This is a genomic window from Pseudomonas sp. O230, assembly GCF_045447035.1.
Taxonomy (GTDB): Bacteria; Pseudomonadota; Gammaproteobacteria; order Pseudomonadales; family Pseudomonadaceae; genus Aquipseudomonas.
On record NZ_JBJGXN010000009.1, the window covers coordinates 173014 to 230684 of the forward strand.

Sequence of the window (57671 nt, forward strand, 5' to 3'; positions counted from 1 at the left end):
GCCGGATACGGCCCGCCATGGACCATCGAATCGCAGACTTCCACACCGGTCGGATAACCGTTGAGCAGGATCCGCCCGACCTTCTGCTCCAGCAACGCCGTCAACTCGCCGAACCGCTCGAAGTCTTGTGGCTCGCCAATGATCGTTGCCGTCAGCTGCCCGTGCAGGCCATTCAACGCGGCACTCAGTTGCGCCTGATCCGCCACCTCGACAAACACTGTGGTCGGGCCGAAGACTTCTTCCTGCAAGACTTCATCGCCATCAATTAACAGACTGACATCGGCTTTGAACAGTTGCGGCTGGGCTTGATTACCCTGTTGCGCATTGCCGGCCAAGTGCTCGATGCCGGGATGCGCGAGGAGTTTTTGCAGGCCTTGGCCATAGCTGCTCAAGGTCCCGGCGTTGAGCATGGTTTGCGCGGGCTGATCGTTGATCAACCCCGCGACCTGCTGCACAAACGCACTGAACTGCGCCGAGCGAATGCCGATCACCAGACCGGGGTTGGTGCAGAACTGGCCGCAGCCTTGCACCACCGAAGCGGTCAGGTCGCGGGCCACGCTTTCAGCGCGAACAGCCAGGGCCTGGGGCAGGACGATCACCGGATTGATGCTCGACATCTCGGCGAACACCGGGATCGGCTGTGCACGCGCAGCCGCCATATCGCACAACGCCCGACCGCCCTTGAGCGAACCGGTGAAACCGACGGCCTGAATCGCCGGGTGCTTGACCAGCGCTTCGCCGACCCCGCCACCGTAGATCATGTTGAACACACCGGCCGGCATGCCGGTTTTTTCCGCGGCGCGGATAATGGCATCGGCCACGAGCTCGGCCGTGGCCATGTGACCGCTGTGCGCCTTGAATACCACCGGGCATCCGGCAGCCAAGGCTGACGCGGTGTCGCCGCCGGCGGTGGAAAACGCCAACGGGAAGTTACTGGCCCCAAACACCGCGACCGGGCCGAGGCCGATGCGGTACTGGCGCAGATCGGGACGTGGCAGCGGCTTGCGCTCTGGCAGGGCCTGATCGATCCGTGCACCGTAGAAATCACCGCGCCGCAGCACCTTGGCGAACAGGCGCATCTGGCCGCTGGTGCGACCACGCTCGCCTTGAATGCGGGCGGCGGGCAACGCGGTTTCCCGGCAGACCAGGGCGACGAAATCATCGCCCAGCGCGTCCAGCTCATCGGCAATCGCATCGAGAAATTGCGCGCGACGCTCGGCACTCAGGCTGCGGTAGGCCGGGTAAGCAGCAGCGGCTGCCTTCGCGGCGGCATCGACTTCTTCCGGCGTGGCCTGGAAGAAATCGTGAGGTAAAACTTCGCCGGTGCTGGCATCAACGCTGTTGACGATGATAGTGCCGGCAGCGCTGCGCTGGCCGCCGATGTAGTTGTGACCGAGTATCCGGGTCATGAGTGACTCCTTAAAGAATGCCAATGGTGCCGGGTTCGAAGGCCGCTGCAACCGGCGCGATGCCGTTGATCAACGGCGCACCGAACTCGGCCTGACTGATCTCGAACACGTCACCCGGTTGGGTGCGAATGCCGTCGGCAAAGGACAGGGTCGCGGTGCCGAAGAAGTGAATATGCACGTCACCCGGACGCAGGAACTGGCTGTATTTGAAATGGTGGTATTCGAGGTTTTCCAGGCTGTGGCACATGTTGGCCTCGCCGCTGAGAAACTCGTTCTGCCACAGCACTTCGCCGTCGCGCAAAATGCGGCTGGTGCCCACCAGATGTTGAGGCAACTCACCCACCCGAAGTTCCGGCCCATAACTGCAACTGCGCAGTTTGGAGTGCGCCAGATAGAGGTAGTTCTTGCGCTCCATGACGTGATCGGAAAACTCGTTGCCCACCGCATAACCGAGGCGATACGGCTTGCCGTCGTGGCCGATGACGTATAGACCGCTGAGCTCCGGCTCTTCACCCGCATCTTCGGCAAACGGCGGCAGCGGGAACGGTTTACCCGGACGCACGACGATGCTGCCGTCACCCTTATAGAACCATTCCGGTTGCACACCGGCCTGCCCCGCTGCCGGTTTGCCGCCCTCCACGCCCCATTTGAAGATGCGCAGGGTGTCGGTCATCGCCGCTTCATCACCGGCCTGCTGATGCATCTTGTCCCGCGCCGAAGCACTGCCCAAATGAGTCAGGCCGGTGCCACTGACGAGCATATGCGCCGGGTCCGGATGGTCCAGCGGTGGCAGGATGCGCAGCTGGGTCAGCAGCTCTGCATACTCGTGGCTGATGCCCAGGCCCAGGGCATTCACCTGTTGCTCAAGACTGACGCCCGCCTCGATCGCCGCCAACGCGAGATCGCGCACCGTGCGCGCGTCCTGCACTTCGTGCACCAGACTGCCCTCGACCACGCCAACCCGGCGCTCGCCGTTAATCAATTCGAATTGAACCAAACGCATGGATTTTCTCCTGTTTATTGAGAACACCACGGCCCCTGTGGGAGCGGGCTTGCCCGCGATAGCGGTCTGTCTGACACATCGTTGGTGCATGTGCCGCCGTCATCGCGGGCAAGCCCGCTCCCACAAGATCTGCGGTGATTACTTCTTTCCTGTCAGGAGCGGGTCGCGCCACGCGCGCTGGCGGCAAACTGATCAGCCGGCAACACATGCTTGCGCTCCAGCACGCGGTAGACCACGCCCGTCAAAATCAACCCGAACACCATCACTCCCGAAAGGAAATACAACCCGGACGCCAGGTTGCCGGTGTATTCCTTCAGCGCCCCAATCACGAACGGACCGATGTAGCCACCCAGGTTGCCCACCGAGTTGATCAGCGCGATCCCCGCCGCGGCACTGGCGCCCGCAAAAAACCGGCCAGGCAAGGTCCAGAACACCGCGGTGCAGGAAAACAGCGCGAACGCCACCAGGCACAGCGCCGCCAGTTGCAGCACCGGCACCGTCAGCCAGGCACTGAGAAACAGGCCGATGGCACCCAACACATACAGCACCGCCAGATGGCCATAGCGATCATTCAAACGGTCGGAACTGCGCGGGATGATCAACAGACCGACGATCCCGAAAATGTACGGCACCGACGACACGAAGCCCGTCACCAGATCCGTGCCACCGAACTGCTTGATCAGCGTCGGCAACCACAGGCCCAGGCCATAAATGCTCAGGGTGACCGGCAGATCAAACAGCGCCAGCAGCAACACACGTTTGTCCTTGAGCGCATGCAACGGATTGCCGTGACGGGTCTGACCGTACTCTTCAAGGTCCTTTTTCAGCTCACCGGCCAGCCAGTCTTTCTCGGGCTGATCCATCCATTTCACCTGTTGCGGACCATCCGGCAACCAGCGCAGCACCGGCCAGGTCAGCAGGATCGCCGGGGTGCCGATGACGATGAACAGCCACTGCCAGCCGTGCAATCCAAGGATGCCGTCCATGCCGAGCAAGCCGCCGGACACCGGGCCGGTAATCAACATGGCGATTGGCTGGGACAGGATGAACAACCCGAGGATCTTGCCGCGATGGCGAACCGGGAACCACTGCGTGATGTAGTACAGAACGCCCGGAAAGAACCCGGCTTCGGCGGCGCCGAGCAGAAAGCGCATCACATAGAAGCTGTGCGGCCCCTGGACGAAGGCCATGCCGATGGTGATGGCGCCCCAGGTGACCATGATCCGCGCAAACCAGCGCCGCGCGCCGAAGCGTTCGAGCATCAGGTTGCTGGGGATTTCCAACAGGAAGTAACCAATGAAGAACAGCCCGGCGCCGAGGCCATAAGCCGCGTCGCCAATACCGATGTCGGCGCCCATGTGCAGCTTGGCGAAGCCGACGGCGGAGCGATCCACATAGGCGATCAGGTACAGCAGGATCAGGAAGGGAATCAGTTTCAGCGTGATGCGACGGATAAGCCGCAGTTCCTGGCTCATGAGATCGGTCTCCGATTGTTGTTGTTATAGAACCTCGGGGGACGCCTCTCGCCCAAAAATGCCAGGACCATCCCTCCGTTGAAGCGGACTATATAGTAATACTATTTACGCAACAACACTTCCAAACGTCCGAATTTGAGCCTATGTTACGCCTCAGCTCGAACAATATAGTCATACAATAAGAGAAACGATTATGTCTGATAAGAAACCCACCCTGCGCTCCGCCCAATGGTTTGGCACGGCCGACAAGAACGGCTTCATGTACCGCAGCTGGATGAAGAATCAGGGCATCGCCGACCACCAGTTCCACGGCAAGCCGATCATCGGCATCTGCAACACTTGGTCGGAACTGACCCCGTGCAACGCGCATTTCCGCCAGATTGCCGACCACGTCAAACGCGGCGTGATCGAGGCCGGCGGTTTCCCGGTGGAGTTTCCGGTGTTCTCCAACGGTGAATCGAACCTGCGCCCGACCGCCATGTTCACCCGCAACCTGACAAGCATGGACGTCGAAGAAGCCATTCGCGGCAACCCGATTGACGGCGTGGTGCTGCTGACCGGCTGCGACAAAACCACCCCGGCGCTGTTGATGGGCGCGGCCAGTTGCGACGTACCGGCCATCGTCGTCACCGGCGGGCCGATGCTCAACGGCAAGCACAAGGGCCAGGACATCGGCTCGGGCACCGTGGTCTGGCAGCTCAGTGAACAAGTGAAAGCGGGCACCATTACCCTCGATGACTTCCTCGCGGCCGAGGGTGGCATGTCCCGCTCCGCCGGCACCTGTAACACCATGGGCACCGCATCGACCATGGCTTGCATGGCCGAAGCGCTCGGCACTTCCCTGCCCCACAACGCGGCGATTCCAGCGGTCGATGCGCGTCGTTATGTGCTGGCGCACATGTCCGGCATGCGTGCGGTGGAGATGGTTCGCGAAGACTTGAAGCTGTCGAAAATCCTCACCAAGGAAGCCTTCGAAAACGCCATTCGGGTCAACGCCGCCATCGGTGGTTCGACCAACGCCGTGATCCACTTGAAAGCCATTGCTGGCCGCATCGGCGTGGACCTCGAGCTGGACGACTGGACCCGCATCGGTCGCGGCATGCCGACCATCGTCGACCTGCAACCGTCCGGGCGCTTCCTGATGGAAGAGTTCTACTACGCCGGCGGCTTGCCTGCGGTACTGCGCCGTCTCGGCGAAGCCAACCTGATTCCGCATCCGAACGCCCTCACCGTCAACGGCAAGACGCTGGGCGAGAACACCAAGGACTCGCCGATTTACGGCCAGGACGAAGTGATCCGCACCCTCGACAACCCGATTCGCGCCGACGGCGGTATCTGCGTATTGCGCGGCAACCTGGCGCCACTCGGTGCCGTACTCAAACCGTCCGCTGCCAGCGCAGAACTGATGCAGCATCGCGGGCGTGCCGTGGTGTTCGAGAACTTCGACATGTACAAGGCGCGAATCAACGATCCGGATCTGGACGTGGATGCCAACTCGATTCTGGTGATGAAAAACTGTGGGCCGAAGGGTTATCCGGGCATGGCCGAAGTCGGCAACATGGGCTTGCCGGCCAAATTGCTGGCCCAGGGTGTGACGGATATGGTGCGCATTTCCGATGCACGCATGAGCGGCACCGCGTACGGCACAGTGGTGTTGCACGTGGCACCGGAAGCGGCGGCCGGCGGGCCTTTGGCGGCGGTGAAGGAAGGCGACTGGATCGAACTCGACTGCGCCAACGGGCGCTTGCACCTGGACATTCCGGACGCCGAACTGGCGGCGCGCATGGCGGATCTGCAACCGCCGCCGCAGATGATCCTCGGTGGATACCGCCAGCTGTACATCGACCATGTGCTGCAAGCGGATCAAGGGTGCGACTTTGACTTCCTGGTGGGTTGCCGCGGGGCCGAAGTCCCCCGCCACTCTCACTAACCCCGCAACCCTTTGTAGGAGCTGGCTTGCCAGCGATGGTGGGTCAGGCACTGTTGTGTCGACTGACACACCATCGCTGGCAAGCCAGCTCCTACAGTTTTGATCTTCATTGGACACAGGACCGTGCTTGCTCTGGCGACCGTCCTCGCCGCGCCTGCTATCATGCGCGGCACTTCCCCCGCACAGGATCGCGCCGCTTCCCATGGATTACCGCAAACCCTCCGACCGCAAAAGCATGCACTCGCGCATTGTCCAGGAACTGGGCATGCAGATCGTTTCCGGACGCTTCAAACCGGACGACAAGCTGCCCGCCGAAGCCCTGTTGTGCGAGGAATACGCGGTCAGCCGGCCGGTGCTGCGCGAAGCCACGCGTGTATTGGTCGCCAAAGGTCTGGTGTATTCCCGTCCGCGAGTCGGCACGGTGGTCAAGCAGCGTAAGGAATGGCACATGCTCGACCCGGACGTGCTGCACTGGCTGATGCAAAGCAGCCCGCAGAATGAATTCTTCGATTTGCTGACCAGCGTGCGTAGCATTATTGAACCGGCGGCGGCGGCCCTCGCCGCGCAGTTCGCCACCGATGCGGACATCGCCTCCATCGGTGAAGCCTACCAACGCATGGAAGCCGCGCCGACCCCCGAAGCCCTGTTGCAACCGGACCTGGATTTCCACAGCCGCATCGCCGACGCCACCCACAACGATCTGCTGGCGAACCTGTGCAACATGCTGTCGGTGGCGATTGCCGAAGCCTTGAAGCATTCCAACCAGCGGCCGAATCTGCATGAATTGGCGCTGCCACGGCACAAGGCAATTCTCACGGCCATCGAGAATCGCGATGCGCTGGGGGCACGGCATGCGACGCTGGTGCAATTGGATGATGCGCGCAGTGCGCTGAATGTGGTGCTCGGAACCGATCCTTCATAAACAACGCGATCCCTTGTAGGAGCCGGCTTGCTGGCAATGGCGTGTCAGTCGACATCAATGTGGCTGACACACCATCGCCAGCAAGCCGGCTCCTACAAAGGATTATGTGAATCCAGATGTAAAAAAGCCGCAGCCGTGAGGTTGCGGCTTTTTCGTTTCTGGCCTGAAAACCTTCCTTACCCAATCGAATCGATCAATGTGCGGTAACCGGCTACCGCACATCCCTTTCCATTCGGTTTACGGTGAGGAACCACTCATGCAAAGGATTGCATCATGCCCACACCTGCATCGCCGCCGACCACCGCAAGCGACACCGACATCATCGCGCGCGCGGTTCACACCCGATTCAACACTCGGCCGACATTACGCTCGCAAACCGCCCGCATGCTCAAGGACGGCATTCTGGAAAAATACCCGCAACTGGCGTTCGACCCTGACCGAACCAAGATTGCCCAACCGATCCCGGGTGGGGCCTGGCGGCTCACACCGCTTATGGATTTGGTGCTTGAGTATCTCGCCAGCGGTACATTCCCGGATTTTCGCGAGCAATTCGGTCGCATCTGCTTTTTGACCAACCGTGCCCCTGCACGACTCGCCGTCAACAACACGACATCGCAGTTGCCTGACCTGCAAGTGATCGCGGATGTCATTCGAGAGTTACCCGACATTCTCTACATCGGCGCTCAGGAATCATTGAAGGACTGCTGGAACGAACAGGACGAAAGCGGCGTCAGCCGCTGGCAATGGCTGGGGGATCTGCTCGCCGGCGTGCTGAAAACGTCCGCGACGCGTCTCGCGGAGAATAATGCGTCCCAGGCCGAGATTCTCCTGGAGTTGGCCCGCCAACCCGACAACCGTGAACGCCTTCAGCGACCCTGGGCCAAAGGTGCTATTGAAGCCTGCACGCTCCAAATCACGCTGAGCAGAGGCGAAGTGACGATCACGCTGCAGACGCCGGATATTCTGGTGACTTGCGGTGATACCCATTTGTTGTGCAGCGTGACCGGCGATATCGAGTCGTTCCCGTCCATGCAAGCCTTCGGTGCTGCATGGAGTGCGCGGTTGCAGCAGGACTTCACGGCCGACTCCATCACCTGGAAACGTTTTGCACCGGACGGCAACATCTTTGATACCCAGGCGGCCCTGCTGCTGAACCAGCAACTGCAAGACCTGAAATCGCTGAAATTGCCTGCTCACCTAAGCCTGGTTGAGCTTGAAAAACGTTTTGACGCAATCACCGATGTGGCCGCACGGTTTCTCGGCAGCGACCACCACCCGACGCACCTTCAGCCCCTACAGGCTGTGATTCCCGATTGGTTGCAGGGTGCGGGCCACACAGATCGCATGGCCTGGCGTAAACACACGTTATCGATAGCCAGCGCCCAACAACAGACACAGGGACGTTCGTTGCGCGACGACGTCATTGACCTTCGCACGTTCACCAAAAATGCACTGCATGAACAAATGCTCAAAGACCAGCCCCTGGCACCCGGCTACAAGTCCGATGAGCTGGAACTGACCTTTCATGTGCCCGTTGGCGACTTGGGCAGCGGCTACCTTGAACCCGTCCAAATGTCACTGACTGATCTGGCGATCAACAATCTCGCCGGCAAACCCAAAGGCCGGATGACCCTCCGCCACACCGGTAACCACCTGATTCAAGACTGGACCACCGAGGCCTATTTACTGGGGCTGGTGAGTCGGGTCGATGTCGGAAAAAATTACCCCGAGTACCTCAAAGCACAACTGCTTGGCGACAGTCCCGAGGCCAAGGAACGCCTGCGACTTTTCGGTCTCGAACTGAGCGTAAATCTACCGCTGCGTGCCCTGGAGCACTCGATCAAGGGTGAACACGGATTCACCCTCTTGGGCTATCGATATGTCGATGCCGTATTCCAACCGTTGGCTGCCGAGCGAGTCGTGGAGGAACAATCGATCGTCATCAGGCCTCTGGCGTTTCAACGAAAACCCGGGGCCCTGTCCGATGTGGCCAGCAACATGTTCATCATCGAGCCGAAAGACCTGAAGGCGGTCGGCCCGCATATTCTTTACCGACCGCTGTACCCCGACTCCCTGCACCAATACCCCAGTCGTCAGGACCTGCTGAGTGCCATTGCGCAGTCCGGCCCGTTACAAACCAGTGCGCTAACCTGGCTGCCGGATCGCGCACGGCCGATCTACGACAACAACGGGTTCACCGAACCCCACATTGTCCACTTCCATGCAGGCGACGAATTCTCACCACCAGAGAAGCCGCAACCGGCGATTCTCGCAGGCGACGAAGCGGTCGGTGACTGGCTCACTGCGCTGGAAGAAGGTCGATTACTCGCCAGCCTGTTCGTCAGCAACGCACGTGCACTGATTGATCTGGCGGACCGGCAATCGGTGTCGAATGCCGAGAGCCGTTGGGCGATCATCCTCGAGGGAGGCTGGCTGGTATTCAACAATGTGATTCTGCCGCTGTTACGCGGCCCCTCCATGGTCGTGGGCTGGATGCTGCAAATCGCCCACAGCCTGATCAATGATCTCCCGGCGCTGGACAGTGATGACCCAAAGGCGCGGAACCAGGCATGGATCGATGTGCTGTTGAACATTGGCCTGCTGGTTCTGCATGTGGCCCGAGAGCAAGGTGCCCCGGCACTTTCCGACAGCACGGTGACGGAAATTCCGGCCCCCCTCGCCTCCCTGCGCCGTCCTTCACAGACATTCTCATGGCCCACCGAACCGACCATCACCGAGGACACGCCGGGCCTGCCTTCCGAGCCGCCGGGCAGTGGCAATACCTTGCTCGACTTCAACCTGTCGAGCGCTCGCGATTCGGCATCGGCCCGGTTGTTCAACACGTTACGGGAGCTCCAGGTGCCTTGGCCGACACCTCTGCCAGCGCCCATCACAACCGGCGCCTTCAAAGGCTTGTACCGGATCGCCAACACCTGGCACGCCAGCGTCGCCGGCCTGCTGTTTCGCGCCAGTATCGTGCCCGGCTTCGGCGAGGCGTATCTGATACACCCCGAGCACCCGGATCATCCCGGCATCAAGCTCAAGACCGATGGCAATGGCCACTGGACCCTGGATCAAGGGCTGAAACTGCTCGGCGGCGGGCGCAATGCGCGAATCAGCGCTCAGCGAGAAATGACCCAACAACGCATCAGCCTGCTGCAACTCAATCGTCAGGAGTTCGTGGACCAACAAGCCCGGGTGCAGAAGCGTGTCGACATCGCCGAGAACCTGATGCAGCTGAAAAAAAACGATCCCGCCAGCACCGAGCTCGATCGCGCCACGTATAGGCAACGCTTCGTTGATGAGCTGGACAAACAGACCGAAAGCTACGCCACGCTGTTGGCCGAGATCAGGGAATTGAGCGAACTGACCAAATCCGATCCCGATCCCCTGCAATTGTGCAGCCTGTCGGAAAACCTCATCAACAACGCTCGCAAACGGGTCGTCATCACTGACTGGGAGCGCGAAGCGGTCGATAGCCAATACGCGGACTTGAGAGAGGGGATCAGACATTTGCATGAAGCGATCACCCGCGAGGGCGACGTGGTACTGGATCGCTACTTTGAGTTCATGCGCAAAACCGCCGAAATCAACGAAACCATGATCAGGTTTCTTGAACAGGTAGACAGTCGGCTGCTGGAACTCAAGCAGGTCCCTCGCCTGGGCCTGGAGTACTGGAAGCGACTGACCGGCAACAGGCCCGAAGATGAAATGACGGCACTGCGAATCAAGTGCTACCAATTGAGTGTCTTGCGCCTGCTCAGCCTCAAGGCCCTGGGAAGCAATACCATGGGTGTGCTCGAACGCACTCTCAGCCCGCTGCTGTTGCTGTCTCGCTCCCATGCCGAACTGCAAACGGAGCACACCTACACCAACAGCGACCGGATCGCCGTTCTGGATAACCTGGTCGATCAGTACAACAAGGCACAGGATGGTCTGGAAGCGATAGGCATTTTCAGTACCGATGAACTGCAAACACACCCTTTTAATCGACTGCGTGAGCTCATTGATCAGCTGCGTGTGGATGCCGAGCGACGTCTGGCGGAAGCGCTTCAGCTGCAGCCGCAACCGGAGGAACCGTCCGCCTCTGCATCCGGCCCCAGGCCGCCAGTGAAACGTCCTGATTCATGGCCCAGCCGCAAGCGGGTTATCAATACCGCCAAGGGCGCGTTTATCGGCGATCTTCGCCAACGCATCGCCAACCAGGGAGGAGACATTGTCGACATCAACGATCCTTTCGAAAAAAAACCACTGGCCTCGTTTCATGAACACGAACCCAATGTCTGGGTGGAAGTCGTCGATGTCAGGCCCGTAACGCCCAGGGCTCCACGTGCCTACCAGCAGCTCAAGGGTGATGCTCGCAAAGCCTTGGCCGATACCGATAAACACGTGCAAAAGATCGAGGGTTACGCGCAACGCGCCAGTTCTCCCAAGGAAATCGAAGAGCAACTGCAGCGCGAGGCACAAAAATTGATTGGGTATGCCGATAGCCTGGAACAGCACGAAAGCCCTCCGGCCAACCGGGCTCCCGACGTTTCGCTGATCGACGGCCTCCGGGATAAGGCGCGCAACCTCGACACTAAGGCGAGCGAGCTACGCACTCGCATGACCCTCGCCCGGCCGCCCAGTAGCGAGGGTGTGGAGTTTCTGCTGCGCAACAATGCGATTGTTGCGCGAATCATCGGCCACCGTGTTCAGCTCAAAACCGGACGCAAGGATTTCATGCAGGAATACGTCTTGTTGAATAAAGACAATCAACCTTGGTGGTACGCGCATTTTCACTACGCCAACACAGAAGATGCCAAGGCTGACTACACCCAGGCGCATCTGAAAACCAGGGAGCAACGTTTCGAAACCTACGAATCGGCCATGGCCAAGGCTAAAGATCCGAAGCAACAAATCGCTATTCATCATGGAATCATCAGCAAGGAACTGGCCAGCCGCGATTTCTTGCCGCTGCAACCGCGCTGAGTTTTTCAATCGCCCATAAAAAAGCCGCAACCCGGGTTGCGGCTTCTTGTTTTTGCCTGGGGTTAGTGAGCAAACAACGAATTGCCCTTCTGCCCCGCCAGTTTCTCCGGCTTGATCAGGAAACGTGCCAGCGCCGGCAGCAGCCACAGCGCGCCAAACATGTTCCAGAGCAGCATGAAGGTCAGCATCAGGCCCATGTCGGCCTGGAACTTGATGGCCGAGAAGATCCAGGTGCACACGCCGATCGCCAGGCACAGACCGGTGAACAGCACGGCTTTACCAGTGGACTTCAGCGTTTGGTAGTACGCCTCTTGCAGCGGCAGACCGGCACGCAGGAAGCTTTCCAGACGGCTGTAGATGTAGATGCCGTAGTCCACGCCAATCCCCACACCCAATGCCACCACCGGCAAGGTTGCGACTTTGACGCCGATCCCCATGAAGGCCATCAGGGCGTTGCCGAGTACCGAGGTCAGCACCAGTGGCAACACGATGCACAAAGTCGCCGCCCAGGAACGGAAGGTGATCATGCACATGGTCGCGACGCAGATGTAGACGAGGATCAGGATGGTCAGCTCGGATTCCTTGATCACTTCGTTGGTGGCCGCCTCGATGCCGGCGTTACCCGCCGCGAGAATGAACTCCAGACCTTCCTTGTTGTTTTCCTTGGCGAAGTCCTTCACCGCATGGACGGCGCGATCCAGCGTTGCCGCCTTGTGATCGTTGAGGAACACCAGCACCGGCGCCAGGGAGCAACTGTTGTTGTACAGGCCATCAGCGCGGGCGATGGAGTTGTTCAGCACGTCCGGGTTGCGCGACAGGGTTTCCCATTTCAGGTTGCCCTCGTTCATGCCCTTGATCATCTGCTTGGACACGGTTACCAGCGAGATCGCCGACTGCACGCCCTCGGTGTTCTGCATCTTCCACATCAGTTCGTCGATCGGTGCCATCGCTTCATAGCGCGAGCAACCTTCGGACTTGGTCTTGACCATCACCACCAACACGTCGGAGCTGGTGGAGTAGTTGCTGATGATGAAATTGTTGTCCTTGTTGTAGCGCGAATCCGGACGCAGTTCTGGAGCACCTTGATCGAGGTCGCCGATTTTCAGGTTCTGGCTGTACCAAAGGCCGCCACCGAAGGCCAGCAGGGCCAGCACGACCGACACCGGGGCGACTTTCGGGCTGGCAAAGTTGGACAGCAGGCGCCAGAACGGGTGTTCGCGGTGCGCGTCTTTCTTGCTGCGCTCGACGGCACGTTTACTGATGCCGACGTAGGAAATCGCGACGGGCAGCAGGATCAGGTTGGTGAACACGATCACCGCCACACCGATGGATGCGCCGATAGCCAGCTCGCGAATCACGCCGATGTCGATGATCAGCAGGGTAATGAAACCCACCGCATCGGCAAGGATCGCGATCATCCCCGGCAGGAACAGTTGGCGGAAAGTGCGCCGCGCCGCAGTCAACGCGTTGTCGGCCTCACTGGACTGCAAGGCGATACCGTTGATCTTTTGCACGCCGTGAGAAATACCGATGGCGAAGATCAGGAACGGCACCAGCATCGAGTACGGATCCAGCCCGAAACCGAAGAAGTGCATCAGGCCGAGTTGCCAGACCACCGCCACCAGCGTCGTGCTCAACACCGCCACGGTGCTGCGCATGCAGTTGGTGAACCAGTACAACAGGATAAGGGTGATGACAAAGGCGATACCGAAGAACATCACCACCATCACCAGACCATCGATCAGGTCGCCGACTTTCTTGGCGAAACCGACGATGTGGATCTGCACGTTGGGGTTCTGTTTCTCGAACTTGTCGCGGATCTTTTCTTCCAGCTCGTGGGAGAACTTGCGGTAGTCCAGGGCCAGCAACTTGCCTTGGTCCTGCGGATCCGGGTAGGACTCCAGCAACGGGATATCGACGATGCTCGACTTGAAGTCGTTGGCCACCAGGCGCCCGACTTGGCCGGACTTGAGTACGTTGTTGCGCAATAGATCGAGACTTTGCTGGGAGCCGTTGTAGCTCTGCGGGATCACTTCGCCCCCGGCGAAGCCCTCCTCCGTCACCTCAGTCCAGCGCACGCTCGGACTCCACAGCGACTTGAGGCCGGAACGGTCGACGCCGGAGATGTAGAACACTTCGTCGTTGATCTGACGCAGAGTCTCCATGTACTCCTTGGAAAAAATGTCGCCGTCGGTGGCTTCAACCGAAATACGAACCGTGTTGCCCAGGTTCGCCAGGTCGTTGCGGTGCTCCATCATCTTTTGAATGAACGGATGCTCGAGCGGGATCATCTTTTCGAAACTGGTGGACGGCCGGATCAGCGTCGCCTGCCAGAACAGGAAAATACTCACCAACAGACAGATCACGATCACTGCCGGGCGGTTGTTGAAAATCAGGCGCTCCAGAAACGTCGCCTTGTCTTGGTGATGGCTGCTTAGGGATGTCATAGACCCGCCTTCTTATTATTTGCCCGGCTCATTTGGACGACCCGTTTTTTCCATTCTCTGCGCCGGCGCCAGTTGGCGAGGTGACGCGAACGCCGCCCTGTCCTGCCAGAATCAGATTGCCGTTGCCTGCCGCGGTGACCGCCGAAACGGAAATGCGATCGGGACGGTTGAACACGCTGAAGGTTTCGCCGTTGTCGTTGCTGCGGATTACCGAGCCACCGTTGCCGACGATCACGATCGAACCATCGTCGAGCAAGGTGGCGCCGGACAGGCCGAACTCCAGCGCACCGCGGGTGGCTTTCAACTCGACCGGCTCCCAGGTGCTGCCGAAATCGGTGGAGCGAAACAGGTTGCCCCGCAGACCGTAGGCCAGCAGCGTGTTGGCCTCGGCGGTGCCAATCACACCGAACAACGAGCCTTCGTATGGACCTTCAAGCTTTTCCCAGGTCTGCCCCCAATCAGCGGAGCGGAACATGCTGCCCTGCTCGCCGACGATGAACAGCCCGGCATCCTTGATTGCTGCGATGCCGTTGAGGTGGTACTGGTCTTCGTTGTCGAGGCGGTCGCTGGCGTCTTCCCAGTGTTTGCCGCCATCGGTGGTTTCCATCAGCGAACCGTAGGCGCCCACGGCAAAGCCGCTGTTGACGTCCTTGAACCAGACGTCGAGCAGCGGCGATTCGCGTTTCAGATCTTCAAATTGTTTGGTCCAGGTGACGCCGCCGTCCTCGCTGGCGAGGATCTGCGCGTCATGGCCGACGGCCCAGCCGTGTTTGTCGTCGACAAAAAATACCGAGGTCAGCAGTTGCCGGGTCGGCACCTTGGCCTGGGTCCAGGTCGCGCCCTGGTCATCGGAATACAGAATGTGCCCGCGGTCACCGACCGCCACCAGGCGCTTGCCGGCGTGCACGACGTCGAGCATCAGGCTTTTGCTGGCCTTGGCGGACTCAACGGAATAGACAACGTCGGTGGCTGGCGCCGCAGCGGCCAGCGCAGGTGCTGACAACACGGCACAGCCCAACAGCGAGAGCGCTGTAGCCAGCAACGCGAATTTGCGCAGTGCCGGCGGGCGGCAGATACCCACACCCATGACAGGCTCACTCATAGACCTTCCCCCATTATTATTGTTAGGTCGTTCAACCTTTCAGGGCGCCGATAGGGGTGCTCGCTGGGATTGAGTGGTTAGGAGCATAGTCCTGAAACCCGCAATCCAGAGCCCCTTCGGAAGCTGGCTTATCCTATCGGGGTTTGGAAAGGTCTGACAATCGACGCCACGTTATGTTTTGTTAACTTGGGGGGGATGGGGGTTTTCTGAATGGTGGGGTATCAGGTGGGCTGATTGGGGATTGGTTGCCATGGTTTACGCCCACCCCTGTAGGAGCCGGCTGGCGATGATCGTTAACGATAACGAGGGTGAACCGGTTAAACGCGGAGCCCTTGAGTCCATCGCCAGCAAGCTGGCTCCTACAGGGTTCGCGGCGAACCCTGTAGGAGAGGCCAGACTCAAGCCAGGCTTTTGCTGACCACTTCAAACACATCGCTCGACAGCTGACCCGAAGCGCGAATCCGCTCCAGCTCCCCTTTCATCAATGCCTGGCGAGCGTCGTCATATTTGCGCCAGCGGGTCAGTGGCGCCAGTTGGCGCGAAGCGATCTGCGGGTTGAAGCCGTTCAGTTCGATCACCAGATCCGCGAGGAAGCGATAACCCGACCCATCTGCCGCATGGAAGTTGATCAGGTTCTGCCCGGCAAACGCACCGACCAGCGCCCGCACCTTGTTCGGGTTCTTGATGTTGAACGCCGGATGTTGCATCAACGCCTTGACCCGCTCCAGCCCGCCCGGCAACGTGCTGCCCGCCTGAACACTGAACCACTGGTCCATGACCAGCGGGTTGTCCTTGAAGTGCTCGGCAAAACTCGCCAGCGCCCGCGCCTTGTCTTCTTCGAACGACGAGTTGACCAGCACGGCCAACGCTGTGAGGCGCTCGGTCATGTTGTCGCTGGTCTCGAACTGCTCAAGCGTCGCCGCCAGGACTTCAGGCTTACCGCTCAACATCAGGTAAGACAGCGCAATGTTCTGCAATGCGCGACGAGCAAAGTGCTCGGCCTCGGCCACGTACGGGGTTTGTTTCGACAGATCACGGTTGGCCTGGTAACGCAGCCACAACGCCTCGAACAAGCCGTCCGCCAATTGCTTGCGGGCAAATTCGCGAGCGATGTGGATGGCATCGACGTCCGCCACTTCGCTGATCTCGGTCAGATACGCTTCACCCGGCAACGACAGCATTTCGGCAACCATCGCCTGATCCAGCGTTTCGTCCGACAGCACCGTGCGCAACGCGGAAACCAGACGCTGATCCAGCACCAGCGTCTCGCCCTTCTGCTGCTGAGCGATGAGTTCCTGCAGCACTTGAACCGACAGTTGCTGACCGGCATCCCAGCGGTTGAAACCGTCGCTGTCGTGCTGCATCAGGAACATCAGTTGATCGCGGTTGTACGGGAAGCTCAGTTTCACCGGCGCCGAGAAGCCGCGCAGCAGCGAAGGCAACGGTTGTTCAGCGATGTCGACGAAAGTGAAGGTCTGTTCGGCTTCGGTCACCGAAATGACCCGCGAGGTGCCCTGGGCACTGGCTTCGCTGGACAGGCGCAAGGCAACAGGCGCGCCTTTTGAGTCCAGCAGGCCCAGTTCAACCGGAATCACAAACGGCAGTTTTTCTACCTTGTCCGGGGTGGCCGGGCAACTCTGGCGGAAGGTCAGGCTGTAGGTTTTCGCGGCGGCGTCGTAGGACTCGCTCACTGCCAAGCGCGGCGTACCCGCCTGGCTGTACCAGCGTTTGAACTGGGTCAGGTCGACACCGTTGGCGTCTTCCATGGCCTTGATGAAGTCATCGCAGGTCACGGCCTGGCCGTCATGGCGTTCGAAATAAAGGTCGCTGCCTTTACGGAAGCCTTCGGCGCCGAGCAAGGTGTGGATCATGCCCACCACTTCCGAGCCCTTTTCGTACACGGTCAGGGTGTAGAAGTTGGAAATCTCGATGAAGCTGTCCGGGCGCACGGCGTGGGCCATCGGGCCGGCATCTTCGGCGAACTGGTGGGTGCGCAGGTAAGCCACGTCCTGAATCCGTTTCACGGTGGCCGAGTTCATGTCGGCGGAGAAACCGGAATCGCGGAACACGGTGAAGCCTTCCTTCAGCGACAACTGAAACCAGTCGCGACAGGTCACACGGTTGCCCGACCAGTTGTGGAAGTACTCGTGGGCGACGATCGCCTCGACCCGCTGGTGCGCGGCATCGGTGGCGGTTTCGGCGCGGGCCAGTACGGCACTGGAGTTGAAGATATTGAGGCCCTTGTTTTCCATGGCGCCCATGTTGAAGTCGTTGACCGCGACAATCATGAAGATGTCCAGGTCGTACTCGCGACCGTAGACTTCTTCGTCCCAGCGCATGGACTTCTTCAGGCTGTTCATCGCGTGCTGGCACTTGTCGATGTTTTCCGGTTCGACGTAAATGCGCAGCGCCACGGAACGCTCGGTCATGGTGGTGAAGGTGTCTTCGACGCACCACAAATCACCGGCCACCAGCGCGAACAGGTACGCCGGCTTCATGAACGGGTCCTCCCAGGTCGCCCAATGACGGCCGTCTTCGCCCGGGCCGCTGGCAATCGGGTTGCCGTTGGACAGCAGCACCGGATAGCTGTGCTGCTCGGCGACGACCGTGGTGGTGAACTTGCTCATCACGTCCGGGCGGTCGAGGTAATAGGTGATCTTGCGGAAGCCTTCGGCCTCGCACTGGGTGCAGAACATGCCGCTGGATTTGTACAAACCTTCCAGCGCAGTGTTGGTTTCCGGGTGGATCCTGACGCTGGTGTCGACCGTGAAGGTACTGCTGGTCGGCTGCAGGGTCAGGTGATTCTCGGTCAACTGGTAATCAGCCTCGCTCAGCTCGCGGTCGGCCAACGTCACCGACAGCAGCTCGAGTTGCTGACCGTCCAGCACCAGCGGCGGCAGGCCCGGACCACGTTCAGGGTTGCGGCGCATCACCAGTTGCGCATGGACCAGGCTGTGGTCCTCGAACAACTCGAAGGTCAGGTGCGTCTCGTCGATCAGGTACTCGGGCGCCTGATAGTCTTTCAAATAGATCATCTTCGGTTGTTCGGTGCGCATGCGGGAGTCCTTACTGATGCACGGCGAGCTGATAGGCCGTGTATTTACGAATATTGATCACGCCGGTGTCGAAGATCAGGTACTGGCCCTTGATTCCCAGCAGAGTGCCTTCGGCAATCGGATTCTTGTCCAGGTTGAAGCTGACAATCTTGGCCGGGTATTGCTCGACCGGATAACGGATTTCGAGCGGTTCCACATCGGCAATAGTCTGGATTGCCTGTAGGCCGAATCGTTCCTGAAAACCCTGCAAACCTTCTGCGCAGCTATCGAACAGCTGATCGCGAACCTCGGCCAGATCCACCGAAACCGCTTCGCCCTTGAGTAAAGCACGCCAGTTGGTCTTGTCCGCCACCTGACTGCGAAACAGGTCTTCGACGAAGCCCGACTGCTGGCGGGTCGAAACACGCATGATCGGCAACGCCTGTCGGGCGCCCTGGTCGATCCAGCGGGTCGGCAGCTGAGTCGCGCGGGTGATCCCGACTTTGACCCCGGACGAGTTCGACAGATACACGATGTGATCGGTCATGCAGAACTTCTCGCCCCACGCCGGCTCACGGCAGGTGCCGGCGTCATAGTGGCAACGCTCCGGGCTCATGATGCAGATATCGCACTGCGCCAGTTTGGTCATGCACGGGTAGCAGTAACCCTGGCTGAAACTGGTTTTGGTCTTGCGCCCGCAATGGGAGCAGTGGATCGCCCCGAGGTACTCAAGACGCACCGTGGTGCCGATCAACGGATTGACCGGTACCTCGACGTCGCCCAGACGAAACGCATACTGCACATCGGACCCTTCCAGGCGCGCCGACATTTTACTGACTGCACCGCGGCCAATCTCGATCAATGGATGGCATCCGACTTGAACAGGATATTCAGCACTTCAATCGACTTGGAGCTGCACTCCTGCGGGCCCATGTAGCCAGTGCGCTGTTCTTCCGGCAGGTTCTGGATTTCCCAGGCGATCATCGCTTGCAGCGACAGTTCGCGTTGCTCGGCGGTGAGTCTGCCGCCATCGGACCATTTGCCGATTTCCACCGCCAGTTTCAGGCTCTGGTAGATGTCCGGGGTGATGTTCTTGATCATTTCGTTGAAAGAGGACATTGGGTCTCCGCGCTCTTTGATTCACGTAACTGTTTTAGACGGCCAGTTTACGGCGGTTGTACAAACCACCCAACAAACCGGTGAAGCATCCGATGAGTAACCCGCCGACGTGGGCGGCGTTGGCGATTTCACCGAAGCCGATCATCGAGACCAGCCCGGACAGGCACAGCAGCAACCACACCAGCATCATCACCAGCACCCCGCGCGGCAGGCGATAAGCCCGATTCGGCGACAGCAACTGGAAGATCCAGCAATGTCCGAGCAGGCCGTACAACACGCCGGACAACCCGCCAAACAAGGTCGGGCCGCTGAAATAAAACTGGGCATAGTTCGACACCAGGGCGAACAGCAAGGTCAGGCCGATCAGGTTGATTGCGCCCTGACGCGACTCGATGCGTCGACCCAGTTCCCAATACCACATGCCGTTCATGGCCAGGTGCAGAAAACCGAAGTGGATCAGCATCGGCGTCACCAGACGCCACCACTGCCCCGCCGCCAGGCTGTCGGCCAGTGGCACAAAATGGATGTACTCGCCAACCACCCGAAAATCGAGGAAGGTGAACCAGCGCATGGTGTCGAGGTTTTCGCCCAGCAGCGTCACCGCGCCGACGATCAGGCTCAGCAACAGCACCAGCGCCGTCGCCTGGGCGTGGCGCAATTGCTCGACGAAACCGGGACGCTTGGTGGTTTTTGCCACCGGGATGTCCAGCTGCTGATCGGGATCGCCCGCTGGAAAACGCTCGTACAACGCACGCACGTCTTCACTGATATTGGCGGGCACCCACAGCACTTGCTCGCCCTGTTCTTCGCTGACCCGATGCGGCACCTGCATGCGCTGCAGCAGTTCGACGAACCCGCTCAGGTCCACTGCCAACGGCAGGCGTAAAACGGCCACGGCACTCATCGCAGGGCCTCCGGTCGTTCGACATCGACCCAGACGAACTTGTGCGGATCGAGCCGGGTTTCCTGGTCCAGGCGATAGGCGACCAGCTTGCCGTAGAGCACTGCGCTGTAATCCAGGCAGGCCAGGTTCGGGCGGATCGGCGCCGGTTTGCCGCTGCGCCAGTAGTGGCCGACGAACAGCAAGGGTTCGTCAACGCCATAGCGCAGCAAGGTGTTTTTCTCGGTGGACGACAGCGGCGTCCGGGCCACGGGTTCCGGTAAAGCGTCAGGCTGGAACACAATGTCTCCATAGGTTTGCGGGTCGTCTTCCCAGAATTTGGTGCGGAAGAACGAGCGCGTCAGGCCATCGCCGCTGGTCATGGTCAAGCCGTCAGGCAAACGCATGTCGGTGCCGCGCAGCAAGCGGTCGAACACCGTGCAGGCAAAACTGCCCGGCACGGCCGAAGCCTGGAGGAAATGTTCATCGACGCAGCCGTCGTGAAACAGCGCGCGCAGCGGTTCGATCAGGCCCGAATCCCAGCAGGCGTGGACCACACGGAAACGCCCGGCATCCACAAACAGCGGCAATTCGTAGAACCATTGCTGGAAGTCATGCCAGTCGGCGGGATGATCTTCAAATTGGGTCAGGGTTTCACCCAGCAGGCGCGCATGCCGCGGCGTGTGCTCACGGACGAATTGCTTGCCGCTGCCCGGCGGCGCCGGTGTGCTCCAGCCGAGTGCGTTGAATTCATGGTTGCCCATGATGCACAACGCCTGTCCGGCTTCGACCATGTCATGGACGATATGCAGCGCCTCGCGAATCCGCGGGCCGCGGTCGATGATGTCACCGACGAACACCGCCATGCGCGACGGATGCCGCCAGACGCCGCCCTGTTTGTGATAGCCGAGCTGGTCGAGCAAGTGCTCAAGGGTCAGAGCGCAACCGTGCACGTCACCGATCAGGTCATAACTTCGCGCGGGATCGAGCATCAGTCGCCTCCACCCCCCAACTTGCTGCCCCAGCCGAGCTTGGTCCGGCAGACTTCGTAGTAGTTGTGGTCGAGCGGGTGAATCAACCGCAACTTCTGCGCTTTTTTGCTGATGGTGATGGTGTCACCCGGCGCGCAGGTGAAATGGTTCTGCCCGTCACAGGAGACTTGCGGGTAGATCTGCATATCTTTGGACACGACGATTTTCAGCTCACTGTTGCCATCGACCACAATCGGCCTACCCGACAAGGTATGGGGGTACATCGGCACAATCACAATAGCGTCGAGCTTGGGATGCATGATCGGGCCGCCTGCCGACAACGCATACGCAGTTGAACCGGTCGGCGTGGCGACGATCAGGCCGTCGGCCTTCTGGCTGCAGACGAACTGGCCGTCGATGTACAGCTCGAATTCGATCATCCGCGTCGATTTACCGGGGTGCAGCACCACGTCGTTCAACGCATCGCCCTGACCGATGGCCTCGGCGTGGCGGCGGACTTCGGCTTGCAGCAGGAAGCGGTTTTCCACCAGATAGTGGCCGTCGAGCACTTCGGCGACTTTGACTTCCAGTTCATCAGGGCGAATATCGGTCAGGAAACCGAGGCTGCCGCGGTTGATGCCGAGCACCGGGATATTGTGCCGGGCCAGTGCGCGCGCGGCGCCGAGCAGGCTACCGTCACCGCCGACCACAATCACCATGTCACACACTTCGCCGAGCATCTTGCGCGACGAGGTTTGCAGGCCATGACCCGGCAGGACTTCGGCGATGGTGTCTTCGAGGATCACGTGCAGGTGACGATCGAGCAGAAACCGTTTCAGTCGGCGGACGGTATCCAGCACCTGCGAACTGCCCAGGCGACCGATGATGCCGATATTACGAAATTGCTCCATGGTGCCCCTACGGTTTGCGACGGCGAAAAGCACGATTATGGGCGAAAGCGCGGGATAGACAAAATCCTTTCAGCCACAAGGGCGCACTCCGGTTTAGGGCTATGCTCGCAAGATGATCCTATTTCCCGATTTGCTGCAGTTACCCCATCAGTTGCGCCATCCCGAGGTGCGCGACCTGGCCTGGGTCATCCTCGCGCCACCGATGCTCGAGGTCACGCCGTGGCCGCAACGCCATCCACTGGCCGGCAGTGACTGGGTGCAGGCGCCGGAACGGCTGGAATTGTGGCTGCGGCAACTGGATCGTGACAGCTATGACCTGCTGCACTGGCTGGCTCAGGCCCGGACCCGGCGCCTGGGTTTGTATTACGAACGGTTGTGGCAATACGCCGTGCGCCATGCACCGGGCATCGATCTGATTGCCGCGAACCTGCCCATCCGTCGCGAAGGCCACACGCTGGGCGAACTGGACATGCTGCTGCGCGACCGCGAAGGCGTGCATCACCTGGAACTGGCAATCAAGCTTTACCTCGGCCCGCAAGACGGCAATGGGCATGACACCGCGCAATGGCTGGGACCGGGCTGCCACGATCGGCTGGACCGCAAACTGGCGCATTTGAGTCAGCATCAGTTACCGATTTCCGCCCGCCCGGAGAGCCGCGAAGTCCTCGCTGCGCTGGACATCCAGCAGTTCAGCGCGCATTTGTGGCTGGGCGGCTATCTGCTGTACCCGTGGCCGGGGCAATCCGAATCCCCAAGCGGTGCGCACCCACAGCATTTGCGCGGTAGCTGGCTGCATCAAAAGGACTGGAATGATTTTGTCACGCAGCGCCCGTTCGGTCGCTGGCAACCCCTGCCCCGCCACGCCTGGCTGGCGCCGGCGCACTACCCGGGCGAGCAGACCTGGAGCACGCAACAGCTGGAAGCGTGGCTGAACGATCTGGAGCCGCTGGCGCCGGCGCAATTGCTGGTGCGGTTGATCGAAAATGCCGATGGGGATTGGGAAGAGGCAGAGCGGTTGTTTCTGGTGGCGGATCTTTGGCCGAATGTGCCGGGCAGTGGTTGAGATTTGTAGCGTCTGTACCGGCCGCATCGCGAGCAGGCTCGCAATGGGGCCAACCCGGTCTAAATGGACAACCGCACAGCCAACGCCGCCAACGTCACCAACAACACTGGCACCGTCAACACAATCCCGACCTTGAAGTAATACCCCCACCCGATCCGGATATTCTTGCGCTCCAGCACATGCAACCACAGCAACGTCGCCAGACTGCCAATCGGCGTAATCTTCGGCCCCAGGTCGCTGCCGATGACGTTGGCGTAGATCATTGCCTCCTTCACCACCCCGGTCGCCTGGCTCGCGTCAATCGACAACAGACCAATCAGCACCGTCGGCAGGTTATTCATGATCGACGACAGCAGCGCCGTCAGCACACCCGTCCCCATGGCCGCGCCCCAGACGCCATAACCGGCAAAACCGTCCAGCCAACCCGCCAGATACCCGGTGAGCCCGGCATTACGCAAGCCGTAGACCACCAGGTACATGCCCAGTGAAAAAATCACGATCTGCCACGGCGCTTCTTTCAGCACCTTGCGCGTGGAAATCTTGTGACCTCGGGCAGCAATCGCCAGCAGCAACGCTGCGCACACCGCCGAAATGCCGCTGATGGGAATGCCCAGCGGCTCCAGCGCAAAACAGCCGAGCAGCAGGATCAGCAACACCACCCAACCGGCATAAAACGTCGCCTTGTCATGGATCGCACTGGACGGACGTTCCAGTTGCTCAGGGTCATAATCCTTGGGAATGTCGCGCCGGAAGTACCACATCAATACCGCCAGTGTCGCCGCAACGCTCACCAGGTTGACTGGAACCATCACCGCCGCGTAGCGATTGAAGCCGATGTGGAAGAAATCGGCGGAAACGATGTTCACCAGGTTCGACACCACCAGCGGCAGGCTTGCGGTGTCGGCGATAAACCCGGCGCCCATCACGAACGCCAGGGTCGCCGCCGGGGAAAAGCGCAATGCCAGCAGCATGGAAATCACGATGGGCGTGAGGATCAGCGCCGCGCCGTCGTTGGCAAACAGCGCCGAGACCAGCGCGCCGAGCAGCACCATGTAGGCAAACAGCTTGCGCCCACTGCCCCGCCCCCAACGCGCCACGTGCAGCGCCGCCCAGGCAAAGAACCCCGCCTCGTCCAGCAACAGGCTGATGATGATCAGCGCGACAAAAGTGCCGGTCGCGTTCCAGATAATCTGCCACACCAGCGGAATGTCGCTCAGGTGCACCACACCAAAAATCAGCGCCAGCACGGCGCCGAACACCGCACTCCAACCGACACCCAGGCCTTTGGGTTGCCAGATCACCAAGGTAATAGTCAGCAGGAAAATCAACGACGCAATGAGCATGCAAAGCATGCCTTCAACAGAAATCAGGGATTAACAGCAACGTACAGGTCGATCGGTCATGGCTTGAAGGCGTGCGACGTCGGTAGCCAGCCAACCTTGATGTTCCGCCAGTGCGCCTTTCAGCATAGTGATGACCCAAGGGGCGAGGTCCGGATGCAGGCGATAGAACACCCACTGTCCCTGGCGGCGGTCTGCCAACAGCCCATTACTGCGCAAAAGCGCCAGATGGCGGGAAATTTTCGGCTGGCTCAAGTCCAGCCCGGCGGTCAATTCGCACACGCACAACTCGCCTTCGCGGACGATCAACAGCGCAATACGGCTGCGTGTGTCATCGGCCAAAGCCTTGAAGATATCAACGGGAGTATGGGAGTCAGACATGCAGGGAAACGCCTCTGGGCAAACAAGGCGTGAATATATGGAAATTCGAATATCCAGTAAAGCAAAGTCTGGAAACGGGTGTTTGATGTAGCAACTGCCGGGACTGCATTCGGCAGTTGCTACACGTGTCATTCAGACCTTCTTGTGCTGTTCGACCCACTTCCCATAAGCATTGATGAAACTCTGCAAAAATGGCTTCACCGTCTCGGACAATTTGCCCGCCTCATCAAAGGCCGAACCCGCACCGCCCAAGTAGGCTTCCGGTTGTTGCATGCAGGGCACATCGAGAAACACCATGGACTGGCGCAAATGATGGTTGGCGCCAAACCCGCCAATCGCCCCCGGTGAAACGCTGATCACCGCACCTGGCTTGCCACCCCAGGCGCTCTTGCCATAGGGCCGCGAACCGACGTCGATTGCGTTCTTCAAAGGTGCCGGGACCGAACGGTTGTATTCGGGGGTGACAAACAGCAACGCGTCGGATGAACTCACTTGTTGCCGGAAAGTGCTGTAGGCTGCCGGCGGTGATTCGCCATCGATGTCTTCGTTGTAGAGCGGCAAGTCGCCAATTTCGACGATGTTGAGTTTGAGATGTGCAGGCGCCAGATCGGCCAGGGCCAACGCCACCTTGCGATTGATCGATTCCTTTCTCAAGCTGCCGACCAGAACGGCGATCGTGTAGACGTTGCTCATGGAAGATTCTCGACTGTCCGATGGAAAGAGCTTGTAGTTATAGATGACGAATCAAGCAGGGGTCGACTGAAAACGCCGCCCCTGACTATTTTTTTCCTGTAGGAAAACTTACCTCGCCCAACCACGGTCTACAGAACCGCAAATTGAGTGATTTATCTCCAGAGGTTCTAAGCAGATGGCAGCAGTACTCGTCGGTCAGTTCCATGCAAGAGACGCGGAAGGCCGTGTCTATTCCGTGCATGAGTTCCAGGAATCCACCCCGTCGGCAGACGGTCTCACCGCTGTAACCACTTACAAGCTGGCCATTGGCGATCGTGTAAAAAAACTCGATGACAATCAGTTTTTGCTGGTGCAATCGGACGTCACCATCGTGCGCGAACCCGACACCTATGTCGGTAACCTGCCGGAAACCAACGTCGCTTCATAACCTCGCGTTATGAGCAGAAGTCATATGCGCGGACTTGGGTTAGGATTCAGCCACTGACTCCCCCACCTGCTGAACATGGACTTCACGCATGCGTTTACGTCATATCGAAGTGATCCAGGCGCTCTTGCAGACCGGTCACCTGGGCACCGCCGCCGAATGGCTGCAGTTGCCAGTGGCCGAGGTCGACAGCATTCTGCGCGACGCCGAGAGTCAGTTGGGTTTCATGCTGTTTTCCAGCGTGCGTGGACGCTTGCAGGCCACGCGCGAGGCGCGGGAGCTACAGGTCGAAATCGCCCACGTCTACGATGCACTCGAGCCGGTCCAGCGACTGGCCAGCAGCCTCAAGCAATATCAGGCCCCACCCCTTCGCATCATTTGCACACCGCCCTTGGCACAACAATTGTTGCCGCAGAGCATCGCAGTGTTGCGCCGGCGTCTTCCCGACGTGCCTTGCAGCCTCCTGAGCCAACCCACCCGTGACATCGTCAGAAGCCTGCTGCTGCGCGAAAGCGATCTTGGCCTGAGCTTGCACGATCCCGACCACGCCGACATTCATTGCCAGGTGATTGCCCAAGGTAAACTCCAGCTGCTGGCCCCCCATGGCTGGCTGCAAGCGAAGCAAAAGTACATTTCACTGCAGGACCTGGCGGGGCAGTCGATGGTCGGCCTGGAAGGTCATGATCCGCTGAGCCCGGCGCTCGACAACAAACTGCACGCCCTGCGCCCTGCCCCGGTGATCCACACCCGGGTTCAGACTCACCAGATGATGCGCAGCATGGTCGAAGCCGGAGAAGGCTTGGCGATTGTCGACCCGTTCACCGCGCTCAGGGCCAAATCCGCTGGCCTGGACGCCTGCCCGTTGGCGCCCGCCGTGCCGATCAGCGTCTATGCCCTGACCCTGAAGAACGGCGAGCCATCCCCCGCCGTTCAGGCACTGCTGGACATCGTCACGGAACAAGCGATGGCGATGTTGGCGAGCTGATCGGGTTTTCCAGCGGGTTGTCGAATAATCGATACCAGAACAAGGCGATTTCGGCGGTGTTCGGATCGATGCCGCGATAGCGCAGATGATCCACCCCCCCCATCACATAACCGCAGCGCTCATACAGCCGACACGCGCCCAGATTGTTGTTCTGGGTTTCGAGCATGATGCCCGGCAGTTTTTTCTTGCGGCTCCAGAATTGCGCCACATCCAGCAACGCCTTGGCCACGCCATGTCGGCGGGCCGGCGCATGCACCGCCAACTCGTCGATATGGGCAAAGCCGTTCCAATTGGTGCTGACCACCAGGTGGCCCACCGGCTCATCATCGAGGTAAGCCATGAAAATCGCGCTGTCGGCAGCGTCGCGGAAACTGCTGAATTCCTCGGGATCGATGCCATAGCACTTACGGTAAGGGGTGATCGGCGTCACCGGCCACTGCTCGACCGGCTTGCCGATGTCGGCTGCGCCATAGGCCGTGACTTCAAAACTGAAATCACTGCCCCAGATGTAAGCCGCAAAGCCGTCGTCAGCAACACGAACAGACAGGCCTGGGTATTTTGGATTCATGACCGGTTGCATACTGGGAAAGGTCCTCACTCCTTGATGCAATCGACGGTGTAATGCCGCCCATTGCCCTCGTCTTCGTGTTGCAAGCCGTGCACATCGGCGACAAACCCCGGGAAACTGCTGTCGAACGTGCGGGCAAACGCCAGGTAATCGATGATCGAGCGGGTCGACTCGGTGAAACGTTCGCCAGGCATGATCAACGGGATTCCTGGCGGATACGGCACCAGCATCACGGCGGCGATGCGGCCGTCCAGCGCATCAATCGACACCGCCTCCACCTCGCCCCGTACCAGATGATCATAGGCGTGAGCCGGCTTCATGGCGATTTCCGGCAGCACGGTGTACATGCGTTTGAGGTGCTTGGCCGTGGCATTGCTGCGGTAGCAGGCGTGCAGTTGATCGCACAAATCGCGCAACCCCATGCCTTTGTAACGAGCGCCATCCTGTTGCGCCACACAGGGCAGGCAGGTCGCGAGACTGACGTTGGCGTCGTAGCTGCGCTTGAACTCCAGCAACTCGGTCAGCAACGTGCTCCATTTGCCCTTGGTGATGCCCATGGAGAACAGCACCAGAAACGAATAGAGCCCGGTCTTCTCGACCACCAGCCCGCGTTCCCAGAGGAATTTGCTGACCACCGCTGCCGGAATCCCGCGCTCGCTCAACGCGCCGCCGGCGGTGAGACCCGGCATTACCAGCGTGACTTTGACCGGATCGAGCAGCACGTAGTCATCGGTCACGCCGCCAAAGCCGTGCCAGTCGGCATCGGGCTGCAGCAGCCAGTCTTCGGTGACGACACGCTCGATGCCTTCAACCGACGGCGGCTGCCAGATGGAGAACCACCAGTCATCAGCGGCAATGTGCTGACGCAAATTGGCCAGTGCCCGACGGAAACTCAGGGCCTCGTCGAACATTTCCTGTAACAGCGAGCGACCCGCCGGACCTTCCATCATCGCCGACGCCACATCCAGAGAGGCGATGATGCTGTACTGCGGCGACGTCGAGATGTGCATCATGAACGCTTCGTTGAAGCGGTCGCGATCCAGTTGCCGGGCGCCGCCGTCCTGGACGTGAATCATCGAGGCCTGGCTGAACGCCGCCAACAGTTTGTGCGTGGAATGGGTGGTGAACACCAGCGGGCTGTCCGCGCTGCGCGATGTGCCCATGCCGTAACGTCCGGCAAAAAACTCGTGAAACGCCGCATAGGCATACCAGGCTTCGTCGAAATGCAGCACCTCGACGCTGTTGCCCAGGCTTTGCTTGATCAGCTCCGCGTTGTAACAAAGGCCGTCGTAGGTGGAATTGGTCACCACTGCCAGTTTGACCTTGGGCTCACGGCCCTTGGTCAGCGGGCTGGCATCGATCTTGGCCTGGATCGATTCGCGGCTGAATTCACTCAACGGAATCGGGCCGATGATCCCCAGCTCGTTGCGCTCCGGACACAGGTACAACGGAATCGCGCCAGTCATGATGATCGAGTGCAGCACCGACTTGTGGCAATTGCGGTCCACCAGCACCAGGTCATCGCGGGCGACCATGGAATGCCAGACGATCTTGTTGGCAGTCGATGTGCCATTGATCACGAAAAAGGTGTGATCGGCGCCGAAGTTACGCGCCGCTCGCGCTTCCGCCTCGGCCAGCGGGCCGGTATGGTCGAGCAACGAGCCCAGTTCCGGCACCGACACCGACAAGTCCGAACGCAGGGTATTTTCCCCGAAAAACTGATGAAACGCTTGCCCCACCGGACTCTTGTGATAGGCCACGCCGCCGCCATGGCCGGGCGTATGCCAGGAATAATTGGAGTCGGCGGTGTGTTGCACCAAAGCCTTGAAGAACGGCGGCAGCAGGCCATCCAGGTATTTACGCGCGGCTCGCGCAACCTGCCTCGCCAGAAACGGCACGGTGTCTTCGAACAGATAAAGAATGCCGCGCAGTTGATTGAGCTCGTCCATCGCATCGGCCGGGGCGTTTTCCAGCGTCACTTGCTCGCCCAGCGCGAAGATCGGCAAGTCCGGCGCGCGAACCCGCGCCAGGCTGATCAGTTCGGCCATGTTCTGCAGCAGATGGGAATTGGCGCTAGGGTCCTCGGCGGCGATCAGCATGCACGAGAGGCCATGATGGGTCGACGCGACCAGCCGCCCCTCGGCGTAATCCACCGCCGAGACAATGCTGAAGCCTTCCTGCTCCAGCTCCCGGGCGATGCCACGCACGCGATCACCGGCGACGGTGTCGGCCTTGATGTCGCGATGGACGATCAGGACCGGGAATTTCAAATCTTTGTACATGGGGCTCAGTGTCCTGAGGCGGCAGACCATGGTCTGCCAATATCCTCAGGGTAGAGGGTTGGAGCGGATGTGGCGAGCGCCGATGCCCCGAAATGGGTCAACCGGCGCACCCTCATGTCGCCATCCACTCAGGCCTGCGCCTCAGCCTCGACGAGTTGTTGCCACAGCGATGGAGCACCCGCGGATTTGGCGATGACTTCCAGACGGGCCACGTGTTGCGCCAAATCATCTTCACTCGCGCGGATGATCCGGGTTGGCTGGCGATCAGCCGGCAAGCGACGGATTTCCGTGGCAGAGTTGTCCGCGCCTTCGCCGGAACCATTACCGTCGGACGCATTACCGGCCAGCGACAGGCTGGTCTGGCCGCCGGTCATGGTCAGGTAAACGTCGGCGAGAATCTCGGAGTCGAGCAAGGCACCGTGGAGTTCACGGCCGGAGTTGTCGACGCCATAGCGTTTGCACAACGCATCGAGGCTGTTGCGCTGCCCTGGGTGACGTTCCCGGGCCATCATCAGGGTGTCGAGGATCGAGCAGTGTTGCGTGATGTCGGCGCGATCGTGCTGGCCCATCAGGGCGAATTCGTTGTTGATGAAACCAACGTCGAACGCCGCGTTATGGATGATCAGCTGCGCGCCCTTGATGAATTCGAAAAACTCATCAGCCACTTCATTGAAGCGCGGCTTGCCCACCAGGAATTCGTTGGTGATGCCGTGGACACCAATGGCGCCTTCGTCACTCTCGCGGTCCGGCTGCAGGTAAACGTGAAAATGCCGGCCGGTCAGGCGCCGACCAATCAACTCGACACAACCGATTTCGATAATCCGGTGGCCGTCGGTCACCGGCATGCCGGTGGTTTCGGTATCGAGTACAACGGATCTGGTGGCCATCAGTGCTCAGCTCTCAACGGGTCAATCGTGCAAAAGCGGCGATGTTAACACGCCCGCGGGATCAGGCGTGCGCACAGGCAAATGACTGGCGCTCATGCAGTTTTTAACAATCATTAGCAATGTTCATAAAGTCTGTCGAAGAACGGCTTGCTAGCGTTCGCGGCTTGTTTTCGATGGATTTGAGTTCGACATGACCACCACGCAATCGCTTCGCCTGCTTGTCCTGGTCAGTTGCCTGATCGCAACCACCGCCCAGGCCACCAGTTTTGTAATCAGCACCGATATCACGCTGAGCCTGTCCTTGAGTTCGTCCAAGGGCACGAGCGGATCGTTCAAGGATGACAAGGTCGTGCTGGCGGCCAAGGATGATGCGGCAGCGTTTGTGGCGAGTGAAGGGGAGATTCGCGGAGCGCGGATTGAAGCAGCATTTGAGAGGATTCGGGGTGAACTGAGCGATCAGTATTCAGACCAACAACTGGCCAGCGCCATTTTGATGCTGTGAACACCGACTTTGTAGGAGCCGGCTTGCCGGCGATAGCGTTCCCGAGATCAATACAAGCCTCACGACCTATCGCCAGCGAGCTGGCTCCTACAAAGGTCGGGGTGGGTCAGGCTTGTTTGTAACCGCGCACTTCATCCACGCCACGGTTGGCCAACTGGTCGGCCCGCTCATTGCCGTGATGCCCGATGTGCCCGCGCACCCACTTCCAGGTGACGTTGTGGCGGTTGACCTGCTCGTCCAGCAATTTCCACAGGTCAGCGTTTTTTACCGGTTCTTTCGCCGCTGTTTTCCAGCCGCGCTTCTTCCAGTTGTCCATCCATTCGTTGATGCCTTTCATCACATACTGCGAGTCCGTCACCAGCAGCACGTCGCAGGAACGCTTGAGCTCTTCCAGCCCGCGGATCGCGCCCATCAGTTCCATGCGGTTGTTGGTGGTGTTGGCTTCGCCACCCCAGAGTTCTTTTTCAACGCCCTTGCACACCAGCAATGCGCCCCAGCCGCCTGGGCCAGGGTTGCCCTTGCAGGCACCGTCGGTGAAGAGTTCTACGCTATCGCTCATGCCAATCTATCCAGAAAATGCGGTGGCCCGCCGATCGTTGATCGACGATGCCCGAGGCCGGGACGCGCCCGGCCGGGAATATAAAAAGTGTTACGGCTCGATGTTGCGGCGGTTGACCTTGGCCATCGGCAATGGAATCAACTTACCCATAGGCTCGCGACGCTCTTGACGCACCGGTCGCAGGCCAACCACGATCTTGCGTGCGACCAATAAATAGAAGCCGCCACCCGAGAGTTGCCAGTCACCGGCCTTGCGTTCCCAACCGGCCAAACGGGCCTGCCAGGCGGGGGACGCAAGCGGCGGACGATAGCACCCGAAGCGGCGTTTCTCCAGCGCGAAGCCCAGCAGGTTCAGCCAGTCGGCGACCCGCGACGGTGAAATGCATCGAGCCTTGCGCAGGGCGTCATGGGCGAATACGTGACGCAAGCCCCAACTGCTCCAGGGGTTGATCCCGACGATCAGCAAATGCCCGCCGGGCCGCACGCTGCTCGCCGCTTCACGCAGCAAACCGTGGGGCGACAGGCAGAAATCCAGACCGTGCTGCAACACCACCACGTCGGCGGCATGTTCGCTCAACGGCCAGGCCTGCTCTTCACAAACAATTTCGACACCCGGCAATGGCGCACCCAGCCGCACATTGCGCTGGACCTGCGGCGCCGACGGCGGTGTCTCGGCCGAAGGACCGTAATGCACCAGATAGCCACCGAAGAAACGCCCAAGCTCGTCTTCGAGCATGCGTCGTTCTTCGTCCAGCAGGAATTGCCCGATGGGGCCGGACAGCCATTCACGGGCCGCGCTGATCAGGGCCAGCCAGTCAGGATCAGCCTGAGCGAACGCTTTATCAGTCATTGCATTCTCCAACGCGCCAGGAAGTTCTAAGATGCGCCATTGTTTTCCGCTTGGCGAATCCGACGATGATACAGATCAGTGCCCTGCCTGCCTTCTCCGACAACTACATCTGGTTGTTGCAAGACCCCGCCACACGACGCTGCGCGGTGGTCGATCCCGGCGATGCCGCGCCGGTTCAGGCATGGCTCGCGGCGAACACGGGTTGGGCACTGAGTGATATTTTGATCACTCACCATCATCACGACCATGTCGGCGGTGTCGAGGAGCTGAAAAAAGCGACGGACGCAAAGGTCTACGGCCCGGCCAGTGAAACCATCCCGGCGCGGGACATCGCGCTCAAGGACAACGACCGTATCAGCGTGCTCGGCTGCGATTTCGACGTCATCGAAGTCCCCGGCCACACGTTGGGACACATCGCGTTCTATCACCGGGGCCTGCTGTTTTGCGGCGATACGCTGTTCGCCGCCGGTTGCGGGCGGTTGTTCGAAGGCACGCCCGAGCAAATGCACACCTCCCTGACACGCCTCGCGTCGCTTCCCGAAGATACACAGGTCTATTGCACGCATGAATACACCCTGAGTAACCTGCGATTCGCCGCTGCGGTCGAACCGGGCAATCCACACACGGCCGAACGGCTGGCAAAAGTCACCGAACAACGCGCGGCAGGCGTCATCACACTGCCTTCGACGATCGCTCTGGAAAAGCTGACAAACCCGTTTTTGCGCACCGGCGAAACATCCGTTAAAGAAAAAGTGGACGAACGGAATGGCACCTATAACCGGGCTCCGAGTGCGGTTTTTGCTGCTCTGCGGGCTTGGAAAGATACGTTCTGACAGGGCCTGTCATCGGCGCGAAAAATCTGAATGGTTGACCGCAAGGGGTGCGCTTTCTAGAATCGCCCGACATTTTTGCCCGGAACTTACTTCCAGCCAATGTCGTCACCTATTCGTAAAGCCATCAATTCAGACGCATTGACCCGCTTGGCTCAAGCCATAGCGGTGGCTGTGTCCGCCACTCTGGCGGGCTGTTCCAGCCATGTGCCGCAGACCGACGCGGCACACACCCCGAATATTGCCGCGCGAGCCAAACAGAAGCCCATCTGGCTCAGTGAAAAACCCACCCCGCAAATTCCACAGGACGTCTGGGAGCGCATGCGCCAGGGCTTCCAGCTGCAGGAAGGTCTGGGCGTCAACCCGCGAATCGAGCAACAGCGCCTGTGGTTCGCCAGCAATCCTTCTTTCCTCGAAAACGCCGGCGAACGCGGCAGCCTCTACATTCACTACATCGTCGAACGCCTTGAAGAACGCAACATGCCGCTGGAACTGGCGCTGCTGCCAGTGATTGAAAGCGCCTACAACCCGATGGCCTATTCCCGGGCCGACGCGGTTGGCTTGTGGCAATTCATTCCTTCCACCGGGCGTTACTTCAACCTGCGCCAGACCCGCTTCTACGATGGCCGACGCGACATTACCGCTTCGACCACCGCTGCGTTGGATTACCTGACACGCCTGCACGACATGTTCAACGGCGACTGGCTGCTGGCCCTCGCGGCTTACAACGCGGGTGAAGGCACGGTCAGCCGGGCCATTGAGCGTAACGAAAAGCTTGGCTTGCCCACCGATTACTGGAACCTGCCGCTGCCGTCCGAAACCCAGGCCTATGTGCCGAAGTTGCTGGCGCTGTCGCAAGTGGTCCTGGCGCCAGAAGCCTACGGCGTGAACCTCAACCCGATCGCCAACGAACCGTATTTCCAGGTCGTCGAAATCAACCAGCGCATGGACCTGTCCAAGGTGGCTGCGGTGGCCAATATCGACGAAGACGAGCTGTTCCAGCTCAACCCGGCCTTCAAGCAGCGCACCACCACTGCAGATGGTCCTCAGCATTTGCTGGTGCCGACGTCCAAGGCGCAACTGCTGACCGCCAGCCTCTCGACCATGCGTCCCGAAGAGCTGATCAGCAAGAAGCCGCTCAAACCGGTGTTCGAAGGCGCAGACGACACCCAGCTCGCCAGCCTCAAGCGCGCCTACCGCGTCAAACGTGGCGACAACCTCGGTACCATCGCCAAGGCCAACAAGGTCGACGTGAAAGACCTGCAACGCTGGAACAAGCTGACCGGCAAGGACCTCAAGGTTGGCCAGACGCTGGTGATGCAGGACAAGACCAAGCGCAGCGCCGGACGCGTCAATACCGTAGTGGCCGCCAACACCAAGGCGACTTCCAAGACGGACGCCAAGAAACCGCAGACCCAATACAAGGTCCAGCAGGGTGATTCGCTGTACATCGTGGCCAAGCGTTTCAACGTTGAAATGCAACACCTCAAACGCTGGAACCCGCGGGTCGGCCAAGCGCTGAAGCCGGGTCAGATGTTGACGGTTGCTTCGCCGCACTAAAAAACGAGCCCCTGACTTCAGGGGCTTTTTTTTGCCTGTACCTGCAGGAGCGAGCTTGCTCGCGACGCATTCAATGACGCTGCGGTTATCCAGTAACCCCGCGTAATCGTTAACGACCATCGCGAGCAAGCTGGCTCCTACAAAAACGCTGTCTTTTTCCTGTCCATACAAGCTGTTACTGTACGGCCCACAAAGCCCAAGCCGCCTGGATCGGATCTCTGACTTGAAGCGTCCCCTCCTCCTTCTCCTGATCAGCCTGGCCTTGAGCTCCTCCGCAAGCGCGACGATCAGCGAAAGCCATGGTTATGCGCAGTTCGGCACGCTCAAGTACCCGGCCAGATTTACCCACTTCGACTGGGTCAACCCGCAAGCGCCCAAGGGCGGTACATTGCGGGTGATGGCGTTCGGCACCTTCGATACGCTCAACCCGTACACGTTCAAGGGGTCGAGCCCGGTCTCCACCGCGAATTTCCTGCAATACGGCATCAACGAACTCAACGAACCGCTGATGGTCGGCACCGGCCAGTACGCGCCGTCCGGCGACGAGCCCACGTCCAGTTATGGCTTGATCGCACAATCGGTGGAATACAGCGAAGACCGCAGCTGGGTGGTGTTCAACCTGCGCCCCGAAGCCCGGTTTCACGATGGCACGCCGATCACCGCGTACGACGTCGCATTCTCTTACCGCTTGTTGCTCAAGGACGGCCACCCGCAATACCGCACCAGCCTTCAGGAAGTGTTGCGGGTCGACGTGCTCAGCCCGCAGCGCATCCGTTTCGTCTTCAAGCGCGCCGGCAATCCCTTGCTGATCCTGCGTCTGGGCGAGTTGCCGGTGCTGCCGCAGCATTACTGGAAAGGTCGTGACTTCAAGGCCACCACGTTCGAGCCGCCGCTGGGCAGCGGTCCGTACCGCATCACCGCGGTCACGCCCGGGCGCCAGATTGTGTTTGAACGGGTCAAGGATTATTGGGGCAAGGACCTGCCGGTCAATCGCGGAAAATACAACTTCGACCGCATGGAAGTCGAGTTCTACCGCGACAGCGACGTCGCGTTCGAGGCCTTCAAAGCCGGCGAGTTCGACATCTACATAGAACACCAGGCGAAGAACTGGGATAACGGCTACCGTTTCCCGGCTGTCACCCGCGGCGACGTGATCAAGGCACAGATCCCGCATCAGATCCCGACCCAGAGCCAGGGCCTGTTCATGAACACCCGGCGCCCGACGTTCTCCGACGCGAAGGTGCGCGAAGCCCTGGGGCTGATGTTCGATTTCGAGTGGACCAATCGCACGCTGTTCAGCGGCTCCTACCAGCGCGCCATGAGTTACTACCCCAACAGCGAGTTCTCGGCCACCGGCCTGCCGGTCGGTCATGAATGGTTGATGCTCAAGCCGTACCGCGAGCAATTGCCCGCCAAGCTGCTTACCGAGCCGTTCAACCTGCCGCAGACCCAAGGGCGCGGCATCCCGCGGGAAACCCTGCGCCAGGCCCTGAGTCTGCTCGCCGAGGCCGGCTGGAAGCTCAACGGTCAGCGGGTCGAAAACGCCAAGGGCCAGCCGCTCTCGCTGGAGATCCTGCTGGTCAACCCGAATCTGGAACGCATCCTCCAGCCTTATGTCGAGAACCTCGCCAGTATCGGCATTGATGCCCGCCTGCGTACGGTGGATCGCGCCCAGTACAAACAGCGCCTCGACCAGTTCGACTTCGACATGATCCTGATGACCCTGAACCAGACTCTCAGCCCCGGTCTGGAACAATGGCAGTATTTCCACTCCAGCCAGGTCGGGGTCAAGGGCAGCAAAAATTACGCGGGCATCGCCAATCCGGTGGTCGACCATTTGCTGGAAAAACTGCTCTCCGCCCAGACCCGCGATGAACAGGTTGCCGCCGGTAAAGCCCTGGACCGCGTGTTGTTGTGGCAGCACTACATCATTCCCAACTGGTACCTCAATTATCACCGCCTGGCCTACCGCAACCGGTTCGCCTTCGTCACCACGCCGCCCTATACGCTGGGCCTGAGCGCGTGGTGGCTGAAATCTTCGGAGAAAGATCGATGAAACCCATACGCGCCCTGCTCTTGCAGGCCAGCGGCCTGTTGTTCGCCGGGCTGGCCTGCGCCGCCCCGCAACACGCCCTGACCTTGTACAACGAACCGCCGAAATACCCGGCCGACTTCAAACATTTCGACTACGTGAACCCCGACGCGCCCAAGGGCGGGATCTTTCGTCAGGCCGGTTTCGGTGGCTTCGACAGCCTCAACCCGTTCATCAGCAAAGGCGTGCCCGCCAGCGACATCGAACTGATCTACGACACCCTGGCCAAACAGGGGCTCGACGAACCGTTTACCGAGTACGGCCTGGTCGCCGGCAAGATCGAGAAAGCCCCGGACAACGGTTGGGTGCGTTTCTACCTGCGCCCCGAAGCGCGCTTCCACGACGGTCATCCGATTCGTGCCGAAGACGTGGTGTTCAGCTTCGAGACTCTGATCAAGGACGGCGCGCCGCTGTATCGCGGTTACTACAACGACGTCGCCGAAGCGGTCGCTGAAGACCCGCTTACCGTCCTGTTCAAGTTCAAACACACCAATAACCGCGAACTGCCGTTGATCCTCGGCCAATTGCCAGTGCTGCCCAAACATTGGTGGGCCACTCGCGACTTCAACAAGGGCAACCTGGAAATGCCTTTGGGCAGCGGCCCGTACAAGGTCAGCGAAGTGAAGGCCGGGCGCTCGGTACGGTATGAGCGGGTCAAGGATTACTGGGGCAAGGACCTGCCGGCCAACCGTGGTTTCTACAACTTCGACGTGATGACCACCGATTATTACCGCGACAACACCGTAGCCCTGGAAGCACTCAAGGCCGGTCAGTTCGATTACTGGCTGGAGATGAGCGCAAAAAACTGGGCCAACGCCTATAACATCCCGGCGGTCACTGAAGGTCGGCTGAACAAGGAACAGATTCCCAACGGCAACCCGACCGGCATGCAGGGTTTTGTCTTCAACCTGCGTCGCCCGGTGTTCCAGGACGTACGCGTACGCCAGGCGCTGACGTTGTTGCTGGACTTTGAGTGGACCAACAAGCAACTGTTCAACGGCGCCTACGCGCGCACCCGCAGTTACTTTGAAAACTCGGAAATGGCCGCCACCGGTTTGCCCGACGCCGAGCAGTTGGCAATTCTCGAGCCGTTCCGTGGCAAGATTCCCGAGCAAGTGTTCAGCGAGGCGTTCCAGAATCCCGTGACCGATGCCAGCGGCATGATCCGCACGCAGCAACGCAAGGCTTATCAACTCCTGCAAGAGGCCGGCTGGCGGATCGTCGACGACAAGATGGTCGACGCCACCGGCAAACCGGTGACCATCGAGTTCCTGCTGGCCCAGACCGAATTCGAACGGGTGCTGCTGCCGTTCAAGCGCAACCTCAGCGACCTCGGAATTGATATGGTGATTCGCCGGGTCGATGTCTCGCAGTACATCAACCGCGTGCGTTCGCGGGACTTCGACATGATCGTCGGCAGCTTCCCGCAATCCAACTCGCCGGGTAACGAACAGCGCGAATTCTGGATGTCCGCCGCCGCCGACAAGCCCGGCAGCCGCAACTCCATGGGCCTGAAAGACCCGGTGGTGGACCAACTGGTCGAACAGTTGATCAACGCCGATTCGCGCAAAAGCCTGGTGGCTCACGCCCGGGCACTGGACCGCGTGCTGCAATGGGGCTATTACGTGATCCCCAACTGGCACATCAAGACTTGGCGCGTGGCTTACTGGAACCATATCGGACACCCGAAAATCTCACCCAAGTACGACATCGGCACGGCCACCTGGTGGATCAAGCCCAACGTGACACCGGCGATAGAAGTCGAAACCAAACTGCAAGCCGACCCTGCGGGCACGGAGTAATAGATGTTGGCGTATATTTTTCGGCGATTGCTGTTGATCATCCCGACGTTGCTGGGCATTTTGCTGATCAACTTCGTGATCATCCAGGCTGCCCCCGGCGGGCCGGTGGAGCAGATGATTGCCAAGCTTGAAGGCTTCGAAGGCGCCACCAGCCGCATTGCAGGCGGCGGTGCCGAAGTGTCGGTGGCCGGCTCGGCCTATCGCGGCGCGCAGGGCCTGGACCCTGCCCTGGTGAAAGAAATCGAGCACATGTACGGCTTCGATAAATCGGCGCCGGAACGGTTGTGGATCATGGTCAAGAACTACGCCACCCTGGATTTCGGCGACAGCTTCTTCCGCGATGCCAAGGTCATCGACCTGATCAAGGAAAAGATGCCGGTGTCGATCTCCCTCGGGTTGTGGAGCACGCTGATCATGTACCTGGTGTCGATCCCGCTGGGGATCGCCAAAGCCACGCGACACGGCAGCCACTTCGACGTCTGGACCAGCTCGGCGATCATCGTCGGCTACGCGATCCCGGCGTTCCTGTTCGCCATCCTGTTGATTGTGGTGTTCGCCGGCGGCAGCTATTTCGACTGGTTCCCGCTACGAGGGCTGACCTCGAATAACTTTGATGAGTTGAGCATGGGCGGCAAGGTGCTCGATTACTTCTGGCACCTGGCGTTGCCGGTCACCGCTCTGGTGATCGGTAACTTCGCGACCATGACCCTGCTGACCAAAAACAGCTTCCTCGACGAAATCAACAAGCAGTACGTGGTGACGGCGAAAGCCAAAGGCCTGACCAATCACCGCGTGCTTTACGGCCATGTGTTTCGTAACGCGATGCTGCTGGTGATTGCCGGTTTCCCCTCGGCGTTTATCGGGATTTTCTTCACCGGTTCGTTGCTGGTGGAAGTGATCTTCTCGCTCGACGGCCTCGGCTTGATGAGTTTCGAAGCGGCAATCAACCGCGATTACCCGGTGGTCTTCGGCACGCTGTTCATCTTCACCCTGCTGGGGCTGGTGGTGAAACTGATCGGCGACCTCACGTACACCTTTGTCGATCCGCGCATCGATTTCGAAAGCCGGGAGCATTGAGATGAACCTGTCCCCGCTCAATCGCCGACGTTTCGAACTGTTCAAGGCCAACAAGCGTGGCTGGTGGTCGTTGTGGCTGTTTTTGGTGCTGTTTGGCCTGAGCCTCGGCGCCGAACTCATCGCCAACGACAAACCGCTGGTGGTGCATTACGACAACGGCTGGTATTTCCCGGCGCTCAAGCGTTACCCGGAAACCACGTTCGGCGGCGAGTTCCCGCTGGAGGCCAACTACAAGAGCCCGTACATCCGCGAACTGCTCAAGGCCAAGGACGCCTGGGTGCTGTGGGCGCCGATTCCCTACAGCTATCAAAGTATCAACTACGACCTGAAAGTCCCGGCTCCGGCACCGCCCTCGACCGACAACCTGCTGGGCACGGACGATCAGGGGCGCGATGTGTTGGCGCGAGTGATTTACGGGTTCCGGATTTCGGTGTTGTTTGCCCTGACGCTGACCATTCTCAGCTCGATCATTGGGGTGATTGCAGGCGCGTTGCAGGGATTCTATGGCGGCTGGGTCGATCTGGCCGGGCAGCGTTTCCTGGAGATCTGGTCCGGGTTGCCGGTGCTGTACCTGCTGATCATTCTCGCGAGCTTCGTGCAGCCGAACTTCTGGTGGTTGCTGGGGATCATGCTGCTGTTCTCGTGGATGAGCCTGGTGGACGTGGTGCGCGCCGAGTTCCTGCGCGGGCGCAACCTCGAATACGTGCGCGCGGCGCGGGCGCTGGGGATGCAGAATGGTGCGATCATGTTCCGCCATATTTTGCCCAACGCCATGGTCTCGACCATGACCTTTATGCCGTTCATCCTGACTGGCGCCATCGGCACGCTGACCGCCCTCGACTTTCTGGGCTTCGGTTTGCCGCCGGGCGCGCCGTCGCTGGGTGAATTGGTGGCCCAGGGCAAATCCAACCTGCAAGCGCCGTGGCTCGGCATGAGCGCGTTTGCGGTGCTGGCGTTGATGTTGAGTTTGCTGGTGTTCATCGGCGAGTCCGCTCGCGATGCCTTCGACCCGAGGAAGTGAAATGAATCAGGACAATCTGATCGAAGTGCGCGACCTGTCCGTCGAATTCGTCGTCGGTGATCGCTGTCAGCGCGTGGTCGAAGGCGTCAGTTTCGACATCAAGCGTGGCGAAACCCTGGCGCTGGTGGGTGAAAGCGGCTCCGGCAAATCGGTGACTGCGCACTCGATCCTGCGCTTGCTGCCCTACCCGCTCGCCCGGCATCCGTCCGGCACCATCGAGTATTCCGGGCAAAACCTGCTGAGCCTGAAAGAGAAAACCATCCGCCATATCCGTGGCAACCGGATCGCGATGATCTTTCAGGAGCCGATGACCTCGCTCAATCCGCTGCACTCGATCGAGAAGCAGATCAACGAAGTCCTCGGCATCCACAAAGGCTTGATCGGCAAAGTCGCGACCAAACGCACGCTGGAACTGCTGGAGATGGTCGGCATTCCGGAACCCGAAAAGCGCCTGAAAGCCCTGCCCCACGAATTGTCCGGCGGCCAGCGTCAGCGGGTGATGATTGCCATGGCCCTGGCCAACGAACCGGAACTGCTGATCGCCGACGAGCCGACCACTGCACTGGACGTGACCGTTCAGCTGAAAATCCTCGAATTGCTCAAGGAATTGCAGGCCCGTCTGGGCATGGCGTTGCTACTGATCAGTCACGATTTGAACCTTGTGCGAAGAATTGCGCATCGCGTATGTGTCATGCAGCGCGGTTGCATCGTCGAACAGGCATCGTGCGAAGAGTTGTTCCGCGCGCCGCAGCATCCGTACACTCGGGAACTGCTGGCAGCGGAGCCCAGCGGCAAGCCTGCGACCAATGTCATTGGCCCGCCATTGCTGCAGGTCGAGGACTTGAAAGTCTGGTTCCCGATCAAGAAAGGTTTGCTGAAAAAGACCGTCGATCACATCAAAGCGGTGGACGGGATCAATTTCAGCCTGCCACAGGGCCAGACGCTGGGGATTGTCGGCGAAAGCGGTTCCGGCAAATCGACGCTCGGCCTGGCGATTTTGCGGCTGATCGGCAGCCAAGGTGCGATCCGTTTTGAAGGCAAGCAGCTAGACTGCCTGACGCAGCAACAGGTTCGGCCGCTGCGCCGGGAGATGCAGGTGGTGTTTCAGGACCCGTTCGGCAGCCTGAGCCCACGGATGTGCGTGAGCCAGATCGTCGGCGAAGGCCTGCGGATTCACAAGATGGGCACCGAGGCGGAACAGGAACAAGCGATTATTGCGGCACTCAAGGAGGTAGGTCTGGATCCGGAAACCCGGCACCGCTACCCCCACGAATTTTCCGGCGGGCAGCGGCAGAGAATCGCCATTGCCCGGGCATTAGTGCTAAAACCGGCGCTGATCCTGCTGGACGAGCCGACCTCGGCCCTCGACCGGACAGTGCAGCGCCAAGTGGTGGAGCTTTTGCGTTCACTGCAAACCAAGTACAACCTGACGTATCTGTTTATCAGCCATGACCTGGCTGTCGTCAAAGCGCTGAGCCACCAGTTGATGGTGGTCAAGCAAGGCCAAGTGGTCGAACAGGGAGACGCGCAAAGTATCTTTGCCGCCCCCCAACATCCTTATACACAGCAGTTGCTGGAAGCCGCTTTCCTGGCACCAGCCACTGCGCAATAACCTGAAAGAGAGGAGCAACACATGGGTTTTCTCGCCGGTAAGCGCGTACTGATCGTCGGTGTCGCCAGCAAGCTGTCCATCGCATCCGGCATCGCTGCCGCCATGCATCGCGAGGGCGCTGAGCTTGCCTTCACTTATCAGAACGACAAACTCAAGGGTCGTGTCGAAGAGTTCGCACAGAGCTGGGGTTCCAACCCGGACCTGTGCTTCCCGTGCGACGTGGCCAGCGATGAAGAAATCGCCAAGGTCTTCGTTGAGCTGGGCAAAAAGTGGGATGGCCTGGACTGCATCGTGCACTCCGTCGGCTTCGCCCCGGGCGACCAACTGGACGGCGACTTCACCGAAGCCACCACCCGTGAAGGTTTCCGTATCGCTCACGACATCAGCGCCTACAGCTTCGTGGCCCTGGCCAAGGCTGGCCGCGAAATGATGAAAGGCCGCAATGGCAGCCTGCTGACCCTGTCGTACCTGGGCGCCGAGCGCACCATGCCGAACTACAACGTAATGGGCATGGCCAAGGCTTCGCTGGAAGCTGGCGTCCGTTACCTGGCCGGCTCCCTGGGCCCGGATGGCACCCGCGTCAACTGCGTATCGGCTGGCCCGATCCGCACCCTCGCCGCTTCCGGCATCAAGAACTTCCGCAAGATGCTGGCCGCCAACGAAGCGCAAACCCCGCTGCGTCGTAACGTCACCATCGACGAAGTCGGCAACGCCGGCGCCTTCCTCTGCTCGGACCTGGCGTCCGGCATCAGCGGTGAAATCATGTACGTGGACGGTGGCTTCAACACCACGGCCATGGGCAGCCTCGAAGAGTAATCTTCGTCTCGGCCAATAAAAAACCCGCCTGCACAGGCGGGTTTTTTTGTACCCGAAATTTCAGAGTTCACCGCAATCCTTGTAGGAGCTGGCTTGCCAGCGATAGCGGTCGTATAGCCAACATTTTCAGTGAGTTGGACATCGCCATCGCTGGCAAGCCAGCTCCTACACGGGTTATCTATTGGCTCAGGCACTCGGCAAACAGTCGCTGGATCGGTTGTGTACGCTGGCTGTAGCGCTGCAACAGGACGATCTCGCGGTAGAACGTCAGCTCGCCCAACCGGATGATTCTGACCTTCGCACCATATTCAAGCCAAAGCCCCGCCTCGGGAAGCAACGAGATACCCAGCCCGCATTCAACCATTTTCACGATGGCTTCCAGTTCATCCAGTTCCAAAGCCACCTGCACATCAATGTGCTGCTCACGCAGAAAGCGCGTGACCAGGCGGCCCCCAAACGAATTGCGGTCATAGCGCACGTGCGGGTGCTCTGCCAATAACCGCAACGGGTCGTCGCCAGCAAGGTCAACCGGCACGATCAACACGAACGGCTCGCGGCGAATGACCTGCGCCGACAGCTCCTTGGGCAACTCGAACGGCGGTTTGATCAGGATGGCCAGATCAACCTCCCCGGTATCGACCTGGCTCAACAGGTTCAACGACACCCCTGGCACTAGTTTCGGCTCCAGCAACGGCGCTTGCTGGCGCAATCGCAACAACGCCTGGGGCAGCAAACCGGTCTGGGCGGTGGCCACCGCGCCAATTCTTAATTCGCCGCGGTACTCGCTGACGTCGTCGCTGACCGACATGCGACTGAAGGTTTCCAGCATGTCCCGGGCCATCGGCAACGCCCGCTGCCCCGCGGCATTGAGAATCGCCTGACGCCCGGTGCGATCGAACAAACGGATGCCCAGTGCCTGCTCAAGATTACGCATCTGCGCGCTGACCGCCGATTGGGTCAGGCCGATGTGCATGCCGGCGGCGGCAAATGTGCCGTAGCGTGTCACAGCGATGAAAGTTTTCAATTCACGCAGCATGGCGTTCTCGATTGATCGAAATAATTTGAGCTCGACGCAAAAACTATCGTCTTTCAATCAAAAAGCACAGCGTTAAACTCAGTTCCAACCACCGACACACTGCGAGGCTCAGCCATGCAACTTTCACCTTTCCACTTGGCCATTCCCGTCTATGACCTGGCAGCCGCACGCAGCTTTTACGCTGAGGTCTTCGGCCTTGAAGAAGGCCGGTCCAGCGACCATTGGGTCGACTTCAATTTCTTCGGCCACCAACTGGTGATTCATCTGGCACCGAAAAACACCTCTCAGGAAGCGGCGCACACCAACGCCGTAGACGGGCATGACGTGCCAGTGCCGCATTTTGGCGTGGTGTTGGGGATGGACGAATGGGAAGGTTTGGCTGAACGACTGAAAGCCCGGGAAATACGATTCGTGATTGAACCGGGCATTCGGTTTCAGGGGTTGGCGGGTGAGCAAGCGACGATGTTTCTGTTCGACCCCTGCGGCAATGCGCTGGAGTTCAAGGCGTTCAAGGACATCAGCCAGTTGTTCGCCAAGTGAAGGCATCGGCCTCTGCCAGCAAACCCTTGATCGAACCGTGACGCACCGGGTCGTATTCGATCTGGCCAATGCTGAAACGAATGTCATAACCGCGACGCATCGTGGCATTGCGCTCGTCGAGGATTTCTTCGAGTCGCGCCTTGATCGCATTCAGCTCAACGGCGCTTGAACCGGTCAGCAAGGCAACAAACTCGTCGTCGCCGAGGCGGCCAATCACATCGTTTTCGCGAAAGGCAATCCGCAATACGTCGGCGAAGGTTTTCAGGGCGTCATCACCTTCGGCGCCGCCGTACAAATAGTTGATGTGTTTGAAATTATCGAGGTCGAAAAACAGCAGCGTGGCCGGTTTTTCCAGGCGCTGACAGGCGTCCAGCCCCAATTGGGCCAGTGTCGTGAAGCCGTGACGGTTGGACAGCAGCGTCAGCTCATCCATGCTCGCCATCTGCACGCCAATCACTTCCTGCTCGGCCGTGCGGGCCAGATCACGCAGTAATTGACGCTCTTGCTGGGGCGACAGCAAAGAGTCTGCATTAACGCTGTGTTTGACCGGTTTGCCTGGGATCAGCATGACTTACTCCATGGGCGGGTATGTTCCTTAGAGTCGTCCATACCCGGTTTGACTCCCTGTTAACGGACCGCCGGTCACCCCCCCGCCACCGGACAAGGCCCTCCCGCTTCGGCCCAGAGCTTGAATTGCGTGACGAAAATATCGTGTGGCACCGGCACCGGCGCCCTCCCTTGACCCGGATTCCAGCCCCACAGCACCAGTTTGTCGTCGCTGACATGCTTGATCAGCGCGGCGAAATCCCGATCACCGTTGCTGCTGCGATCCTTGATCATTGCGCACAACTTGTCGGCCGGCAGGCCGATCCAGGCCATTTTGTGCGCCGCAGGCGGCAGGCTCCAGTGCGGCGCACCCGGCGGTGCATGCGGGCCGTAACTGGCCGGCGGATTGCTGTCAGCGTGGCAAGTGGCGCACGGCAAACCGGCCGCACCCTTGCCATCCATGCCGCGTACGACGTTCATCGCGTGGGGAATGCCGGCGTCGAACTGCAACGGTGAATCACCGGGAATATGGCAATTCTGGCAACGCGGGCTCTGAAACACCTTCTGTACGGTATCGAAAGCCTTCAAGGCTTCCTTATCCTCCGCCAACAGGTCCGTGGCGTAGACCGTCAGGCCGACCAGCACCACTGCGCCCAGAATCAGATGTCGTCTCATCTCACACCCCCGACAGCTGCAAGGGCAATTCGCGCAACCGTTGCCCGGTCAGGGCGAACACGGCGTTGGCCACCGCCGGCGCCGTGGGCGGTACGCCAGCCTCGCCGATGCCGCCGGGCTTGTCGGTGCTGGGCACGATATGCACTTCGACCACCGGCATTTCGTTCAGTCGCAGCACTTGATAGTCGTGGTAATTGGACTGCACCACCTGGCCGTTTTTGAAGGTCAGTTTGCTGTGCAAGGTAAACCCGAGGCCGAAGGTGATCGCCGACTCCATTTGCGCCGCGATGCTCAGCGGGTTGACCGCAATCCCGCAGTCCACCGCGCACACGACCCGGTGCACGCGAATCTTAAGGTTGTCCTGGGACACCTCGGCAACCTGCGCGACGTAGCTGCCGAACGACTCATGCACCGCGATACCCAGTGCATGCCCATCCGGCAATGGCGCGTTCCAATTGGCCTTCTCGACCGCCAGGTTCAACACACCCAGATGCCTTGCATGGCCCTTGAGCAAGGTGCGTCGGTACTCCACCGGATCCTTGCCCGCCGCCTCTGCCAGCTCGTCGATCAACGACTCCATCACGAACGCCGTGTGGGTGTGCCCGACCGAGCGCAGCCACAACACGGTGATGCCGGTTTTCGGCGAATGCAGTTCCACCTGATGATTGGCCATGTCGGCAAGGTAAGGGCTGTCGGCAATACCTTCGACCGACGTTTTGTCGATACCGTCCTTGACCATGGTGGCCGCAAACGCGGTGCCTTCCATGATCGACTGCCCGACCATCACGTGCTGCCACGCCATCGGCATCCCGCCGGCGTCCAGGCCAATACGCGCCTGATGCAGGAACGCCGAGCGGTAATAGCCGCCGCGAATGTCGTCCTCACGCGACCAGACCGTTTTCACCGGCCCGCCTGCCGCCTTAGCGACCTCCACGGCCTCTGCGACAAAGTCCGACGTCGGGTTGGCCCGACGGCCGAAGCCGCCCCCCAGAAACTCGGTATGAATCTCGACCTGTTCGGGTTTGAGCCCGGTGATTTTTCCCGCGATCATTTGATCGAGGGTCTGAAACTGCGTGCCGGTCCAGATCTCGCATTTGTTCTGAGTGATTTTGACCGTGCAGTTCAGCGGTTCCATCGGTGCATGAGCCAGGTACGGCACGCTGTACTCGACGTCGATGGTTTTTGCCGCTTTGGATAACGCGCCTTCGGCATCGCCCGCCTTGCTCGCCGGAGCGCCTGGCGTGGCCGCCAGTTTGCGGAAGCTCTCCAGCAGGTTCTGACTGTCGAGCCCGGCGTTCGGCCCCAGATCCCAATCGATCTTCAGCGCATCACGCCCCAGCTTCGCCGCCCAGTAATGATCGGCAATCACTGCGACGCCGGTTGGCACTTGTACCACTTTGTGCACGCCCGGTATCGCCAGCGCTTCGGCCCCCTCAAAGGATTTGACGTGGCCGCCCAACACGGGTGGGCGCGCGACCATGGCGGTCATCAGCCCCTCGAACTGCACGTCCATGCCGAACCTGGCGCGCCCGGTGATTTTCTCGGGTGTATCCAGGCGCTTGGTGGGTTTACCGATGACCTTCCAGTCCTTGGCCTCCTTGAATGTTATCGACGCAGGGTCTGGCACCGGCAGTTTGCCGGCGTCATCGGCCAGTTCGCCGTACGTGGCGCGGTTGTCGCCTGCAATGACCACGCCCGATTCGGTACGAATGCTCGACGGCGCGACGTTGAAGCGCTTGGCGGCGGCGTCGATCAGCATCAACCGCGCCGCTGCGCCGGCCTGACGGTAGCGATCGAACTCCATCCAGGTCGAGGTCGAACCGCCGGTGATCTGCATCCCGCCAAACCCGGCCAGACCGTAATCGGCTGCCGATGCGGGAGAGTGCTCGACGCGGATTTTTGACCAATCGGCGTCCAGCTCTTCAGCGATCAACATGGTCAGGCCGGTCCAGATACCTTGGCCCATTTCAGAATGGCCGAGCAGTACGGTGACGCTGTTGTCGTTACCGATTCGTAAAAATGCATTGGGGGCAAAGACGTTTGCCTGATTCTCGGCGCCCATGGCAAAACGGTGGGCGCCGGGGATGACAAAAGCAACCACTAGCCCACCGCCGAGCACTGCGCTGCCCTTGAGAAAGCCCCGGCGCGATAACGGATTGCTGCTGTTCATGGCGCATGCCTCCGTTCAACCAATGTCGGCGGCGCGTTTGACCGCGGCACGAATCCTTGGGTAGGTGCCGCAGCGGCAGATGTTGCCTGAGAGCGCCTGGTCGATGTCACTGTCAGTGGGTTTGGGGATCTTCGCCAGCAGCGCCGCCGCCGACATGATCTGCCCGGACTGGCAGTAGCCGCACTGCACCACATCGAGTTCTGCCCAGGCTTGTTGCACCGGGTGCGAACCGTCGGTGGACAGGCCTTCGATGGTGAGAATTTTTTGCCCATGGGCCACCGCCGTGGCGGGTGTGACGCAGGAGCGCAACGGCGCCCCGTCGACATGCACAGTGCAGGCGCCGCACTGGGCCATGCCGCAACCGAATTTGGTACCGGTCAGGTGCGCGACATCGCGCAGGACCCAGAGCAGCGGCATGTCCGCGGGGACATCCAGCGCCTGATCCGTGCCATTGATGTTGAGGGTCAGCATGGCGAATTCCTCAGACTCACGGTGACGCCGTTATTGTCGGTGGGTCGGCGTTATCCTTTCAGCTAAGCGCAAATTGCCGGGCGAGACCGGTTCATCGACCACCGGTACTCTCAACACCGCCGCGAACCTGTAGCCGCGAGCTTGGGTTGGGGCTTAGAAGTCGGTGGACACCGACACCTCACGCCACATTTGCAATTCATTGGCGACAAACGCGTTTTTGCCTTCGATCGCCGCGACGCAGTCACTGCCCAGCGGCAGGCGCAGCGGTGCTTTTTTGGCTTCGACAAGGGTGATCATGACCTCGGCCAGTTTGTCCGGATCGCCGGGCTGATTCAGGGTCACGGCTTTGGCGATCTTGCGCACTTCGCCGGCAGTGCTGTCGTAGTCGACAATCGACGAAGGCGACTCGACCAGCGAATTGCCTTCGAGAAACTCCGTGCGGAAGTACCCCGGCTCGACGATGGTGACCTTGATGCCCAACGGCTCCAGCTCGGCATGCAGCGCTTCGCTCAAACCCTCAACGGCAAATTTGGTCGAGCAATAGACGCCAAAGCCCGGCCCCGACCTGTAACCGCCTACCGACGACAAGTTGATCACATGCCCGCTGCGAGCGGCGCGCATGTGCGGCAGGACGGCGCGCGTGACGTTCAATAAACCGAAGACGTTGGTTTCGTACACGCGGCGTACTTCATCAGCAGTGGCTTCTTCTACTGCGCCGAGCAAACCGAAACCGGCGTTGTTGACCAGCACGTCGATGCGTCCGAAGTGCTCGATGGCAGCCTTGGCGACCGCAACGCCCTGCGCTTCATCGGTGACGTCCAGGGTGACGGCCAGCAAACCGGCTTGATCGCCAAAACGCTGAGTGATGCTGCTGGCATCCCGGGCGGTGGCAACCACGGCGTCACCGTGGGCCAGCGCAGCGGCGGCGATTTTTGCGCCGATACCGCGAGAAGCACCCGTGATGAGCCAGATACGCTTGAAGGAGCTGGACGTGGTCATGAGCGTGTTCCTTGTATGCAGTGGGGGTAGGCACAAGGTACGCAGAACGATTGGCCGGAAAAATGCCCTCGTGTTACAAGCACTATGAAACGCTCTTTCATAATGGCGCCACAATGAATCACGATCCTTTCGATGGCTTGACCGAGTTTCTGGCGGTGGCCGAGCACAAGAGTTTCACCCTTGCCGCCACCCGCCTGGCGGTGACCCCTACCGCTGTCAGCCATGCGATCAAATTGCTCGAGCGCCGCACCGGTGTTTTGCTCTTTCAGCGCACCACACGGCGGGTGGCGTTGACCGAGGCTGGCGCCAGTCTGTTTGCCCGCTTGCGTCCTGCGGCCAGCGAGATCGATGAGGCGGTGAAAGGGCTTAGCGGATTTCGTGATCAGCCGATGGGCACGCTGCGTCTTACTGCACCGAGGTTGTCCGGGGCTTTATTGATGGAGCCGCTGATTCCGCTGTTTCGCGAGGCCTACCCGCAAGTCACCCTCGACATCTCCCTCGACGACGCCACGGTGGACCTGATGGCCGGCGGTTTCGATGCCGGGATTCGACTGGGCGAGTCCATCGAAAAAGACATGATCGCGGTGCGCCTCACCCCTGATTTGCAATGGTCGGTGGTGGGCGCTCCAGACTATTTCGCCACGGCGGGTAAACCGGCGAGCCCTGAAGACCTGACCCGCCATCAATGCATCGGCTTTCGCTTCTCGACCTCGGGCAGCGCGCACCGCTGGGAGTTTCGCCGCGAGGGCCGCGACTTTACGGTGGGCGTCGAGGGTGGCGTGATCGTCAACGACCGGCGCCTGCTGGTGGCGGCGGCTCGCAGCGGTTCGGGGCTGGCGTATGCGTGTGATCTGGAGATCGCCGGCGAATTGGCGAACGGCCAACTGGAACGGGTGTTAGAGCCGTTCGTGCCGCTCAGTTCGGCGCTGTACCTGTATTTTCCCAGCCGCACCCAGACTCAGCCGAAGCTTCGCGCCTTTATCGATCTGGCAACGCGGTGGATCGCCGAACAGGGAGGCCTTAAACCCTCGGTTTGAGCAATACGTCGGTGTAGCGCACCAGGAACAGCCCGAACGCGGCACACCAGAACAGCGCCGACAGCGCCAGTGCGCCCCCGGAAAACGGCACCAGAAACACCCGGCACAGGCCGGCGATCAACAACAGGAAGAACCCGACCACAATCGTTTTCGACGGCTGCAACAACCGCCCGGTATGACCGAGGCTGACCCGGGCAATCATCGCCAGGATCAAGCCACCGATCCCGCCGACGGCCAACGAATGCGTAGCCAGACTTTGTTGCGGCATTGCACCCGCATGCCATAGCGCCATGGCCAGTGCGGCAATCGCCAACCACGCATACGCCAGATACAACGACCACAGCAGCGGCACCCGCCAGATCCCCCGGTCGTGCCAACGCCACAGGCGCAGCAGGTGCAACCCGCCGAGCAGTAAAAACAAGGCCGCGAGCCACCCTCGTGGGATGTCGTTGAAACCACCGGCAAAGGAAACGGCGACCAGCAAACTGCCCGCCAGCAACACTCTGGTTTGCAGCGGATGCACAGGACTGGCCGCAGGTCGATTCAAACCGCGCTGAATAAAGAACGGAATCACGCGCCCGCCAATCACACTCATCAACGCGCCGATCAGCCAAACGGCCGCGAGCACACCGCGCCGTTGCAGGCCGACGTCATCGGTCGAAATTCCCCACAGCGTCATGGCCTGAGTCGCGGCCAGCAGCGCGACGACCAGCAGAATCGGATAGTTGTCGCGTTTGCCGGCAGCCACCAGGTCCCGATCCAGCACCCATGCCAGCAACGGCAGAAAAGGGAGTTGCAGCGCAATCAACGCAACTCCGGGAATGGGCATCAGCCACGCGAGTCGTGCCAACAGCCATACCAGCAGCAGACCGATCAAAGGCCAACCGTTGAGCCCCGCGCGCCCGGTCCAGTTCGGCACCGCCGTGAGCAGGAACCCGGCGATGATCGCCGCTGCGAACCCGAACGGCATCTCATGCCGATGCCAGCTCAGCATGCCGCCCACCGGTTGAGCATCCGGCAAGCGCCCGTACAACCACACGGCCCAGATCGCCACGGCGATGACTGCAAACCCGGCGCCGGCCAGGAAGAACGGGCGAAAGCCGAGGCTGAACACCGGTGCGGCAGCGAGCTGGCGCATCAGGCCACCGCCCTGACCAGACGACTGCCCAACCGATGCTGGGCCAGCAGGCGCATGACGTAGCCGATCTTGATCAGGGTCGGGCCGATGATGGTCATGGCATGCATCGAGACCAGCACCACGATCGGCAAATGTCCGGCGTACAGATAAGCGCCGTAGATCCCCGCCAGCAGCAGCGCCAGGCCCGCGCCCAGGACTTTGCTCGACAGGTGCAGGACGTTCTGAGGATTGCTGAAGTAAGCGAACATTTTTCCGTACTCCCGAATCAAACCAGTTGTACGTTAGTTACTTCAGGTTTCGTGCCAGGTTCATAACACCTTTAAATCAATGGGTTAGAGCGTGCGCAGTCAATTTGACCCAATTGAAAAATAGTCAAAATGACACCGTTAGACGTCATATTGACTATACACAAACTCATACTTCCTAAAAGTAAACCAATATCATTTGCGCACAGCGGAACCTTTTGTTTTAATCGCGACCAATTCTTATTTGCAACCACGGCGCCTGTCGCCCCTGGATATCTGTTCACGATGATGGTCGCCGATTCTTCCAGCGTTCAGAACCTTTACGTCACTCATCACCGCTGGCTGCATGAGCTGCTGCGCCGTCGCTTGAGCAATGCGTTCGATGCCGCCGACCTTGCCCATGACACCTTCATCAGGGTGCTCAAGCGCCCTCGGGTGTTCGACTGCGAAAGCCGCGAACGCTCCTACCTGGCCACCATCGCCCGGGGCTTGTGCATCGATCACTGGCGCCGTCGGCAACTCGAACAGGCGTGGCTGGAGACGCTGGCCTCGCGCCCGCAAGCCGTTCAACCGTCGCCGGAGCAACGGGCGATCATCGTCGAAACCCTGTACGAAGTGGACGCCATGCTGATGCGCCTGCCCAAGAATGTGCGCGACGCGTTCATCCTTGCCCAGTTGCATGGCCTGCCCTACCGCGCCATCGCCGAAGAACTCGGCGTGTGCGAGCGCATGGTGAAAAAGTACCTGGCGCAAGCGCTGATGCACTGCGCGATGCTTGAGGCCGAACTCGATGGCCTGTTGATCGAGTAACGCCATGCCCTCCCTCTCCTCCAACTCCATCAGCCATGCCAGCCTGGAACAGGCGGCGCAATGGTATGTGCAACTCAACGATCAGCACGTCGACGAACACGAGCGTCAGCGCTGGCAAGCCTGGCTGGCGCAAAGTGGCGATCATCAGGCGGCCTGGCGCTATGTCGAGCGTGTTGGTCAGCGCTTCGCCGCGCTGCAGGACGATCAGGCGCAGGCCGCCGGCCTGGTACTGCGCAACACCGCGCGCTCGCCAATCACCCGCCGGCAAACGGTCAAGAGCCTGCTCATCCTCGCCTCGGGCGGGCTGCTGGGCTGGAATGCCTGGCGCGAAACTTCGCTGCCGGACGCCTTGGGCCGCTGGACTGCCGACCTCTCTACCGGCACCGGCGAAACCCGCGAAAGCCTGCTCAGCGACGGCAGCCGGATCTGGCTCAACGCCCTGAGCGCATTGAATGTGCGTTTCGACACCACGCAACGCCTGCTGCTGTTGAGTGCCGGAGAAGTGTTGATCGACACCGCCAAGGACAGCAGCCGACCGTTTCTGGTGCAAAACGCCCAGGGCCGGATGCGCGCGCTCGGCACGCGCTTCAGTGTGCGTCAGGAAGAACAACAGACGTTGCTCAACGTCTACGAAGGCGCGGTCGAAGTCCGAACCACTCAGGGCCAGGTGCAAGTGGTCGAGGCCGGACGACAACTGGCGTTCAGCCAAAACCACACGTTGCCCTCCACCGAAGCAGCGGCGGGCCGCGAAGCCTGGCGCCGTGGTTTGTTATTGGCGGATAACCTGCCACTGGGGCAGTTGATCGAAGAGTTGAGCCGCTACCGATCGGGGCATCTGGCGTGCGACCCGGCCATCGCCGGGTTGCCGGTGATGGGTTCGTTTCCGCTCAAGGACACCGATCAAGCCTTGCGCCTTCTGGAAGCGGCGCTACCGATACGCGTCGAAAAAACCATGGACTGGTGGGTCAACGTCGCGCCAAAAGCGTGAATCAAAAACATTCAACGCCACAGTTCCCTTTTTGGTTTTTCGTTCGGTCAACCCTGTGAAGCCCTTCAATTGCCGATCGATCTGATGTCAGGGAACACCTTTTTGCGCGACTCCTTCGCTCGCACTCGTTTTGCCTGGCGTCCGTTGGCACTGGCCCTTCCGGTCGCGTTGCTGAGTGTTACCCCGACCTTCGCCCACGCCGAAACGGCCGACGCCAATGAACAATCAGGCAGCCGGAAGCGCCATTACGTGATCGCTGCCGGCTCGTTGGTCAGTGCACTCAATCGTTTCGCCGAGCAGGCAGGGATCTTCCTCGCCGGCCGCAACAATCTGGCGAGTGATAAATACAGCCCGGGGCTTGATGGCGAATTCACCGTGCAACAGGGCTTGCAGCGACTGTTGCAAGGCAATGGCTTGCAAGCCCTGCCTCAGGGTGATCGCGGCTATGTCCTGCAGGTCGCTGGTGGGCCGCTGGAACTTGGCACCACCAACGTTTCCGGCCAGGCGCTCGGCGCCATCACCGAAGACAGCCACGCCTACACCCTCGGCTCGACCTCTTCAGCCACCGGGCTGTCGCTGTCCTTGCGTGAAACCCCGCAGTCCGTGTCAGTCATCACCCGACAGCAACTGGACGATCAAGGCTCCACCAGCATCGCCGACGCCCTGCGCCGAGTACCCGGCGTCAGCGTGCAGAACTACGACAGCGAGCGCTGGGAGTTTTCCAGTCGTGGCTTGCCGATCACCAATTTCCAGTACGACGACGTCAACACCGACTACGACGGCGTCTACGATTACGGCACCACCAGCACCGACATGGCGACCTTCGATCGCGTCGAAATCATCAAGGGCGCCACCGGTCTGATGACCGGCTCGGGCGACCCATCGGCCACCGTCAACCTGATCCGCAAGCGCCCGAGCAAAGCGTTCAAGGCCTCGATCAGCGGTTCCGTCGGTTCCTGGGACAACTATCGCAGCATCGGCGACATCGCTGGCCCGCTGACCGACAGCGGCAGCGTGCGCGGGCGTTTCGTCGGGGCGTATCAGGACCGCAGCGCTTATCTGGACAACTACCGCAACACTCGCGACATCGCTTATGGCATCCTCGAAGCCGACCTGACGCAGGGCACCCTCGTGACCTTCGGTATCGACCAGCAGAATACCCGCTCCCGTGGTGCCAGTTGGACCGGTTTCCCGATGTACAACAGCGACGGCTCGCGGACCCATTTTTCCCGTTCGTTCAACCCGGCCACCGACTGGAGCCGGCGCGACTTCACCAACCAGACGATCTTCGCCTCGTTGGAACAGCAACTGGCGAATGACTGGACGTTAAAGGTCAACTACGACCGCAAGCATCGCCAGCACGACACCTTCCTCGCCTCGGCCAGCGGCGGCCATCCGGACCCGCTCAGCGGTAACGGCATGTTCATGTACATGGGCCGGTTCAAGGGCGATCAGTTGCAGGACAACCTCGACGTCAACTTCAGCGGCCCGTTCAGCCTGGCGGGCCGCGAGCATGAGTTGATCGCCGGCTTCATGGCGATGCACACCCGCCAGGACATCCCGGTGCACGGTTCGGTTTACCCGCCCCTCGACGGCAGCATCTTCGACTGGCGCGGCGAGTTCGCGAAACCGGACATTGCCAAGGTCGGCGACAACGACATCGACCAGCGTCAGACCGGTGCCTACCTGGCCACCCGACTCAAGCCAACCGAGGACCTGGCGGTGATCCTCGGCGCCCGGGTCAGTCAGTTCACGGCCAACGATGTGCTGGACTACAGCGACCCGAACACCCGGGATGTGCGCGACAACTACCGCCAGACCGGCGTGCTCACCCCGTATGCCGGGCTGGTCTACGACCTCGACGACACCTGGTCGGTGTACACCAGCTACACCCGCATCTATCAGCCGCAGATGAGTAAAGATGCCGAGCGCAAACTGCTCGACCCGGTGCAAGGCGACAGCTACGAGGCCGGACTCAAGGCCGAATTGCTTGACGGGCGCCTGAACGCCAGTTTCGCGGTGTTCCGTATCGAGCAGGACAACGTTGCCGAGTACGTCAGCGGCGTCGATACCGAGTCGGTGTACCGCCCGGTGCAAGGCGCCACGACCAAAGGCTTTGAAGTCGAAGTCGCCGGTGAAGTGATGGAAGGCTGGAACCTGTCGGCCGGCTACAGCTACAACCACACCCGCGATGCCAAGGGCGATTACGTCTACGGCTCGATCCTGCAAACCACCGCGCCGGAACAGGTAGTTCGGGTGTTCAGCACCTATCGGCTGTCAGGGACGCTGGAAAAACTCACCGTCGGCGGCGGCGTGAACTGGCAGAGCGAGTTCTTCGGCCATGTGTTCCAGCCCAACCCCAATGACCCGGTCAACTTCGGCCAGTCTTCGAAGATCACTCAGGAAAGCTATGCCCTGGTGGACGTCATGGCGCGCTACCGCTTCAACGATCACCTGAGCACCACGCTGAACGTGAAGAACCTGTTCGACCAGACCTATTACACCGGGCTCGGTAACTTTGGCACCGGGTTCTACGGCGAACCTCGCAATGTGCAACTGACCACCCGCTGGGATTTCTGATCGGCAAGTTGTCGATCTACGGTACTTCCGGAGCACTCATGGCTGACTACTCTGAACGTTCAGCACGAGTGCCCCGTGGAGAGGATTACCGCCATGCAACGCGTTCAGAAACTCACGCCCTGCCTGTGGTTCGACGATCAGGCGGAGGAAGCCGCGAAGTTTTACTGCTCGGTGTTCGATCATTCAAAAATCACCGCCACGACCTACTACGGCCACGCCGGCTTCGAATTCCATGGCCGCCCCGAAGGCTCGGTCATGACGGTCAGCTTCGAGCTCGACGGACAAAGCTTCACCGGCCTCAACGGCGGCCCGGTGTTCAAGTTCGGCGAGGCGATCTCATTCCAGGTCAATTGCCAGACCCAGGAGGAAGTCGATCACTTCTGGGATGCCTTGAGCGCGGGGGGCATCCCTCAGGCCCAGCAATGCGGCTGGCTCAAGGACAAGTTCGGCCTGTCATGGCAGATCGTGCCGATTGCGCTGATGGACATGATGAAGGACCCCGACACGGCCAAATCACAACGCGCCATGGAGGCGATGCTGCAAATGAAAAAACTCGACATTGCTGCACTGCAACGAGCCTTTGACGGCGAGAGCTAATACACTCCGGTGCTGACCTGACGAGGACACCGACGATGAAGCCCACCACTGGCAAAGACGCCGACAAGGCCCCACGCTTCTGGCGCGACGACGCCCTGCCCTTCATTGAGGCCCGCGCCATCGCCGACGGACGCGAGGTCTGTTACACCCGGCATGCCCACGAGCACTTTTCCATCGGCGCGATCACCGCCGGGCGCAGTACTTACATCCATGAGCAATCGGAATTTCAGGTCAGCGCCGGCACCGTGGTGCTGATGAACCCCGGCGACGTCCATGCCTGCAATCCGATCGATGACCAGCCCTGGTCGTACTTGATGCTGT

49 protein-coding genes (2 of these 49 only partly in view) are annotated in these 57671 nt (G+C 60.2%); 22 read left to right on the forward strand and 27 right to left on the reverse strand.

What is annotated here, in order from left to right:
- The 3 genes from ACI77H_RS20560 to ACI77H_RS20570 form a co-directional block, all read right to left on the reverse strand.
- Positions 1-1409, reverse strand: partial view of an aldehyde dehydrogenase (NADP(+)) gene (locus ACI77H_RS20560; RefSeq protein WP_407013560.1) — the 5' portion only. 172 nt of this gene lie to the left of the window's left edge; 1409 of the gene's 1581 nt are visible here — the first part of the coding sequence; it begins with the start codon at positions 1407-1409; its stop codon lies beyond the left edge, outside the window.
- A 10-nt stretch (positions 1410-1419) separates the two neighbouring features.
- The gene (araD1, locus tag ACI77H_RS20565; protein ID WP_407013561.1) at positions 1420-2412 is read right to left on the reverse strand and encodes an AraD1 family protein; all 993 of its coding nucleotides are present in this window, start codon (positions 2410-2412) and stop codon (positions 1420-1422) included.
- Positions 2413-2564: 152 nt separating this feature from the next.
- The gene (locus ACI77H_RS20570) at positions 2565-3887 is read right to left on the reverse strand and encodes an MFS transporter (RefSeq protein ID WP_407013562.1); all 1323 of its coding nucleotides are present in this window, start codon (positions 3885-3887) and stop codon (positions 2565-2567) included.
- 193 nt (positions 3888-4080) lie between these two features.
- Here ACI77H_RS20570 and ACI77H_RS20575 point away from each other — a divergent pair, with 193 nt between their 5' ends.
- The 3 genes from ACI77H_RS20575 to ACI77H_RS20585 all read left to right on the forward strand — a co-directional run bounded on the left by ACI77H_RS20575 (position 4081) and on the right by ACI77H_RS20585 (position 11710).
- Entirely contained in the window at positions 4081-5817 is a 1737-nt protein-coding gene (locus ACI77H_RS20575) for an IlvD/Edd family dehydratase (RefSeq protein ID WP_407013563.1), read from the forward strand.
- A 202-nt stretch (positions 5818-6019) separates the two neighbouring features.
- Positions 6020-6739, forward strand: coding sequence for a FadR/GntR family transcriptional regulator (locus ACI77H_RS20580; RefSeq protein WP_407013564.1), 720 nt, complete (start codon positions 6020-6022; stop codon positions 6737-6739).
- Between the two features lie 273 nt (positions 6740-7012).
- A complete protein-coding gene (locus tag ACI77H_RS20585) occupies positions 7013-11710 on the forward strand; it encodes a dermonecrotic toxin domain-containing protein (protein ID WP_407013565.1) in 4698 nt (1565 codons plus the stop codon).
- 62 nt (positions 11711-11772) lie between these two features.
- Here the strand turns inward: ACI77H_RS20585 and ACI77H_RS20590 are convergent, their stop codons facing one another.
- The 8 genes from ACI77H_RS20590 to ACI77H_RS20625 all read right to left on the reverse strand — a co-directional run bounded on the left by ACI77H_RS20590 (position 11773) and on the right by ACI77H_RS20625 (position 22175).
- Positions 11773-14157: an RND family transporter gene (locus ACI77H_RS20590; RefSeq protein WP_407013566.1), complete on the reverse strand. Its 2385-nt coding sequence runs from the start codon at positions 14155-14157 to the stop codon at positions 11773-11775.
- Positions 14158-14185: 28 nt separating this feature from the next.
- Positions 14186-15259, reverse strand: coding sequence for a WD40/YVTN/BNR-like repeat-containing protein (locus tag ACI77H_RS20595; RefSeq protein WP_407013567.1), 1074 nt, complete (start codon positions 15257-15259; stop codon positions 14186-14188).
- 398 nt (positions 15260-15657) lie between these two features.
- Complete coding sequence (gene pepN / locus ACI77H_RS20600) at positions 15658-18315, reverse strand: aminopeptidase N (protein ID WP_407013568.1); 2658 nt, start codon at positions 18313-18315, stop codon at positions 15658-15660.
- Positions 18316-18325: 10 nt separating this feature from the next.
- Positions 18326-19156 (reverse strand): DUF2797 domain-containing protein, encoded by an 831-nt coding sequence (locus ACI77H_RS20605; protein ID WP_407013569.1) that lies wholly within the window; start codon positions 19154-19156, stop codon positions 18326-18328.
- On the reverse strand, positions 19153-19413 hold the full coding sequence (locus ACI77H_RS20610) for a YeaC family protein (protein ID WP_407013570.1): 261 nt from the start codon (positions 19411-19413) through the stop codon (positions 19153-19155). Before ACI77H_RS20610 ends, ACI77H_RS20605 begins: the two co-directional genes overlap by 4 nt.
- A 34-nt stretch (positions 19414-19447) precedes the next feature.
- Complete coding sequence (locus ACI77H_RS20615) at positions 19448-20317, reverse strand: rhomboid family intramembrane serine protease (RefSeq protein WP_407013571.1); 870 nt, start codon at positions 20315-20317, stop codon at positions 19448-19450.
- Complete coding sequence (locus ACI77H_RS20620; RefSeq protein ID WP_407013726.1) at positions 20314-21288, reverse strand: metallophosphoesterase; 975 nt, start codon at positions 21286-21288, stop codon at positions 20314-20316. Before ACI77H_RS20620 ends, ACI77H_RS20615 begins: the two co-directional genes overlap by 4 nt.
- Positions 21285-22175 (reverse strand): NAD(+) kinase, encoded by an 891-nt coding sequence (locus ACI77H_RS20625; protein WP_007906781.1) that lies wholly within the window; start codon positions 22173-22175, stop codon positions 21285-21287. Before ACI77H_RS20625 ends, ACI77H_RS20620 begins: the two co-directional genes overlap by 4 nt.
- Positions 22176-22287: 112 nt before the next feature.
- Here ACI77H_RS20625 and ACI77H_RS20630 point away from each other — a divergent pair, with 112 nt between their 5' ends.
- On the forward strand, positions 22288-23238 hold the full coding sequence (locus ACI77H_RS20630; protein WP_407013572.1) for a DUF1853 family protein: 951 nt from the start codon (positions 22288-22290) through the stop codon (positions 23236-23238).
- A 59-nt stretch (positions 23239-23297) separates the two neighbouring features.
- Here ACI77H_RS20630 and ACI77H_RS20635 read toward each other — a convergent pair whose 3' ends face one another.
- The 3 genes from ACI77H_RS20635 to ACI77H_RS20645 all read right to left on the reverse strand — a co-directional run bounded on the left by ACI77H_RS20635 (position 23298) and on the right by ACI77H_RS20645 (position 25652).
- Positions 23298-24581 (reverse strand): arsenic transporter, encoded by a 1284-nt coding sequence (locus tag ACI77H_RS20635; RefSeq protein WP_407013573.1) that lies wholly within the window; start codon positions 24579-24581, stop codon positions 23298-23300.
- A 30-nt stretch (positions 24582-24611) separates the two neighbouring features.
- Entirely contained in the window at positions 24612-24959 is a 348-nt protein-coding gene (locus ACI77H_RS20640; RefSeq protein ID WP_407013574.1) for a metalloregulator ArsR/SmtB family transcription factor, read from the reverse strand.
- A gap of 132 nt (positions 24960-25091) precedes the next feature.
- Complete coding sequence (locus tag ACI77H_RS20645) at positions 25092-25652, reverse strand: NADPH-dependent FMN reductase (protein ID WP_407013575.1); 561 nt, start codon at positions 25650-25652, stop codon at positions 25092-25094.
- 175 nt (positions 25653-25827) lie between these two features.
- On the opposite strand from ACI77H_RS20645, the gene ACI77H_RS20650 reads away from it, so the two are divergent.
- Together ACI77H_RS20650 and ACI77H_RS20655 are read left to right on the forward strand one after the other, a co-directional pair.
- Positions 25828-26079, forward strand: a complete 252-nt coding sequence (locus ACI77H_RS20650) for a hypothetical protein (protein WP_150630570.1) — start codon at positions 25828-25830, stop codon at positions 26077-26079.
- 88 nt (positions 26080-26167) lie between these two features.
- Complete coding sequence (locus ACI77H_RS20655; protein ID WP_407013576.1) at positions 26168-27061, forward strand: LysR family transcriptional regulator; 894 nt, start codon at positions 26168-26170, stop codon at positions 27059-27061.
- On the opposite strand, the gene ACI77H_RS20660 is transcribed toward ACI77H_RS20655, so the two are convergent.
- From ACI77H_RS20660 to dnaQ, 3 genes are all read right to left on the reverse strand, one after another.
- Complete coding sequence (locus tag ACI77H_RS20660) at positions 27027-27641, reverse strand: GNAT family N-acetyltransferase (RefSeq protein WP_407013577.1); 615 nt, start codon at positions 27639-27641, stop codon at positions 27027-27029. The genes ACI77H_RS20655 and ACI77H_RS20660 overlap by 35 nt on opposite strands.
- 14 nt (positions 27642-27655) lie before the next feature.
- On the reverse strand, positions 27656-29911 hold the full coding sequence (locus ACI77H_RS20665) for an Orn/Lys/Arg decarboxylase N-terminal domain-containing protein (RefSeq protein ID WP_407013578.1): 2256 nt from the start codon (positions 29909-29911) through the stop codon (positions 27656-27658).
- 128 nt (positions 29912-30039) lie between these two features.
- The gene (gene dnaQ / locus ACI77H_RS20670; RefSeq protein ID WP_150630566.1) at positions 30040-30798 is read right to left on the reverse strand and encodes a DNA polymerase III subunit epsilon; all 759 of its coding nucleotides are present in this window, start codon (positions 30796-30798) and stop codon (positions 30040-30042) included.
- Between the two features lie 190 nt (positions 30799-30988).
- On the opposite strand from dnaQ, the gene ACI77H_RS20675 reads away from it, so the two are divergent.
- Positions 30989-31300 carry a DUF2388 domain-containing protein gene (locus ACI77H_RS20675; protein WP_407013579.1) on the forward strand — a complete coding sequence of 104 codons (312 nt, stop codon included), beginning with the start codon at positions 30989-30991 and terminating at the stop codon, positions 31298-31300.
- Positions 31301-31406: 106 nt separating this feature from the next.
- Here the strand turns inward: ACI77H_RS20675 and rnhA are convergent, their stop codons facing one another.
- Together rnhA and ACI77H_RS20685 are read right to left on the reverse strand one after the other, a co-directional pair.
- Positions 31407-31859, reverse strand: a complete 453-nt coding sequence (gene rnhA / locus ACI77H_RS20680) for a ribonuclease HI (protein ID WP_008028618.1) — start codon at positions 31857-31859, stop codon at positions 31407-31409.
- A gap of 90 nt (positions 31860-31949) precedes the next feature.
- Positions 31950-32708 (reverse strand): methyltransferase domain-containing protein, encoded by a 759-nt coding sequence (locus tag ACI77H_RS20685; RefSeq protein ID WP_150639192.1) that lies wholly within the window; start codon positions 32706-32708, stop codon positions 31950-31952.
- A gap of 65 nt (positions 32709-32773) precedes the next feature.
- Here ACI77H_RS20685 and gloB point away from each other — a divergent pair, with 65 nt between their 5' ends.
- The 8 genes from gloB (at position 32774) to fabI (ending at position 43518) form a co-directional block, all read left to right on the forward strand.
- Positions 32774-33541 (forward strand): hydroxyacylglutathione hydrolase, encoded by a 768-nt coding sequence (gloB, locus tag ACI77H_RS20690; protein ID WP_407013727.1) that lies wholly within the window; start codon positions 32774-32776, stop codon positions 33539-33541.
- 99 nt (positions 33542-33640) lie between these two features.
- The gene (locus tag ACI77H_RS20695) at positions 33641-35098 is read left to right on the forward strand and encodes a transglycosylase SLT domain-containing protein (protein WP_407013580.1); all 1458 of its coding nucleotides are present in this window, start codon (positions 33641-33643) and stop codon (positions 35096-35098) included.
- Positions 35099-35345: 247 nt separating this feature from the next.
- Complete coding sequence (locus ACI77H_RS20700) at positions 35346-37154, forward strand: extracellular solute-binding protein (RefSeq protein WP_407013728.1); 1809 nt, start codon at positions 35346-35348, stop codon at positions 37152-37154.
- The gene (locus tag ACI77H_RS20705) at positions 37151-38992 is read left to right on the forward strand and encodes an extracellular solute-binding protein (protein WP_407013581.1); all 1842 of its coding nucleotides are present in this window, start codon (positions 37151-37153) and stop codon (positions 38990-38992) included. Before ACI77H_RS20700 ends, ACI77H_RS20705 begins: the two co-directional genes overlap by 4 nt.
- Positions 38993-38995: 3 nt before the next feature.
- Positions 38996-40069 (forward strand): microcin C ABC transporter permease YejB, encoded by a 1074-nt coding sequence (locus tag ACI77H_RS20710; protein ID WP_150630560.1) that lies wholly within the window; start codon positions 38996-38998, stop codon positions 40067-40069.
- 1 nt (position 40070) lies between these two features.
- On the forward strand, positions 40071-41090 hold the full coding sequence (locus ACI77H_RS20715; RefSeq protein ID WP_407013582.1) for an ABC transporter permease: 1020 nt from the start codon (positions 40071-40073) through the stop codon (positions 41088-41090).
- Position 41091: 1 nt separating this feature from the next.
- On the forward strand, positions 41092-42702 hold the full coding sequence (locus tag ACI77H_RS20720) for an ABC transporter ATP-binding protein (RefSeq protein ID WP_407013583.1): 1611 nt from the start codon (positions 41092-41094) through the stop codon (positions 42700-42702).
- A gap of 21 nt (positions 42703-42723) precedes the next feature.
- On the forward strand, positions 42724-43518 hold the full coding sequence (gene fabI, locus ACI77H_RS20725; protein WP_008152082.1) for an enoyl-ACP reductase FabI: 795 nt from the start codon (positions 42724-42726) through the stop codon (positions 43516-43518).
- Between the two features lie 178 nt (positions 43519-43696).
- On the opposite strand, the gene ACI77H_RS20730 is transcribed toward fabI, so the two are convergent.
- Positions 43697-44554, reverse strand: a complete 858-nt coding sequence (locus tag ACI77H_RS20730; protein ID WP_407013584.1) for a LysR family transcriptional regulator — start codon at positions 44552-44554, stop codon at positions 43697-43699.
- A gap of 114 nt (positions 44555-44668) precedes the next feature.
- Here ACI77H_RS20730 and ACI77H_RS20735 point away from each other — a divergent pair, with 114 nt between their 5' ends.
- On the forward strand, positions 44669-45094 hold the full coding sequence (locus tag ACI77H_RS20735; RefSeq protein ID WP_407013585.1) for a VOC family protein: 426 nt from the start codon (positions 44669-44671) through the stop codon (positions 45092-45094).
- On the opposite strand, the gene ACI77H_RS20740 is transcribed toward ACI77H_RS20735, so the two are convergent.
- The 5 genes from ACI77H_RS20740 to ACI77H_RS20760 all read right to left on the reverse strand — a co-directional run bounded on the left by ACI77H_RS20740 (position 45072) and on the right by ACI77H_RS20760 (position 49955).
- Positions 45072-45662, reverse strand: a complete 591-nt coding sequence (locus ACI77H_RS20740) for a GGDEF domain-containing protein (protein ID WP_407013586.1) — start codon at positions 45660-45662, stop codon at positions 45072-45074. The two genes, ACI77H_RS20735 and ACI77H_RS20740, sit on opposite strands and share 23 nt — an antisense overlap.
- Before the next feature lie 74 nt (positions 45663-45736).
- Positions 45737-46315 carry a hypothetical protein gene (locus ACI77H_RS20745; protein ID WP_407013587.1) on the reverse strand — a complete coding sequence of 193 codons (579 nt, stop codon included), beginning with the start codon at positions 46313-46315 and terminating at the stop codon, positions 45737-45739.
- A gap of 1 nt (position 46316) precedes the next feature.
- Positions 46317-48485, reverse strand: a complete 2169-nt coding sequence (locus ACI77H_RS20750; RefSeq protein ID WP_407013588.1) for a molybdopterin cofactor-binding domain-containing protein — start codon at positions 48483-48485, stop codon at positions 46317-46319.
- A gap of 15 nt (positions 48486-48500) precedes the next feature.
- Positions 48501-48956, reverse strand: a complete 456-nt coding sequence (locus tag ACI77H_RS20755) for a (2Fe-2S)-binding protein (protein ID WP_407013589.1) — start codon at positions 48954-48956, stop codon at positions 48501-48503.
- A 153-nt stretch (positions 48957-49109) separates the two neighbouring features.
- Positions 49110-49955, reverse strand: a complete 846-nt coding sequence (locus ACI77H_RS20760) for an oxidoreductase (protein WP_407013590.1) — start codon at positions 49953-49955, stop codon at positions 49110-49112.
- A gap of 113 nt (positions 49956-50068) precedes the next feature.
- Here ACI77H_RS20760 and ACI77H_RS20765 point away from each other — a divergent pair, with 113 nt between their 5' ends.
- Positions 50069-50992 carry a LysR family transcriptional regulator gene (locus ACI77H_RS20765; RefSeq protein ID WP_407013591.1) on the forward strand — a complete coding sequence of 308 codons (924 nt, stop codon included), beginning with the start codon at positions 50069-50071 and terminating at the stop codon, positions 50990-50992.
- Here the strand turns inward: ACI77H_RS20765 and ACI77H_RS20770 are convergent.
- Positions 50976-52130, reverse strand: coding sequence for an NnrS family protein (locus ACI77H_RS20770; protein ID WP_407013592.1), 1155 nt, complete (start codon positions 52128-52130; stop codon positions 50976-50978). The genes ACI77H_RS20765 and ACI77H_RS20770 overlap by 17 nt on opposite strands.
- Positions 52130-52378, reverse strand: a complete 249-nt coding sequence (locus ACI77H_RS20775; protein ID WP_407013593.1) for a transmembrane sensor/regulator PpyR — start codon at positions 52376-52378, stop codon at positions 52130-52132. Before ACI77H_RS20775 ends, ACI77H_RS20770 begins: the two co-directional genes overlap by 1 nt.
- 282 nt (positions 52379-52660) lie before the next feature.
- Here ACI77H_RS20775 and ACI77H_RS20780 point away from each other — a divergent pair, with 282 nt between their 5' ends.
- The 5 genes from ACI77H_RS20780 to ACI77H_RS20800 form a co-directional block, all read left to right on the forward strand.
- Entirely contained in the window at positions 52661-53185 is a 525-nt protein-coding gene (locus tag ACI77H_RS20780; RefSeq protein ID WP_407013594.1) for a sigma-70 family RNA polymerase sigma factor, read from the forward strand.
- Positions 53186-53189: 4 nt separating this feature from the next.
- Positions 53190-54173, forward strand: coding sequence for a FecR domain-containing protein (locus ACI77H_RS20785; protein ID WP_407013595.1), 984 nt, complete (start codon positions 53190-53192; stop codon positions 54171-54173).
- Positions 54174-54257: 84 nt separating this feature from the next.
- Positions 54258-56753 (forward strand): TonB-dependent siderophore receptor, encoded by a 2496-nt coding sequence (locus ACI77H_RS20790; protein WP_407013596.1) that lies wholly within the window; start codon positions 54258-54260, stop codon positions 56751-56753.
- A gap of 93 nt (positions 56754-56846) precedes the next feature.
- Entirely contained in the window at positions 56847-57350 is a 504-nt protein-coding gene (locus tag ACI77H_RS20795; protein WP_407013597.1) for a VOC family protein, read from the forward strand.
- Between the two features lie 35 nt (positions 57351-57385).
- On the forward strand, positions 57386-57671 hold the 5' end (the start) of the coding sequence (locus ACI77H_RS20800) for a helix-turn-helix domain-containing protein (RefSeq protein WP_407013598.1). The gene runs 548 nt beyond the window's last position; 286 of the gene's 834 nt are visible here — the first part of the coding sequence; the start codon lies at positions 57386-57388; its stop codon lies beyond the right edge, outside the window.

Excerpts from the sequence above, each read along its gene's own strand:
- araD1 (WP_407013561.1), bottom strand. The coding sequence starts at position 2,412 with ATGCGTTTGGTTCAATTCGAATTGATTAACGGCGAGCGCCGGGTTGGC.
- ACI77H_RS20570 (WP_407013562.1), bottom strand. The coding sequence starts at position 3,887 with ATGAGCCAGGAACTGCGGCTTATCCGTCGCATCACGCTGAAACTGATT.
- ACI77H_RS20575 (WP_407013563.1), top strand. The coding sequence starts at position 4,081 with ATGTCTGATAAGAAACCCACCCTGCGCTCCGCCCAATGGTTTGGCACG.
- ACI77H_RS20580 (WP_407013564.1), top strand. The coding sequence starts at position 6,020 with ATGGATTACCGCAAACCCTCCGACCGCAAAAGCATGCACTCGCGCATT.
- ACI77H_RS20585 (WP_407013565.1), top strand. The coding sequence starts at position 7,013 with ATGCCCACACCTGCATCGCCGCCGACCACCGCAAGCGACACCGACATC.
- ACI77H_RS20590 (WP_407013566.1), bottom strand. The coding sequence starts at position 14,157 with ATGACATCCCTAAGCAGCCATCACCAAGACAAGGCGACGTTTCTGGAG.
- ACI77H_RS20595 (WP_407013567.1), bottom strand. The coding sequence starts at position 15,259 with ATGAGTGAGCCTGTCATGGGTGTGGGTATCTGCCGCCCGCCGGCACTG.
- pepN (WP_407013568.1), bottom strand. The coding sequence starts at position 18,315 with ATGCGCACCGAACAACCGAAGATGATCTATTTGAAAGACTATCAGGCG.
- ACI77H_RS20610 (WP_407013570.1), bottom strand. The coding sequence starts at position 19,413 with ATGTCCTCTTTCAACGAAATGATCAAGAACATCACCCCGGACATCTAC.
- ACI77H_RS20615 (WP_407013571.1), bottom strand. The coding sequence starts at position 20,317 with ATGAGTGCCGTGGCCGTTTTACGCCTGCCGTTGGCAGTGGACCTGAGC.
- ACI77H_RS20625 (WP_007906781.1), bottom strand. The coding sequence starts at position 22,175 with ATGGAGCAATTTCGTAATATCGGCATCATCGGTCGCCTGGGCAGTTCG.
- ACI77H_RS20630 (WP_407013572.1), top strand. The coding sequence starts at position 22,288 with ATGATCCTATTTCCCGATTTGCTGCAGTTACCCCATCAGTTGCGCCAT.
- ACI77H_RS20635 (WP_407013573.1), bottom strand. The coding sequence starts at position 24,581 with ATGCTCATTGCGTCGTTGATTTTCCTGCTGACTATTACCTTGGTGATC.
- ACI77H_RS20640 (WP_407013574.1), bottom strand. The coding sequence starts at position 24,959 with ATGTCTGACTCCCATACTCCCGTTGATATCTTCAAGGCTTTGGCCGAT.
- ACI77H_RS20645 (WP_407013575.1), bottom strand. The coding sequence starts at position 25,652 with ATGAGCAACGTCTACACGATCGCCGTTCTGGTCGGCAGCTTGAGAAAG.
- ACI77H_RS20650 (WP_150630570.1), top strand. The coding sequence starts at position 25,828 with ATGGCAGCAGTACTCGTCGGTCAGTTCCATGCAAGAGACGCGGAAGGC.
- ACI77H_RS20655 (WP_407013576.1), top strand. The coding sequence starts at position 26,168 with ATGCGTTTACGTCATATCGAAGTGATCCAGGCGCTCTTGCAGACCGGT.
- ACI77H_RS20660 (WP_407013577.1), bottom strand. The coding sequence starts at position 27,641 with ATGCAACCGGTCATGAATCCAAAATACCCAGGCCTGTCTGTTCGTGTT.
- ACI77H_RS20665 (WP_407013578.1), bottom strand. The coding sequence starts at position 29,911 with ATGTACAAAGATTTGAAATTCCCGGTCCTGATCGTCCATCGCGACATC.
- dnaQ (WP_150630566.1), bottom strand. The coding sequence starts at position 30,798 with ATGGCCACCAGATCCGTTGTACTCGATACCGAAACCACCGGCATGCCG.
- ACI77H_RS20675 (WP_407013579.1), top strand. The coding sequence starts at position 30,989 with ATGACCACCACGCAATCGCTTCGCCTGCTTGTCCTGGTCAGTTGCCTG.
- rnhA (WP_008028618.1), bottom strand. The coding sequence starts at position 31,859 with ATGAGCGATAGCGTAGAACTCTTCACCGACGGTGCCTGCAAGGGCAAC.
- ACI77H_RS20685 (WP_150639192.1), bottom strand. The coding sequence starts at position 32,708 with ATGACTGATAAAGCGTTCGCTCAGGCTGATCCTGACTGGCTGGCCCTG.
- gloB (WP_407013727.1), top strand. The coding sequence starts at position 32,774 with ATGATACAGATCAGTGCCCTGCCTGCCTTCTCCGACAACTACATCTGG.
- ACI77H_RS20695 (WP_407013580.1), top strand. The coding sequence starts at position 33,641 with ATGTCGTCACCTATTCGTAAAGCCATCAATTCAGACGCATTGACCCGC.
- ACI77H_RS20705 (WP_407013581.1), top strand. The coding sequence starts at position 37,151 with ATGAAACCCATACGCGCCCTGCTCTTGCAGGCCAGCGGCCTGTTGTTC.
- ACI77H_RS20710 (WP_150630560.1), top strand. The coding sequence starts at position 38,996 with ATGTTGGCGTATATTTTTCGGCGATTGCTGTTGATCATCCCGACGTTG.
- ACI77H_RS20715 (WP_407013582.1), top strand. The coding sequence starts at position 40,071 with ATGAACCTGTCCCCGCTCAATCGCCGACGTTTCGAACTGTTCAAGGCC.
- ACI77H_RS20720 (WP_407013583.1), top strand. The coding sequence starts at position 41,092 with ATGAATCAGGACAATCTGATCGAAGTGCGCGACCTGTCCGTCGAATTC.
- fabI (WP_008152082.1), top strand. The coding sequence starts at position 42,724 with ATGGGTTTTCTCGCCGGTAAGCGCGTACTGATCGTCGGTGTCGCCAGC.
- ACI77H_RS20730 (WP_407013584.1), bottom strand. The coding sequence starts at position 44,554 with ATGCTGCGTGAATTGAAAACTTTCATCGCTGTGACACGCTACGGCACA.
- ACI77H_RS20735 (WP_407013585.1), top strand. The coding sequence starts at position 44,669 with ATGCAACTTTCACCTTTCCACTTGGCCATTCCCGTCTATGACCTGGCA.
- ACI77H_RS20740 (WP_407013586.1), bottom strand. The coding sequence starts at position 45,662 with ATGCTGATCCCAGGCAAACCGGTCAAACACAGCGTTAATGCAGACTCT.
- ACI77H_RS20745 (WP_407013587.1), bottom strand. The coding sequence starts at position 46,315 with ATGAGACGACATCTGATTCTGGGCGCAGTGGTGCTGGTCGGCCTGACG.
- ACI77H_RS20750 (WP_407013588.1), bottom strand. The coding sequence starts at position 48,485 with ATGAACAGCAGCAATCCGTTATCGCGCCGGGGCTTTCTCAAGGGCAGC.
- ACI77H_RS20755 (WP_407013589.1), bottom strand. The coding sequence starts at position 48,956 with ATGCTGACCCTCAACATCAATGGCACGGATCAGGCGCTGGATGTCCCC.
- ACI77H_RS20760 (WP_407013590.1), bottom strand. The coding sequence starts at position 49,955 with ATGACCACGTCCAGCTCCTTCAAGCGTATCTGGCTCATCACGGGTGCT.
- ACI77H_RS20765 (WP_407013591.1), top strand. The coding sequence starts at position 50,069 with ATGAATCACGATCCTTTCGATGGCTTGACCGAGTTTCTGGCGGTGGCC.
- ACI77H_RS20770 (WP_407013592.1), bottom strand. The coding sequence starts at position 52,130 with ATGCGCCAGCTCGCTGCCGCACCGGTGTTCAGCCTCGGCTTTCGCCCG.
- ACI77H_RS20775 (WP_407013593.1), bottom strand. The coding sequence starts at position 52,378 with ATGTTCGCTTACTTCAGCAATCCTCAGAACGTCCTGCACCTGTCGAGC.
- ACI77H_RS20780 (WP_407013594.1), top strand. The coding sequence starts at position 52,661 with ATGATGGTCGCCGATTCTTCCAGCGTTCAGAACCTTTACGTCACTCAT.
- ACI77H_RS20785 (WP_407013595.1), top strand. The coding sequence starts at position 53,190 with ATGCCCTCCCTCTCCTCCAACTCCATCAGCCATGCCAGCCTGGAACAG.
- ACI77H_RS20790 (WP_407013596.1), top strand. The coding sequence starts at position 54,258 with ATGTCAGGGAACACCTTTTTGCGCGACTCCTTCGCTCGCACTCGTTTT.
- ACI77H_RS20795 (WP_407013597.1), top strand. The coding sequence starts at position 56,847 with ATGCAACGCGTTCAGAAACTCACGCCCTGCCTGTGGTTCGACGATCAG.